Source organism: Thermodesulfobacteriota bacterium (assembly GCA_025062045.1).
In the GTDB taxonomy this organism is placed as follows: Bacteria; Desulfobacterota; Syntrophorhabdia; order Syntrophorhabdales; family JANXAF01; genus JANXAF01.
Genome location: JANXAF010000008.1, coordinates 1 through 57,671, shown reverse-complemented (window position 1 = coordinate 57,671; position 57,671 = coordinate 1). Strand labels below are relative to the sequence as shown.

59 protein-coding genes (1 of these 59 running past the window's edge) are annotated in these 57,671 nt (G+C 43.2%); 46 read left to right on the top strand and 13 right to left on the bottom strand.

Going from position 1 to position 57,671, the window contains the following annotated elements:
- The 4 genes in view from NZ583_06810 to NZ583_06795 are tightly spaced (at most 18 nt apart) and all read right to left on the bottom strand, a layout consistent with a single transcriptional unit that may run on beyond the window.
- A protein-coding gene (locus NZ583_06810) for a type II secretion system F family protein (protein ID MCS7281319.1) crosses the window boundary here: on the bottom strand, window positions 1-596 show its start. The gene continues 607 nt to the left of window position 1, outside the view; only the first 596 of its 1,203 coding nucleotides appear in the window; the start codon lies at window positions 594-596; its stop codon lies off the left edge, out of view.
- A gap of 8 nt (window positions 597-604) precedes the next feature.
- Entirely contained in the window at window positions 605-2,062 is a 1,458-nt protein-coding gene (locus tag NZ583_06805; protein ID MCS7281318.1) for a DegQ family serine endoprotease, read from the bottom strand.
- Window positions 2,063-2,080: 18 nt separating this feature from the next.
- Window positions 2,081-3,490, bottom strand: coding sequence for an ATP-binding protein (locus tag NZ583_06800; GenBank protein MCS7281317.1), 1,410 nt, complete (start codon window positions 3,488-3,490; stop codon window positions 2,081-2,083).
- On the bottom strand, window positions 3,480-4,151 hold the full coding sequence (locus NZ583_06795) for a response regulator transcription factor (protein ID MCS7281316.1): 672 nt from the start codon (window positions 4,149-4,151) through the stop codon (window positions 3,480-3,482). The genes NZ583_06800 and NZ583_06795 overlap by 11 nt, the downstream gene beginning before the upstream one ends.
- Between NZ583_06795 and NZ583_06790 the strand changes: the two genes are divergently transcribed.
- A complete protein-coding gene (locus NZ583_06790; GenBank protein ID MCS7281315.1) occupies window positions 4,135-4,965 on the top strand; it encodes a tRNA (adenine-N1)-methyltransferase in 831 nt (276 codons plus the stop codon). The two genes, NZ583_06795 and NZ583_06790, sit on opposite strands and share 17 nt — an antisense overlap.
- Here NZ583_06790 and NZ583_06785 read toward each other — a convergent pair.
- Window positions 4,952-5,638 (bottom strand): TIGR00730 family Rossman fold protein, encoded by a 687-nt coding sequence (locus NZ583_06785; protein MCS7281314.1) that lies wholly within the window; start codon window positions 5,636-5,638, stop codon window positions 4,952-4,954. The two genes, NZ583_06790 and NZ583_06785, sit on opposite strands and share 14 nt — an antisense overlap.
- Before the next feature lie 59 nt (window positions 5,639-5,697).
- On the opposite strand from NZ583_06785, the gene NZ583_06780 reads away from it, so the two are divergent.
- Genes NZ583_06780 through NZ583_06760 form a run of 5 tightly spaced genes read left to right on the top strand, consistent with a single transcriptional unit; the run spans window position 5,698 to window position 10,633 of the window.
- On the top strand, window positions 5,698-6,651 hold the full coding sequence (locus tag NZ583_06780) for an ROK family protein (GenBank protein MCS7281313.1): 954 nt from the start codon (window positions 5,698-5,700) through the stop codon (window positions 6,649-6,651).
- Window positions 6,635-7,279 carry a class I SAM-dependent methyltransferase gene (locus NZ583_06775; GenBank protein MCS7281312.1) on the top strand — a complete coding sequence of 215 codons (645 nt, stop codon included), beginning with the start codon at window positions 6,635-6,637 and terminating at the stop codon, window positions 7,277-7,279. The genes NZ583_06780 and NZ583_06775 overlap by 17 nt, the downstream gene beginning before the upstream one ends.
- Window positions 7,280-7,282: 3 nt before the next feature.
- Window positions 7,283-8,245: a glycosyltransferase family 2 protein gene (locus NZ583_06770; protein ID MCS7281311.1), complete on the top strand. Its 963-nt coding sequence runs from the start codon at window positions 7,283-7,285 to the stop codon at window positions 8,243-8,245.
- A 4-nt stretch (window positions 8,246-8,249) separates the two neighbouring features.
- Window positions 8,250-9,653, top strand: coding sequence for a hypothetical protein (locus NZ583_06765; protein MCS7281310.1), 1,404 nt, complete (start codon window positions 8,250-8,252; stop codon window positions 9,651-9,653).
- Window positions 9,641-10,633 carry a glycosyltransferase family 4 protein gene (locus NZ583_06760; GenBank protein MCS7281309.1) on the top strand — a complete coding sequence of 331 codons (993 nt, stop codon included), beginning with the start codon at window positions 9,641-9,643 and terminating at the stop codon, window positions 10,631-10,633. Before NZ583_06765 ends, NZ583_06760 begins: the two co-directional genes overlap by 13 nt.
- Window position 10,634: 1 nt before the next feature.
- Here the strand turns inward: NZ583_06760 and NZ583_06755 are convergent, their stop codons facing one another.
- Genes NZ583_06755 through NZ583_06745 form a run of 3 tightly spaced genes read right to left on the bottom strand, consistent with a single transcriptional unit; the run spans window position 10,635 to window position 12,258 of the window.
- On the bottom strand, window positions 10,635-11,102 hold the full coding sequence (locus tag NZ583_06755; protein MCS7281308.1) for a response regulator: 468 nt from the start codon (window positions 11,100-11,102) through the stop codon (window positions 10,635-10,637).
- A 59-nt stretch (window positions 11,103-11,161) separates the two neighbouring features.
- Window positions 11,162-11,620: a C40 family peptidase gene (locus NZ583_06750; GenBank protein MCS7281307.1), complete on the bottom strand. Its 459-nt coding sequence runs from the start codon at window positions 11,618-11,620 to the stop codon at window positions 11,162-11,164.
- Window positions 11,617-12,258: an HAD family phosphatase gene (locus tag NZ583_06745; GenBank protein MCS7281306.1), complete on the bottom strand. Its 642-nt coding sequence runs from the start codon at window positions 12,256-12,258 to the stop codon at window positions 11,617-11,619. Before NZ583_06745 ends, NZ583_06750 begins: the two co-directional genes overlap by 4 nt.
- Before the next feature lie 51 nt (window positions 12,259-12,309).
- Between NZ583_06745 and NZ583_06740 the strand changes: the two genes are divergently transcribed.
- Entirely contained in the window at window positions 12,310-12,873 is a 564-nt protein-coding gene (locus tag NZ583_06740; GenBank protein MCS7281305.1) for a class I SAM-dependent methyltransferase, read from the top strand.
- Window positions 12,870-13,484, top strand: coding sequence for an L-threonylcarbamoyladenylate synthase (locus NZ583_06735; GenBank protein MCS7281304.1), 615 nt, complete (start codon window positions 12,870-12,872; stop codon window positions 13,482-13,484). The genes NZ583_06740 and NZ583_06735 overlap by 4 nt, the downstream gene beginning before the upstream one ends.
- On the opposite strand, the gene NZ583_06730 is transcribed toward NZ583_06735, so the two are convergent.
- Window positions 13,462-13,815 (bottom strand): zinc ribbon domain-containing protein, encoded by a 354-nt coding sequence (locus tag NZ583_06730; protein MCS7281303.1) that lies wholly within the window; start codon window positions 13,813-13,815, stop codon window positions 13,462-13,464. The two genes, NZ583_06735 and NZ583_06730, sit on opposite strands and share 23 nt — an antisense overlap.
- Before the next feature lie 102 nt (window positions 13,816-13,917).
- Here NZ583_06730 and NZ583_06725 point away from each other — a divergent pair, with 102 nt between their 5' ends.
- The 6 genes from NZ583_06725 to NZ583_06700 are packed head-to-tail and all read left to right on the top strand — an operon-like array spanning window position 13,918 to window position 18,424.
- The gene (locus NZ583_06725) at window positions 13,918-14,223 is read left to right on the top strand and encodes a hypothetical protein (GenBank protein ID MCS7281302.1); all 306 of its coding nucleotides are present in this window, start codon (window positions 13,918-13,920) and stop codon (window positions 14,221-14,223) included.
- A 3-nt stretch (window positions 14,224-14,226) separates the two neighbouring features.
- On the top strand, window positions 14,227-15,930 hold the full coding sequence (locus tag NZ583_06720; protein MCS7281301.1) for an FAD-binding protein: 1,704 nt from the start codon (window positions 14,227-14,229) through the stop codon (window positions 15,928-15,930).
- Window positions 15,927-16,661, top strand: coding sequence for a succinate dehydrogenase iron-sulfur subunit (locus NZ583_06715; protein MCS7281300.1), 735 nt, complete (start codon window positions 15,927-15,929; stop codon window positions 16,659-16,661). The genes NZ583_06720 and NZ583_06715 overlap by 4 nt, the downstream gene beginning before the upstream one ends.
- Window positions 16,658-17,128 (top strand): ubiquinol-cytochrome c reductase iron-sulfur subunit, encoded by a 471-nt coding sequence (locus NZ583_06710; GenBank protein ID MCS7281299.1) that lies wholly within the window; start codon window positions 16,658-16,660, stop codon window positions 17,126-17,128. The genes NZ583_06715 and NZ583_06710 overlap by 4 nt, the downstream gene beginning before the upstream one ends.
- Entirely contained in the window at window positions 17,109-18,173 is a 1,065-nt protein-coding gene (locus tag NZ583_06705) for a cytochrome bc complex cytochrome b subunit (protein MCS7281298.1), read from the top strand. The genes NZ583_06710 and NZ583_06705 overlap by 20 nt, the downstream gene beginning before the upstream one ends.
- A complete protein-coding gene (locus NZ583_06700; protein ID MCS7281297.1) occupies window positions 18,170-18,424 on the top strand; it encodes a hypothetical protein in 255 nt (84 codons plus the stop codon). The genes NZ583_06705 and NZ583_06700 overlap by 4 nt, the downstream gene beginning before the upstream one ends.
- On the opposite strand, the gene NZ583_06695 is transcribed toward NZ583_06700, so the two are convergent.
- The gene (locus tag NZ583_06695; GenBank protein ID MCS7281296.1) at window positions 18,421-19,152 is read right to left on the bottom strand and encodes a ribonuclease Z; all 732 of its coding nucleotides are present in this window, start codon (window positions 19,150-19,152) and stop codon (window positions 18,421-18,423) included. The two genes, NZ583_06700 and NZ583_06695, sit on opposite strands and share 4 nt — an antisense overlap.
- Window positions 19,139-20,098 carry a GDP-mannose 4,6-dehydratase gene (locus NZ583_06690; protein ID MCS7281295.1) on the bottom strand — a complete coding sequence of 320 codons (960 nt, stop codon included), beginning with the start codon at window positions 20,096-20,098 and terminating at the stop codon, window positions 19,139-19,141. The genes NZ583_06695 and NZ583_06690 overlap by 14 nt, the downstream gene beginning before the upstream one ends.
- 141 nt (window positions 20,099-20,239) lie before the next feature.
- Here NZ583_06690 and NZ583_06685 point away from each other — a divergent pair, with 141 nt between their 5' ends.
- The 13 genes from NZ583_06685 (at window position 20,240) to NZ583_06625 (ending at window position 35,844) form a co-directional block, all read left to right on the top strand.
- Entirely contained in the window at window positions 20,240-21,067 is an 828-nt protein-coding gene (locus NZ583_06685; GenBank protein MCS7281294.1) for an electron transfer flavoprotein subunit beta/FixA family protein, read from the top strand.
- A gap of 14 nt (window positions 21,068-21,081) precedes the next feature.
- Window positions 21,082-22,422, top strand: coding sequence for an FAD-binding protein (locus NZ583_06680; GenBank protein MCS7281293.1), 1,341 nt, complete (start codon window positions 21,082-21,084; stop codon window positions 22,420-22,422).
- A gap of 39 nt (window positions 22,423-22,461) precedes the next feature.
- On the top strand, window positions 22,462-24,453 hold the full coding sequence (locus NZ583_06675) for a heterodisulfide reductase-related iron-sulfur binding cluster (GenBank protein ID MCS7281292.1): 1,992 nt from the start codon (window positions 22,462-22,464) through the stop codon (window positions 24,451-24,453).
- Window positions 24,454-24,500: 47 nt separating this feature from the next.
- A complete protein-coding gene (locus tag NZ583_06670; protein ID MCS7281291.1) occupies window positions 24,501-25,787 on the top strand; it encodes an adenylosuccinate synthase in 1,287 nt (428 codons plus the stop codon).
- A gap of 87 nt (window positions 25,788-25,874) precedes the next feature.
- Entirely contained in the window at window positions 25,875-27,089 is a 1,215-nt protein-coding gene (locus NZ583_06665; protein MCS7281290.1) for an ABC transporter substrate-binding protein, read from the top strand.
- Window positions 27,090-27,099: 10 nt separating this feature from the next.
- The gene (locus NZ583_06660; protein MCS7281289.1) at window positions 27,100-27,978 is read left to right on the top strand and encodes a branched-chain amino acid ABC transporter permease; all 879 of its coding nucleotides are present in this window, start codon (window positions 27,100-27,102) and stop codon (window positions 27,976-27,978) included.
- A 5-nt stretch (window positions 27,979-27,983) separates the two neighbouring features.
- The gene (locus NZ583_06655; GenBank protein MCS7281288.1) at window positions 27,984-28,907 is read left to right on the top strand and encodes a branched-chain amino acid ABC transporter permease; all 924 of its coding nucleotides are present in this window, start codon (window positions 27,984-27,986) and stop codon (window positions 28,905-28,907) included.
- Window positions 28,900-29,640 (top strand): ABC transporter ATP-binding protein, encoded by a 741-nt coding sequence (locus tag NZ583_06650; protein ID MCS7281287.1) that lies wholly within the window; start codon window positions 28,900-28,902, stop codon window positions 29,638-29,640. Before NZ583_06655 ends, NZ583_06650 begins: the two co-directional genes overlap by 8 nt.
- Window positions 29,633-30,337: an ABC transporter ATP-binding protein gene (locus NZ583_06645; protein ID MCS7281286.1), complete on the top strand. Its 705-nt coding sequence runs from the start codon at window positions 29,633-29,635 to the stop codon at window positions 30,335-30,337. Before NZ583_06650 ends, NZ583_06645 begins: the two co-directional genes overlap by 8 nt.
- 8 nt (window positions 30,338-30,345) lie before the next feature.
- Window positions 30,346-31,815 carry an FAD-binding protein gene (locus NZ583_06640; GenBank protein MCS7281285.1) on the top strand — a complete coding sequence of 490 codons (1,470 nt, stop codon included), beginning with the start codon at window positions 30,346-30,348 and terminating at the stop codon, window positions 31,813-31,815.
- Between the two features lie 124 nt (window positions 31,816-31,939).
- Entirely contained in the window at window positions 31,940-33,241 is a 1,302-nt protein-coding gene (locus tag NZ583_06635; GenBank protein MCS7281284.1) for a TolC family protein, read from the top strand.
- Entirely contained in the window at window positions 33,238-34,296 is a 1,059-nt protein-coding gene (locus tag NZ583_06630) for an HlyD family secretion protein (GenBank protein ID MCS7281283.1), read from the top strand. Before NZ583_06635 ends, NZ583_06630 begins: the two co-directional genes overlap by 4 nt.
- Before the next feature lie 18 nt (window positions 34,297-34,314).
- The gene (locus NZ583_06625) at window positions 34,315-35,844 is read left to right on the top strand and encodes a DHA2 family efflux MFS transporter permease subunit (protein ID MCS7281282.1); all 1,530 of its coding nucleotides are present in this window, start codon (window positions 34,315-34,317) and stop codon (window positions 35,842-35,844) included.
- Here the strand turns inward: NZ583_06625 and NZ583_06620 are convergent.
- Window positions 35,737-36,381 carry a YkgJ family cysteine cluster protein gene (locus NZ583_06620; protein MCS7281281.1) on the bottom strand — a complete coding sequence of 215 codons (645 nt, stop codon included), beginning with the start codon at window positions 36,379-36,381 and terminating at the stop codon, window positions 35,737-35,739. The genes NZ583_06625 and NZ583_06620 overlap by 108 nt on opposite strands.
- 166 nt (window positions 36,382-36,547) lie before the next feature.
- Between NZ583_06620 and NZ583_06615 the strand changes: the two genes are divergently transcribed.
- A complete protein-coding gene (locus NZ583_06615; protein MCS7281280.1) occupies window positions 36,548-37,528 on the top strand; it encodes a DUF4931 domain-containing protein in 981 nt (326 codons plus the stop codon).
- A 21-nt stretch (window positions 37,529-37,549) separates the two neighbouring features.
- Here the strand turns inward: NZ583_06615 and NZ583_06610 are convergent, their stop codons facing one another.
- Complete coding sequence (locus tag NZ583_06610; protein MCS7281279.1) at window positions 37,550-38,104, bottom strand: HDIG domain-containing protein; 555 nt, start codon at window positions 38,102-38,104, stop codon at window positions 37,550-37,552.
- A 168-nt stretch (window positions 38,105-38,272) separates the two neighbouring features.
- Between NZ583_06610 and NZ583_06605 the strand changes: the two genes are divergently transcribed.
- From NZ583_06605 to NZ583_06520, 18 genes are all read left to right on the top strand, one after another.
- Complete coding sequence (locus NZ583_06605; GenBank protein MCS7281278.1) at window positions 38,273-40,060, top strand: formate--tetrahydrofolate ligase; 1,788 nt, start codon at window positions 38,273-38,275, stop codon at window positions 40,058-40,060.
- Window positions 40,061-40,111: 51 nt separating this feature from the next.
- Window positions 40,112-40,999: a bifunctional methylenetetrahydrofolate dehydrogenase/methenyltetrahydrofolate cyclohydrolase FolD gene (gene folD / locus NZ583_06600; protein MCS7281277.1), complete on the top strand. Its 888-nt coding sequence runs from the start codon at window positions 40,112-40,114 to the stop codon at window positions 40,997-40,999.
- Window positions 41,000-41,015: 16 nt separating this feature from the next.
- Entirely contained in the window at window positions 41,016-41,666 is a 651-nt protein-coding gene (locus tag NZ583_06595) for a 2Fe-2S iron-sulfur cluster-binding protein (protein ID MCS7281276.1), read from the top strand.
- Window positions 41,663-42,550: a dihydropteroate synthase gene (locus NZ583_06590; protein MCS7281275.1), complete on the top strand. Its 888-nt coding sequence runs from the start codon at window positions 41,663-41,665 to the stop codon at window positions 42,548-42,550. The genes NZ583_06595 and NZ583_06590 overlap by 4 nt, the downstream gene beginning before the upstream one ends.
- Window positions 42,551-42,594: 44 nt before the next feature.
- A complete protein-coding gene (locus NZ583_06585; GenBank protein MCS7281274.1) occupies window positions 42,595-43,512 on the top strand; it encodes an acetyl-CoA decarbonylase/synthase complex subunit delta in 918 nt (305 codons plus the stop codon).
- Entirely contained in the window at window positions 43,503-45,806 is a 2,304-nt protein-coding gene (gene cdhA / locus NZ583_06580) for a CO dehydrogenase/acetyl-CoA synthase complex subunit alpha (protein ID MCS7281273.1), read from the top strand. Before NZ583_06585 ends, cdhA begins: the two co-directional genes overlap by 10 nt.
- A gap of 12 nt (window positions 45,807-45,818) precedes the next feature.
- Window positions 45,819-46,382, top strand: a complete 564-nt coding sequence (gene cdhB, locus NZ583_06575) for a CO dehydrogenase/acetyl-CoA synthase complex subunit epsilon (protein ID MCS7281272.1) — start codon at window positions 45,819-45,821, stop codon at window positions 46,380-46,382.
- A 12-nt stretch (window positions 46,383-46,394) separates the two neighbouring features.
- A complete protein-coding gene (gene cdhC / locus NZ583_06570) occupies window positions 46,395-47,639 on the top strand; it encodes a CO dehydrogenase/CO-methylating acetyl-CoA synthase complex subunit beta (GenBank protein MCS7281271.1) in 1,245 nt (414 codons plus the stop codon).
- A 25-nt stretch (window positions 47,640-47,664) separates the two neighbouring features.
- Window positions 47,665-49,029: an acetyl-CoA decarbonylase/synthase complex subunit gamma gene (acsC, locus tag NZ583_06565; protein MCS7281270.1), complete on the top strand. Its 1,365-nt coding sequence runs from the start codon at window positions 47,665-47,667 to the stop codon at window positions 49,027-49,029.
- Window positions 49,026-49,475: an NADH-quinone oxidoreductase subunit NuoE gene (nuoE, locus tag NZ583_06560; protein ID MCS7281269.1), complete on the top strand. Its 450-nt coding sequence runs from the start codon at window positions 49,026-49,028 to the stop codon at window positions 49,473-49,475. Before acsC ends, nuoE begins: the two co-directional genes overlap by 4 nt.
- Window positions 49,472-51,373: an SLBB domain-containing protein gene (locus NZ583_06555; GenBank protein MCS7281268.1), complete on the top strand. Its 1,902-nt coding sequence runs from the start codon at window positions 49,472-49,474 to the stop codon at window positions 51,371-51,373. The genes nuoE and NZ583_06555 overlap by 4 nt, the downstream gene beginning before the upstream one ends.
- A gap of 3 nt (window positions 51,374-51,376) precedes the next feature.
- Entirely contained in the window at window positions 51,377-52,132 is a 756-nt protein-coding gene (locus tag NZ583_06550) for an AAA family ATPase (protein MCS7281267.1), read from the top strand.
- Window positions 52,133-52,885 (top strand): AAA family ATPase, encoded by a 753-nt coding sequence (locus NZ583_06545; GenBank protein ID MCS7281266.1) that lies wholly within the window; start codon window positions 52,133-52,135, stop codon window positions 52,883-52,885. It abuts the gene before it with no gap.
- Entirely contained in the window at window positions 52,872-53,504 is a 633-nt protein-coding gene (locus NZ583_06540; protein MCS7281265.1) for a DUF3786 domain-containing protein, read from the top strand. The genes NZ583_06545 and NZ583_06540 overlap by 14 nt, the downstream gene beginning before the upstream one ends.
- A 28-nt stretch (window positions 53,505-53,532) precedes the next feature.
- Window positions 53,533-54,792: a histidine--tRNA ligase gene (gene hisS / locus NZ583_06535; protein MCS7281264.1), complete on the top strand. Its 1,260-nt coding sequence runs from the start codon at window positions 53,533-53,535 to the stop codon at window positions 54,790-54,792.
- Window positions 54,789-56,222, top strand: coding sequence for a DNA recombination protein RmuC (rmuC, locus tag NZ583_06530; protein ID MCS7281263.1), 1,434 nt, complete (start codon window positions 54,789-54,791; stop codon window positions 56,220-56,222). Before hisS ends, rmuC begins: the two co-directional genes overlap by 4 nt.
- A gap of 8 nt (window positions 56,223-56,230) precedes the next feature.
- Window positions 56,231-57,346, top strand: a complete 1,116-nt coding sequence (locus NZ583_06525) for an SAM-dependent methyltransferase (protein ID MCS7281262.1) — start codon at window positions 56,231-56,233, stop codon at window positions 57,344-57,346.
- A gap of 51 nt (window positions 57,347-57,397) precedes the next feature.
- Window positions 57,398-57,671 (top strand): hypothetical protein (locus tag NZ583_06520; GenBank protein ID MCS7281261.1); only part of this gene is annotated, 274 nt, incomplete at its 3' end.

Below are 57,671 nucleotides of genomic sequence, written 5' to 3'. Positions count from 1 at the left end.
CCAACATCTCTGAACATGGTCTCAAATACGGGAATAACGAAAACGAGGAGAACCATTACGACCCCTATGGCAACAGTGACTATGCTTGCGGGATATATAAGCGCCGATTTGATCTTTTTTTTCAACTTAGCGATCTTCTCCATATACGTTGCGAGTCTCAAAAGGACGGTATCTATCATACCTGCTTCTTCCCCTGCCCGTACGAGATTCACGTACAAAGAGTCGAAACACTGCGGGTAGTCCTTCAAAGCCTCTGCAAAGGAGGACCCTTCTTCTATCTTTGTCTTTATCTCCTTTATTATGCCTTTTAGGTTGCGATTTTCAGCCTGATTCGCTAAAACGTCCAAAGACTGAACTAGCGTCAAACCGGAAGTGATCATCGTTGAGAGTTGTCTAGTAAATACGACTATGTCCATCACGTTTATCTTTGCCTTTGGGTTATAGTCCTCCTTTTTTTTCTTCTTTTCTGTTGCTTTAAGGAGTATAATCCCGTCCTTTCTTAGAGCTATTCGGAGGGAAAGTTCTGAATCGGCACTCATCGTACCCCTTTGGGGTTCCCCATTTATAGCCCTGCCGACCCATTCATACACAGGCATAAAGCCCCCTAATCTGCTTTGACAACCACATAAAACGTAGTATTTTGCCGGTTCAAAAGCATGACAACCCCTTCTTTTAAGTTCACATTTCGTATAGCCTCCTTGAAGTCTCTGGTATTCTTTATCTGTTTTCTATTGACCTCTTTTATTATGTCGCCCCGTCTTATATCCGCTTCATACGCAGGACTTCCTACCTGTACATCGGTCACTATCACACCGGTTCTTTCCTTGAGATTTAGGTGCCTTGCTATTTCAGGTGTCAGATCCTGGACCACAAGACCCAAATTTTTCTCTACTTCAGGTTGCCGAGACGCCCTTTGGGGCTCATCTTTCTGTTCTCCTATAATCACTTCCTTTTCTATCGTTTTGCCGTCTCTTATGATTTTAATTTTCACTTTCTTTCCGACCTCAGTTGAAGCGACAAGCCGAGGAAGTGTGTCCATGTCCACAGGTTTTCCATCGTATTCGACTATTATATCTCCCCGTTTAATTCCTGCCAGATCAGCAGGCGACCCTTCTTCAACCTGGGCTACAAGTGCGCCACCCGGTTCTTTCAAGCCGAATGTCTTTGCTATCTCTGGTGTGACTCTCTGGATGCTAACTCCAAGCCAACCTCTTACTACCCTCTTTCTTGTTTTAAGCTGTTCCACAATTCCTTTAGCCAGATTTATAGGAATGGCAAAACCGATACCCTGGCCTCCAGATATGATGGCCGTATTTATACCCACCACCTCTCCTCTGAGGTTAAAAAGAGGGCCTCCGCTATTTCCTGGATTGATTGATGCGTCCGTTTGGATAAAATCATCGTATGGTCCTTGACCTATGACCCTCCCTTTTGCGCTTACTATGCCAGCTGTGACCGTATGTTCAAGCCCGAAGGGATTACCGATAGCGATTACCCACTCGCCTACTTCAAGCTTGTCTGAATCTCCTAAAACTGCAACTGGAAGATCCTGGCGAGGATTTATCTTTATGAGGGCTATGTCCGTCTTTGGGTCTCGTCCTACAACAATGGCATCGTATTCTCGAGAATCGTATAGTTTCACCTTTATTGTTTGTGCTCTTTCAACTACGTGATTATTCGTGAGAATGTATCCTTCTTTATCGATTATAAAACCGGATCCGAGGCTTCTCTGCTTGTATTCTCTCTGAGGAATATCCCCGAAGAACCTTTCAAAATAATCGCCGAAAAAGTCATCGAACGGGCTTCTCCTTCCAAAAAACCACTCTCTCAGATCGGGTCCTCTGACTATGGTTGTTGTGCTTATATTAACAACGGAAGGTTTAACTTTCTTCACAAGCTCAGTAAAATTGGGGAGAGACCTTTCTGCTGGAGATAGTCCCGTCTGAGCTTTCACAAGTTCTAAACTTACATCCCGAGAGACCACCCTGTCCTTCATATAGGCTAGAAGGAAAATACAGCCTAAAACCAAAACCAAAATGAGATAAGGTCTCTTTAGCCTCATTTGGCGCTCCTCCTTATTTTACCCAATGGGTAGTCTGACCGAGAAGGTGCTTCCGAGACGAGGTGTGCTTTTAACCTCGATCATACCGTTGTGGGCCTCGGCGATCCACTTGCTTATAGAAAGGCCGAGTCCTGTTCCAGACTCTCTCCTTCTCGACTTATCAGCCCTGTAGAACCGATCAAAAATGTATTTAATGTCTGTTTCGCTTATGCCTATTCCAGTGTCCTTTACATCTATCCGGGCGTATCCATTTTCCACGTAACTCGTTACTTCCACCTTTCCTCCGGGGTTAGTGTACTTTATTCCGTTGTCGATGATATTTACAAGCATCCTTCTCAATTTCAGTTCATCTCCCAAGATACTCACATCTTCCAAGTACCCTATCTCCAGATTGACCCCCTTCTCCTCAGCGTAACTTTTCATGTCGAGGCACACATCCGTTATGAGATCGTGAAGTGCAACAGGTTCTTTAACTAAAGGCAAATTGTTAGTCTCAGCTTTGGAAAGGAAAAGCAGATCGTCTATTATCTTTGTCATCCTGTCTATCTCCTCGAGATTGCTTCTTAGTATCCTTTGGTACTCCTCTTTGTCCCTTTCCTTCCTAAGCGCCACTTCTGTTTCTCCTTTCATTATCGCAAGCGGTGTTTTAAGCTCGTGGGAGACGTCTAGACTAAACTGGTTTATCCTTTGAAAAGAATCCCTCAGCCTCTCTATCATCTCGTTAAACGTCTCTGCGAGCTTACCTAGCTCGTCCCTTCTGCCACCCACATCTATCTTTTCATCGAGATTACTAGAAGATATCTTTATAGCTGCCTTTCTTATCTGGTCTACTGGTCTTAGGCTTTTCTTTGCCAAAAAATATCCACCTATCAAAGTGAAAATTAGGGCACTTGGGATACTGATGGCCATGACAACAATAAGCTTCGAAAGCGACTCATAGTAATCTTCGAGAGAGGTACCAACCTGTACTATGCTAACTACTTTGCCATTTTCGATTATAGGAAGTGTTATGATTCGTAACCTTGAGCCTTTCTCCCCTATTGTTTCGTACGTTGCTATTCCCGAAAGAGCCTTCTCTAAAGATTTGTAACTTATCGGCAATGTTTGAGTTTCAAGGTCGCTCATCTGGGCACCAATCTTTCCTGATGCGTCGAGTATCTGGATAACTTTACCTTTCGGTTTTCTTCCAAAAATGTTCTCAAGATAACTCTCGAAGTTTCCAAAAATTGTGGGTGCGCTCGTATCGACTATAGATGAGGAAAGAACATCCGCAATTGACTTGAGCTTTCTGTCTATGCTTTGCTCTAGACTAGTCTTATAGTAAACGTACACCCATACAGAAAAAGCTATAAGAACAAGACCGAGGATCGATCCGTACCAGAGAGCTAACTTCCATTTGATGGGTAGCACTACACCTTTAATTTTCATCCTTGAGAATGTATCCAGTTCCTCTTATGGTTTGGATGTACCTTTTCTTTGAAAGCTTTTCCATCTTCTTCCTCAAAAAATTTACGTACACATCCACAATGTTTGTGGAATCGATCTTCCCTCCCCACACATACGCTCCAATCTCTTCCCTCGTCAATGGTCTTTCTCTATGTCTGAACATGTATTCCAAAATCATAAATTCCTTTTCGGTAAGATCCACATCCTTCGAGGAAACCATGAGTTTTCTCGTGTAAGGATCGAGCTTAAGTTCTTTGTACTCCATAATCCGTGAATCCTTCGATTTACTCCTCCGAAGGAGAGCCCTCATCCTCGCAAGTAACTCGTCGAACGAAAAAGGTTTCGTAAGATAGTCATCGCTTCCTAAATCAAGTCCCCTCACTATGTCCTCCTTTGAAGTCCTTGCGGTAATTATTAGGACAGGCGTATCGACACCTTGTGCTCTTACGATTCTTAGAAGCTCAAGCCCGTCTATTTCGGGAATCATGAGGTCAAGTAATATTATGTCGTAGTTCTTTTTAAGGATCAGTTCGAGACCTGATTTGCCGTCAAGTGCGACATCCACTGCATAACCTTCTTCTTCGAGCCCTTTCTTCATGAAGTCTAAAAGCTTTTCCTCATCTTCGATGAGAAGGACTTCCACAAAGGTTATTATAGCATTTTCCGTTGAAAAAATCTTAAAGATTCTGAATACTTTTTACGCAATGCCCAAGATCGAAGACGGCACGTATGTCCTAATCGTCCATAATGACAGAAGATACCTAAAGCGAGTAAAAAAGGGGGAATCCTACTTTGGAAAGGGTGGAAGATTGTCATACGACGAGCTAATAGGCAAGGAATTTGGTTTTAAATACGGGGAGTATGCGATTTTAGAACCGACTTTAGAAGACGTCATCATGCTGGGACTAAGGAGGGAGACGCAGATTGTTTATCCGAAAGACAGTGCCTATGTATGCCTCAAATTGAACCTGAAAAATGGTTCGAAAGTATTAGAAATAGGAGCTGGAAGCGGAGGTCTCACCCTTGTGTTTTCCCGTGCGTGCGGTAAGGAGGGAAAGGTTGTGAGCCTAGAGAGGGAAGAGAGGCATTACAAAAATTTGAAAAAAAATCTCGAATCTTTCGGAGAGCTAGCGAACGTGGATCTAATACTTGGAGATGTAGACTCTATTAAGGGGGATGAATTCGATGCGTGTTTTATCGATGTCAGGGAGCCTTGGCTATATACCGAAAAAATCTGGGAAGTCTTAAAACCGAGCGGTGTTGTAGGAACTATAGTTCCGACAGCCAACCAGATCTCTGAAACCTTGAAGGGACTGGAACGCGGATTTGCAAATATTGAAGTATTGGAGATACTTATCAGACCTTATAAAACTGTTCCGGAAAGGATAAGACCGGTCGACAGAATGGTGGCACACACAGGCTACCTCATATTTGCAAGAAAGGTCAAAGAATTATGAATTTCTTAATGTAAGCAACAATTTCATCTATGTCGTCCATGACGGTAAAAATATTTAAGTCTTCAGGACATATAGCACCGGAGCCCAAAAGTTTGTTTTTGATCCACTCCACAAGGCCCGCCCAATATTCCGAGTCTACAAGTACAACTGGAAACGGTTTTACCTTTTTCGTCTGGATAAGGGTTATAGCTTCAAAGCATTCATCTAGGGTTCCGAAGCCACCGGGCATTATTATGTAGCCTATAGCATACTTGATAAACATAACCTTTCTTACGAAGAAGTACCTGAAATTCAGCTTAATGTTAGCATAAGGATTGGGTTTTTGCTCAAGGGGCAGTTCTATGTTTAGGCCTACGGATTTTACACCTGCATCCCTTGCCCCCTTATTTGCAGCCTCCATTACTCCTCCACCGCCGCCAGTTATTATGTTAAAGCCATTTCTTCCCAAGGACCTTGCAAGCTGGTAGGTCTTGGCGTAAAGAGGGTCATCCTTCTTGCACCTGGCGCTTCCGAAAATACTGACTGCCGGGTATATATCTGAAAGATTTTCGAACCCTTCGACAAACTCCGCCATGATTCTGAAAAGCCTCCATGTGTCTCGAAGAGTTATTTCATCGATCAAAAATTGCTTTTCCATCTGAGTTGCCCCTTTTGGCTTGAGATTTTTGGACATGGCGTTATATTATTAAACAAGTTCTCACCTGTCAATTTAAAGTTACTGGAATCGGCCAAATGGTCCATGGCGGTGTAAGGATCGGGATCGACATAGGAGGAACCAAGACAAGCTTTGGGTTTTTCGACGAGGCGGGAAAGCTAGTATTTTTTGAAAAGATTGGAACTGAAAAAGATTACGAATACCTAAAGGATAAAATGTTAAGTTCCATAGTTAGGGTTGTTTCGGAAAAAGGGATAAAGATCAAAGACATAAAAAAAATAGGGATTGCTTGTGCCGGACAGATAGACACGGAAAAAGGGATAGTGAAATTTTCGCCAAACCTTGGATGGCGCGATATACCTCTGAAGACCGATTTTGAGTCTTTTTTTTCCGTAGAAACTTACGTTGAAAATGATGCAAATGCTGCAACATACGGAGAATGGAGATTCTCTTTTTCGGGAAAGCCGAAAAACGTTGTTGGTATCTTTATAGGTACTGGGGTCGGGGGAGGCATTATCATAGACGGAAGGCTGTACCGAGGCTCCAAATCTCTCGCAGGAGAGATCGGGCATATGATTTTAAATCCTGACAAATACCCATGCAACTGCGGTTCCAGAGGATGTTTCGAAGCCATATGCGGAGGAGATTACATATTGCAAAGGGTTCGCAGGATTTTAGATGGGAGTCCAAAAGGCAAAATATGGGAAATGATAAGGAATGGTAAGCTCTATGTATCCTATGTTGAGGAAGGTTATTATCTTGGAGATGAAATCTTAAAAAACATCTGGGAAGAGGTTATAGTCTATTTAGGCTTCGCCTTGGTCAACATAGCGAATATTTTTAACCCAGAATTGATAATTCTTGGGGGGGGTGTTATAGATGGGACAAAAAGGCTCGTTTCGGAAGCAAAGAGGGTTTTTGAAGAAAAGGCCATGTTCGAAAGCAAAAGACATCTCTCCATCGAAATTTCTAAACTTGGCGACCGTGCCGGCATTTTGGGTGCGGCGTTCATAGATGGAACGATTGGATAAACACCCTTATTACTTCACACCTCGGATCGATATTATAGAGATGGTCCCTGAGGGTGTTGAAAGAATTTTGGACATTGGATGCGGTGGTGGGGAAACTAGCCGGATACTCAAGGAAAAAGGAAAGACAGTAGTAGGCATTGAGATAAGAAAGGATATAGCCAAGTTCGCTGCCCAATATTACGATGAAGTGTTTGTGGGTGATGTGGAAGAAATAGACCTACCATTTCCGCCTGGTTACTTTGACTGTATAATTTACGGAGACATCCTTGAGCACCTTGTGGATCCTTGGTCGCTACTTAAAAAACACAATAAGTATCTTAGGATGGATGGATTTTTGGTTGTGAGCATCCCCAATGTGAGACACTACAGGGTTTTAAAAAAACTTATCTTTTATGGAACCTGGGATTACACGGATGAGGGGATTCTCGATAGAACTCATCTTAGGTTTTTTACACTTAAGACCGCGAAAGATATGATTAGTGAGGCGGGATTTAAGGTTCGGGTAGTAAAATTTAGGATTTCTGGAGCGCGATGGCTCAAATTACTCAATGAGTGCTTGGGAAAGATTCTCCTTGAGTTTTTGGCCCGGCAATACCTGATCTTGGCCGTAAAAGATAAAAGGTTTTGATTCTTGTCAAGGGTTACTATCATTATTCCCAACTACAACGGAGAAAAGCTACTTCCTCTTCCGCTTGAGTCCTTAAAAACGCAGGACTTTAAAGATTTCACAACCGTAGTCGTGGATAACGGATCGAAAGATAATTCTCTTTCCCTTTTGAAAGAAAGATATCCTGAGATAACGGTCATAAGATTGGAAAAAAATTACGGTTTCTCATTCGCTGTCAATCGTGGAATCGAAGCCGCAGAATCGGAGTACATAGCACTTCTCAACAATGATATGGAAGTCACACCGGGATGGTTGAGAGAGATGGTTGATGCCCTTGATAGGTATCAAGATGCGGGGGCTTGCAACCCCAAAGTTCTAAGGTACCGTGAGCCAGATAGAATAAATGTTTTAGGTATCCGTTATAACAGTAACAGTGCGGTAGAAATCATAGGCGCAGGAAAAGAGGACAGATATGAATACTGTAGCAACATAAGGTACATCTTCGGTGTAAACGCCGGCGCCTCTCTATATAGAAGGAGCATGTTCGAAGATATAGGTCTTTTCGATGAGACCTTTTTTGCGTCCTTTGAAGATGTGGATTTGAGTTTTAGGGCCCAGCTTGCGGGATATAAAGCCATCTTCGTTCCTTACGCCGTTGCCTACCACATGGTTGGAGCGACGATAAAGAGAAAAAGGTACCTCCAGACTTACCTCAACAATAGAAACTCCCTTTTGTGCTTTGTAAAGAACATGCCGTATGAGCTTATCGTGAAAAACTTTCCAAAGGTGTTAAGATATAGGCTGTCTATGCTTTTTGAGAGAACTTTCCTTAACTTCTACAAGATTAGAACGTACTATTTTCTATCAGGAATTTTTTCGGCATTTCTCAAGTTACCCTATGTGCTTGAAGAGAGAAAAAAAGTTCAAAAAAAAAGAAGGGTAAGTGTTGAATACATTGAGTCAATTATGGACAAGGATTTCTTGTAAGGCAATGTTAAAAAAGGATTCAATCGTCTGGTATCTGAAGGATGAAAGTCTAAAAAATGTCCTTAAGTCTCAGCATTTCGGATGGGCACGGGCCCACAAAATCATAGAACTTGCGGGTAATAATAGGATCTTTGTCAAATGTTTTGTTGAGAAAGGTATCTTCGGATATCTAAGGAACTTCTTTTCTCCGAGAGGAAAAAAAGAGTTTGAAACTTATGAAAGGCTAAAAGACCTTGCCATCGAGACGCCTAAAGGCTTAGGGTACGGATTAGGATCTTTACGTTCTTTTTCAGTCTGGGAGTATGTAGAGGCAGAAACTTATCTTAAAAAGTTTAAGGAGGCTAAAGACAGGTCGCTTTTACTTAAAATTCTTGCCGAGTTCTTAAAAAAACTTAAATCGAAAAAAGTAAGGCATGATGACTTACACTTGGATAATCTATTGATCGTGGATGGTCGTTTGATTCTCGTTGATTTTCACAAGGTAAAGATTAAAAAGAGATTTGGCAAAAAGGACGAAATATCGAACATCTCTTATGCGCTTCATACCTTATACGACGAGCTCAGACATGACGAGCTTCAGGTCTTTTTTAATTTCTACGGAGATCCATCGATTAGAGGAAGTGTCGAAAGGAAAATCGAGGACCTAAGAAGGTCTTGGATTCAAAGGAAGCTCAAAAGGTCGGACAAAACCACATCTTTAGTTTTGAGTCAAAACGGCTTTAGATTTTTGAAAGGCTTTGAGGGAGTAAGAGAAGGTAACTTGGTGGAGCTTATAAAAGAAGATAGGAAAGTCACTCTTTTGAGATACTCCAACTGCGTAAAAAAAATTTACAAAAGCAGAAGAAGATTGAAGCGGGCTTGGGCCAATAGTGTAGTTTTTGAATACCTCGGTACCCGTATAGTTCCTAGGGCCTTTGCCATGAGGCTTCCTAGTTTTAGGTCGCACGGTTTTATCCTCATGGAAGATCTGAAAAAGCAAGGCGGTTTTGAGCTTGATAGGTTTTTAGATCAAACCTACGAAAGGATGGAAGAAACCCAAAGGCTCACACTTCTCAAAGATTTTTCAGCCTTCCTTCTTAAGCTAATCAAGCTCGGTATCTTTCATAAGGACTTTAAGGGCTGTAACATCTTTTTTGTTCCCCAGGTAGGCTTTTACCTTTTGGACGTTGAAGATATTGTTTTTAAAAAGTTAGGATGGGAAGAGCTAGCATCCATGCTTTCAACCCTCAATAACACCATTCCCAAAAAGGTATCTATTATGGATCGGTTAAGAATCATCGCCTCAATCGATGCTCTCTCGAAAGAAGAGAAGAGAAAACTCATAAAAAAAGTTACGGAGAACTCAAAAGAAAGGGAAATAGTCTACGTGGGAAAAGAAGGTCTCGTTTTTAAGCGATGGGAAGTATAAACCTAACCTTTTTCATCCAGGGACATAATGTAGCGTCTTCAAGGCTTAGGGTCCTTCAGTACATACCCTATCTCAAAAAAGCGGAGATCAACCCTAAAGTCTTTGAGTATCCGAAGAATATTTCTGGATGGATCAAGATGTATACGTATTTTAGGGGTTCGGATGCCATCTTCTTTCAGAGGAAGAGACCACCGCTAAACCTCCTTATTCTTTTAAAACTCATGAAAAAAAAGATCATATACGACTTTGACGATGCAATTATGTTCAAAAACTCCCTCTCAGAAAATCCCTATTCGCTAAGAAGAATGATGAGCTTTAGAAGGATCATGCGGTTTTCTGATCTTGTGATAGCAGGAAACAGTTTTTTAAAAGAGGAGGCTCTAAAATTCAATAGCAACGTTTACGTGCTACCTACGCCAATAGATGGAAGCCGTTACTTTCAAAGGCCACACAAAGAGACGGGCACGGTAAACATAGGCTGGATAGGAGACCATGGAAGTATACACTATTTAGAAAGCTACAAGGATGTATGGGAAGAAATTGGAAAGAGCTACAAGAACGTGATTCTCACTATTATCTGCGACACATCCATAGAGACAGAGCACATAAAAGTAAATCCCGTAAGGTGGAGCTTAGAAACCGAAACCGAGGAGCTCTCAAAAATCGATATTGGAGTCATGCCCCTTTTTGATGACCTTTGGTCTAAGGGGAAATGTGGTTTTAAAATTATCCAGTACCTAGGGATGGGAATACCGTGCGTTTGTACGCCGGTGGGCATAAATAAGGATATAGTCGATGACGGAATAGAGGGATTTTGGGCCCGTACGAAGGAGGAGTGGATTGAAAAGCTTTCTCTGCTTATCGAGAACCCAAGCCTAAGAAGAAAGATGGGCGAGATGGGAAGGAAAAAGGTCACGTCCAACTTTACGGTTGAGGTCTGCGCGCCAAAGCTTGTAAATTACATAAGATCTCTTTTTTAGCTCAGTATCCTATCTTCTTTCTCCAGTCGGGCTCAAATTCCTCATCAAAGAATTTTTCAAGCTTTTTCAAAATCTTTCTCCAACCAGACTCATACTCGCTTGTCAAAACATCTTTAAGGAAGGGCACGATTTCTCCAAGCTTGTTTTTCGGTAAATAAGCTCTGGCCTTCATCTCATAGGAACGTTTCAGTGATTCAGAATTGAGGGAATGGGCGGTAAGCATGACAACTTTTAAGCCCTTCTTTACCGCCATATCTAAAAGATCAAAACCCCTAACTCCCATAATGTCCAAAATGACTATGTCATAATCGTTCTTTTCCAGTTTCTCTTTTGCCTCTTCAAACGTTCTTGCTTCGTCAAACTGACAGGTCTCACACGCGTCTACAATCTCTTCCCTTAGAACTTGCAAGACATCCGGTTCATCATCCACAGCAAGGATCTTTTTTCCGTCAAGAATCGGCTCTTTCATCATATCCCTCCTTTTTTGGATTATAGATGCATATACCACACAGAAACCGCATAAGTAAATCAAAAGATTACTGATCGGAAAGTCAAAACCCTTCTTTCCCAGTATGGAGAACGGAGAGAATCGACCCCTACACCCTTGGCTTTGGAGGCATGGATGAACTCTTCTTTATTCAACATAATTCCGGCGTGTAAATCCTTTTGAATTTTAAAAAAGACGATATCTCCGGGCAAGACGTTTTCTTTTGCGACCTCAATTCCAACTTTAATTAGCTTTTCTGTCGAGATTGGTAGGTCTATATTCACTTTCTTGAATACGTAATGAATAAGTCCGCTACAGTCGAACCTTTCCGGTCCTTTTCCACCAGCCATGTACGGTTTTCCGAGAAGGGATAATGAAACCTCAACGATCCGGTTTCTTATCTCTTCTTGTCCCTCATAAACTCTGATTTTTTTGGGAGCGCATCCAAAAAGGGATACGATTATAATGGATAATAGGACCAAAGGCAGGATTTCTCTCACCGATGCAACTCCAAAAGCGGGACCACATCCAAAAGATTATCGCTTGTTACCGAGTAGTTCACGTAGGGAATGATTTCTGGTTCAGGGTTAAACCCTATCGAGACCCCCACGCTTTGAAACATTGTAAGATCGCCTACCCCATCCCCTATGGCGAAGGCGTCTTCCCTTCTTAGGCCAAATCTCTTTAGTACGTTTTTGACGACTCTGTCCTTTCTTCCCTGTTCCACGTTTATATTAATCTTCCCTGTTATAAACCCATCGGAGGTTAAAAGTTCATTGGATACCGCAAGATCGATACCAAGTAATTCCTTCACTCTGTTTACAACGAGGCTAAGTCCCGTAGAAACTATAACTGTGTAAAAACCCATATCCTTTAAAATCTTTATAGCTTTTTCCGCACCTTTTGTGAGAGGTATCTCTTTTACGATTTCTAATACTTCTTTTAGCGATCTCCCTGCCCAGAGGTAGGCATCTTTTCTGCAAAATTCGTAATAGTCGATCTTTCCTTCAAGGTATAGCCTTTGGAAGTGCTCTGCCAGATCATCCCATAAGTTTAAGCGTCTGTGGAGATACTCCCAGCTACTTTTGATTTGAGTTAGGGTTCCATCGCAATCCAAAAATAGTACCCTTGAAGGCATACCCGTTTTATAGCATTGAAAACTGAAAAAGTCTATCCTACAATCTTCGACATGAGTGTAGACTGGGAGAGAAGGTACAAAGAAGGCTTTTATTCGCGAGATTTAAAGACACACTGGGTCCTTGAAAGGTACCATTCTTTGATAAAATCGGGACCAGTACTCGAGATCGCCATGGGTATTGGCAGGGACTTAATCTTTCTTTCGGAGAGAGGATATAGGGCTATAGGAATGGACATATCTATGGAGGCGCTAAGACAGGCAAAAGAGAGGTTTAATAAAAAAGGAATGAAAGATTTCTTCCTTGTGAGGGCCGATGCCCAAAACCTGCCTTTCAAGGAAGGTAAATTTGGTTGTGTTCTCGTTTTTTACTTTCTGATACGAGGGATCGTGAAAGAACTTAAAAATCTGCTCAAAAAGGATGGACTTTTAGTATACGAGACATATCTTAAACGGCAAAACTTAATAGAGGGATTTCGCAACCCGGACTATCTTTTGGAAGACGGAGAGTTGCTCCATCTATTCGAGGACTTTGAATGCATCTTTTACGAAGAAGGGATATTTGAGACGAATGGAAAAAGGAGAGCTTTGGCCAGATTTGTCGGAAGAAAAAAATGATCGTTGAGTGGAACCCAAAAAGGCCAAAGAGAAAGATAACAGAAAAACTAAGGGAAGTCCTCCTTTCTGGAGGCGTTATAGCTTATCCTACTGACACTTTTTACGGGCTCGGATGTGACTCTTACAACGTAAAGGCCATAAAGAAGCTCTACCAGATAAGGAAAATGGATGAGAAGAAAGCGATGAGCCTTATCTGTAGGTCATTCAAAGAGATTAGCACCTATGCGATAGTAAGTGAGTTTGCTTTCAAAATCATGAAACTCATATTGCCCGGTCCTTATACAGTTGTACTCAGGGCAAAAAAGATAGTCCCCAAGATTATGATGACACCCCGCAAGGAAATCGGAATCCGCATGCCACTTCATGATGTACCCATCGGTCTTGCAAATCTTATCGATCGACCGATACTTAACACAACGGCAAAGGTTTCGGGTGAGGACGTTCTTACAGATCCCAAATCGATTGAGAGAAGGCTTAAAGGGCTCATAGATATTGTAATAGACGGCGGACTCCTTCTAGGAAGTGAACCCTCCACCGTAGTGAAACTTGTGGATGACAGAGTGGAGATCTTAAGAACCGGTAAAGGCCCTATTGATCTTCTTCCTCTTTAGACTCTTTTGAACTTTGAGCCTCGGATAAAGCTTCCTCTATCGTTTCTTCGAAATCCTCTCCGAGTTCATCGCCGAATTCCTTCCCTATCCTTCTCATAAACCTTTCAACACTTCTTGGGTTATTCTCATCAAGATCTGAAAATTTAGCTGGATCTAACATGCTTTCGATCCGTTTCTCTTCGCTTTTTAGAATGGCCACCCTCGAAATCATCTTCTCGACCCTTTTGCTTCCACAAAACTTACAATAAGGCTCGATAGTCTCACTTACCCTAAGGGAAAGGAAGGTAGAGATTTTTTTACACTCTGGGCATCTATACTCGTATATCGGCATATAAAAGCACCTCTTTCATTATACAGAAAACCCTGATACTCCATCAAGCTTTCATAAAAAATTCTTGACTCAAGTTCCATTAACTGTTACTAATTGAAAGCCATGTTCATATGGCTCTTCCACAGAATAAGTGGAGTTGCCCTTCTTATCCTTTTCGGGATAAAGATTTTTACAAGTTTCTTTCTTTTTACTAAGGATGCCAAGCCTGATTGGGCGTTAAGCCTCCATAGGAATCCGGCGATGGATATTCTCATTCTTGTTCTTTTCACCTTCCATAGCGTATACGGTATCCGCAATATAGTGCTAGATTTGGGTTACAGGAACGAAAAAAAGCTCTTTATCGCTTCGAATGCGCTAGCCGGAATAATCTCATTGGTTTTAATTTATCTCTACGCCTTATTCTCATAGTTGATGATTGAGCACGAAGTAATAATAGTAGGAGGCGGTCTTGCGGGACTCAGAGCGGCGGTGGGTCTTTGCGAGAAATACGATGTTGGTTTGATTTCGAAAGTCTATCCCCTTCGTTCACATTCGGTTGCAGCCCAAGGTGGAATAAACGCGTCTTTAGGAAATCACCCAGAGGGAAGGGACGACTCTTGGGAAAAACACATGTTCGATACAGTAAAAGGAAGTGATTATTTAGCAGACCAGCACGCAGTTGAAATAATGTGTAAAGATGCTCCGCGGGCAATTTACGAGCTTGAGCACTGGGGTTGCCCGTTTAGTCGATTTCCAGATGGCTCCATTGCCCAGAGACCTTTCGGAGGTGCTGGATTTCCGCGAACCTGTTATTCTGCTGACCTTACAGGACACGTCCTCCTCCATACCCTTTTTGAGAGAGCGATTTCAAAAAGGCTTAAAGTTTATCCCGAGTGGTACGTTTTTGCGCTTGTAAGTGATGGAATTACTTGCCACGGGGTGATAGCCTTCGACCTTCTCACAGGTGAAATTGTACCGTGCGCTGCAAAGGCTGTGCTTTTTGCCACAGGTGGCTACGGAAGGGTCTACTATTACTCGACAAATGCGCTCATAAATACTGGCTCCGGTATAGGGATAGCCTATAGGGCGGGTGTGCCACTTAAAGATATGGAATTTGTACAGTTCCATCCAACGGGTCTCGTAGGGACGAACATCCTCATGACTGAGGCCTGCAGGGGAGAAGGCGGGTACCTTATAAACAGGCTTGGCGAAAGATTCATGGAAAAATATGCCCCCATAGCTATGGAACTCGCTCCCAGAGACATAGTTTCAAGGAGCATTCAGACAGAGATAGAAGAGGGAAGAGGATTCGACCACCCCCATGGTAAATACGTTTTACTAGACCTGAGGCATCTCGGAGAAAAAAAGATAATGGAGAGGTTACCGGGCATAAGAAGCATTTGTCTTGACTTCTTAGGTATAGATCCAGTGTACGAACCAATACCGGTAATGCCCTGTCAACATTATTCCATGGGAGGAATAGATACTAATGAGAAATGTGAAACAGCACTTAGAAATTTTTTTGCAGCGGGAGAATGTGCGTGCGTGAGTGTTCATGGTGCAAATAGACTTGGCGGGAATTCTCTTTTGGAAACTGTAGTATTCGGAAAGATAGCCTCAGAATCCATATCGGAGTATCTTTGTGGGAACGAAGTAAAACCTGACCGAGGGCTTTTGTTAGAGGAAAAGAAAAGGTTGGAAAAAAAGATAGAAAGGCTTATGAATGGCGAAGGCGAGAAGGCTTCAAAGATTCAAGTGGAACTGAGTAAGACGATGAGCGAGTATGTGGGAATTTTCAGAACCGAGGAACAGCTAAAATTTGCTTTAACGAAGATCATGGAGCTGAAAGAGAGATACAAGAACGTAAAAGTAAGCTCGAGGAGAAGAGCTTTCAATTATGAACTTACGGGAGCCTTAGAACTCGAATTCATGCTAGATGTGGCCCATACAATTGCACTTGGTGCTTACCTTAGAAAAGAAAGCAGGGGCGCTCATTTCAGGAGGGACTGGGAGAAAAGAGATGATAAGAATTGGCTAAAACACACGGTATTCAAATTCAATGAGGATGGGGAACCGGAAGTCTCATATAAAGACGTGATAATAACGAGGTTTGAGCCTGTGGAGAGGGTGTATTGAGAGGGGAGAACGTATATAGGTTCAAAATATTTAGATACGACCCATCCGAGCGAGAAAGTGGTCCATACTTTCAAACTTACGATGTTAGGGTGGAGCCTGGTCTCACTGTTCTTATGGTGCTATTAAGGATACGGGATGAGATAGACGGCACACTCGCTTTTAGGTCCTCTTGTCGAAGTGCAGTGTGTGGTTCCTGTGCAATGGTTATAAACGGAAAGATAGATCTTGCGTGTAGAACGCAGGTCTCGAAATTCGACGAAAAAACAATAATCCTAGAGCCCTTGCCGAATTTAGATATCATAAAAGATCTGGTTGTCGATATGACCCCCTTTTGGAGGATGTACGAAAGAGTAAAGCCGTACCTCATAAGAAAAACTCCGTCGCCCCAAAAAGAGTTACCGCAGAGTGAAGAGGAGAGGAAGAGAATAGACCAGTTCGTAAACTGCATACTTTGCGCTTCTTGCTACAGTGCGTGTCCTGTTGTCGCCCGCGATCCGGAATATCTTGGACCGCACGCTTTCGCAAAGCTTGAGCGTTTTATCAGTGATTCAAGGGATGAAAGACCCCTGTCCGACCTTCTCGAATTTGATAATCCACACGGTCTTTGGGGCTGTGATACTGTTTTGAAGTGTATCGAAGCCTGTCCAAAAAATGTGAGACCTACGGATTCCATAGTGAATCTCAGAAAAAGGCTCATTAAGTTGAGACTTTTTGGAAAGGACAGAAAATGAGGTTAGAGCAATCGATAATCACAAGAAGAACTTTTTTAAATACGCTCTTTTCAGGATGGTTTGTGGCTTTTTGTTTGGGGTCCCTGTACCCTCTTTTAAAGTTTATTTATCCGAGCTTGGGAAGGGAGCCCGACTTTGTCGTACTTAACGCGAAGGATTTTTTGAATATCCCGAATAATTCCACAAAACCTTTCCCTTGGGGTGCAAAACTGGGGCTCATATTTAAAAAGAGCGATGGAACACTTTACGCTCTCAAAGGTGTGTGTACGCATATGGACTGTAATATCACCTACAAACCGGAGCTGAAGAAGTTTTACTGCGCCTGCCACAAAGGCTGGTTCGATGAGGATGGGAAGAACATAGAGGGTCCACCACCTAAGCCTTTGGAGTTCTTTGATATTACAATAGAAGATGAAAAGCTCATTGTGGCGAAAAAAGGAGTCAAAGTTGAATTGCCAAAAAGTTAGAAACTGGTTTTCCGAAAGATACGATTTTGAGTCACTAAAATGGTTCTTTAAAAAGAAATATGTCCCTTCCCACAGGTACGAGATATTCTATTATTTCGGCGGACTGACCCTATTTTTGTTTGCCTTACAGTTTCTTACCGGATTTGCTCTTGCGCTTTACTACGTTCCCCATCCTGAGCACGCAAACAAAAGTGTAATGGATATCATCACCAAGCTCAACTTCGGTTGGCTTTTCCGGTCTTTACACCATTGGGGTGCCCAGCTTCTCATTGGAGTCCTCTTTTTTCACTGCTTTACCACTCTTTTGCTAAAGTCATACAGAAAACCTCGTGAACTTATCTGGGTAAGCGGTGTTCTTCTTCTTGGAATAACGATCTTTTTCGGGCTCAGCGGTTATCTTCTCATTTGGGATGAAAGGGCTTTTGCGGCTGTGAGAGTTGCCACAGGAGGAGCTGGTAGTCTACCTCTCTTCGGGGAATACCTAAAGGTCTTTTTAAGAGGCGGAGCAGACGTTACGGGAGAGACTCTGACGAGATTTTATGCTTTCCATGTGTGTATACTTCCCCTCATTACAGTTTTTCTAGTAGTTTTTCACATTGCTTTGGTTCAATTCCACGGAATGAGCGTTCCTCTTTCTCTTGAAGGGAAAAGGGTGGACAAAATTCCTTTCTTTCCTAACGTATTTTTGAAAGATCTCATGATCTGGCTGATCTTTTTAGGGATTCTTGTGACACTTTCCGTTCTTTTTCCCCCATCTCTCGGAAAGAAGGCTGATCCGTACGCCCCTCCGCCTGAAAATATAAAGCCAGAATGGTATTTCCTCTTTTTGTTTCAAACGTTAAAAATCTTTCCTGGAGAGGTTTTAGGACTTAACGGAGAAACTGTGGCGGTAACTCTTGTCACTCTTGCGATACTATTTTTCCTCCTTATCCCCTTTTTCGATAGAAAATCGAGTATGGGTGAGAAAAGCCCTGTATATACCGCTATTGGAACTTTTTACCTCGTTTATTTTATCGTTATGACCATACTCGGGTTTGTGACATGAGCTTTTTGATTGTTAGTGTCATTTTACTTACAGTTTCTCTATTTTGGCCCCATTTGGGTTACGCTAGTGAGGTGATCCCTCTTATGCCAGAAAGGCCCTTCGACAGATACATTATTTACCAATCGTTGGCTCTATTTTGGATCTTCATTTTAGCTCTCATTGTCATCATATGGATGAAGCTCAAAGAGATAAAAAGGGTTCAGAGCATGAGTGTTGATAAAGAGGATGAAAAGGTGCCTTATCTTGACTAGTCACCAAAAACTATCTCCATCCCATCTTCGGCGAGTCTAAAAGGCGCAAGCTTGTCACATTTGATTTCATCCCATTCAGGGTAGAGATGTGTCAAAATGACTTCCTTAGGCTTTGCCTTACAAACTACCTTTTTTACTGTTTCAAGGTTCATATGGCCTTTAATCTTCGTCCGAGGAAAAGAGCATTCGGTAATGAGAAGATCAACGCCTCTAGAAATTTCGATCAAGTTCTTAGAAAAATCCGTATCCCCGGTAAATACTAGAGAAACAGAAGTATCCAATCGGATGGCTATACTTTCTTTATTGTGGTTTACCCTCTTTGTACTTATTAAGATCCCGTTCCACTCATAACTTCGGTTGACAAGTTTTAAGATCGTTAAGGTATAGGTTTTCGGTTTAATCCAAGGATAAGCCTTACAAAGTTTTGAAAAAAAGGACTTTACGCCATCACCACCGATTATAAAAAGGGGTCTTTTTCTGGGTCCCATGCCATAATTGGAGGAGAAAAGAAATGCGGGAAGGTCGGAAGAGTGGTCCACATGGAAATGTGTGAGAAAAACGATATCTATTTCCTCCAGTGGGATATTCATCTCAGTGAGCCTGCGAAGTACGCCAGGACCGATATCGAGGAGTAACTTCTTCTCGTCGACGAAGATAAGGCACGAGGATGAAACCCTTTTGGAGGTTGGATAAGAAGTCCCCGTTCCTAAAAATTTAATCCTTACCATCCAGATACCACGTTAAGGTCTTTCTCAGTCCCAGAGGAAGGTCATGCTCTGGGTGCCAACTAAGCTCCTCTTTTGCCTTTTTTGGACTTAGAACACTCACTTTCAGATCTCCAGGTCTCGCAAAAGCCCTTATCGGTTCCTTCAATTCTTTGCTTATCTCCAAACCCCTTTCGGTTAAAGCTTCAAGAATTTGGTTGTAGAGCTTAATCGTTTTCGTTCCAGTGCCGGTACTTATGTTGTAGATCCCATTCTTTCCGGAAAACGTTGCAAGTACATTCGCTTTTGCCACATCCTTAACGTATACGTAATCCCTTACCATTCCGTCTTCGTCTTCGGGATAATGGTAAAGAACAGGCCTTTCTTTGCGAAGGAGCTTTTCGATGAATATCGCAACAACGCCTGCTTCTCCGTGGGGGATCTGTCTAGGCCCGTAAACGTTACTGTATCTCAAAATGGTGAAATTGAGGCCGTAGTGATAATAGTAGAAGAGAATATATCTTTCGCACGCAAGTTTAGACACCGCATATGGCGATCTTGGATCAGGAGTTAAGTCCTCATCTGTTGGAACTACGCTTGTTTCCCCGTATATGGCACCACCCGTTGATGCGAATATGAACTTTTTTATTCTGTACTTTCTTGAAAGTTCCAAAAGCCTTATTGTGCCTTCGATGTTCACTTTCGCATCGAATAAAGGATTTTCTACTGAATAAGGAACAGATATCTGAGCCGCATGATGATTAACAACATCAGGATTTTCTGCTTCAAAAACGTCTTTTAGCGCATCGTCTGTTATATCTACGTGGTAGAAGCGGGCTTTGGGATTTTTGTTTTCAATCTTTCCTGTAGAGAGGTTGTCAACGATTGCAACATCGTGGCCCAATTCAATGTAGAAGTCTACTACATGCGAACCTATAAATCCGCATCCACCCGTAATAAGGATCTTCATTTTCTCCATGGAAGTCTGGCCTTTTCTCTACAACATCTCCTATTTTTCTGTCAATTGGATCCGAAACTGAAACCTCATGCAGATGAATTACAAGCCCAAATCATTGACACATGGAGGTTCGTGTGATAAAAAACGCTTAGCATGAGAACACTAAATAGAATCGTAGTTGCAGTGAAACAGGTTCCTGACACAACGCAGGTTCGGGTCGATCCAAATACCGGAACCTTAATAAGAGAAGGCGTTCCTTTCATTATGAATCCTTTCGATACCCACGCTGTGGAAGAGGCCTTAAGGATTAAAGACGCCTTTGGCTGTAAAGTTATAGCCATATCTATGGGACCTCCCAATGCGATATACACACTGAAAAGATGTTTAGCGATGGGCGTGGATGAGGCTATACTTCTTTCTGACATAAAATTTGCGGGTGCAGATACCCTTGCCACAAGCCTTGTCCTCGCAGAAGCTATAAAGAAGATTATGGCTGAGTATGGGAGAGTCGATCTTGTAATATGTGGCAAACAAACGATAGATGGAGATACCGCTCAAGTCGGCCCAGGCATAGCGACAAGACTTAGGTTCTCTCAGCTAACACTTGTGGACAAAATACTTGACATTGATTTAGTTCAATACACGATCACGGTAAGAAGGAAGCTCGAAGGAAGAAAAGAGATAGTTAGAGCAAGTCTACCAGCACTCCTTACAGTAGTAAGAGAGATAAATACCCCGCGTTACTTTACGGTTTTAAGGGCTCTCGAGGCGGAAGAAGCAGAGATTCCAGTTTGGAGTAACTCAGTTCTTAATCTGCCGGAGGACAAAATAGGACTTAAAGGTTCCCCAACAAATGTAAAACGGATCTTTGCACCTGAGAGGAAAAGGGGAGAGATTCTAGGCGATGGAGAAGCCGATCCGGAAGGAGCGGTTGAGCTCTTGTTAGAAAAGCTTATCGAAAAAGACATTCTTCCTCTCTAGGAGTAGTGAAAGATATGGGACTGGAAGAAAAAAGAGAAAGAGTAAAAAAACCAAGAGGAAAGGTAAGACTTATCGAGAATAAATGCATAGCTTGCGGAGCCAGATGCCAGGCCGAGTGCCCGGCCGATGCGATCGTAATGAATGACAAGGGCGAACCAATCATATCACTCGACGCATGTATAGGTTGCAAAAGGTGCATAAAAGTATGCCCGGTTGACGCAATAGAGCACTTTTACACTGAGGAAGAACTGAAGATCATAGAGGAATTAAAAAGTAGAGGGCTTTGGAAAGAGGAGCCGGAAGAAAAACTGGATCTAAAAGTCAAAGGGCTGAATGAGTATCGGGGGGTCTGGGTATTTGTGGAGCAGGAGTTCGGATGTGCCGCGACAGTAAGCTGGGAGCTTTTGGGTGTCGGATCAAAACTCGCAAAAGACCTTGATGTGGAGTTGAGCGCCTTTATTCTCGGACACGAAATAGAGCATCTTGCTTACGAGGCATTCACATACGGGGCACAGAAAGTTTATCTTATAGACAACCCTGTCCTAAAACACTATAGAACTGAACCTTACTTAAAAGCTACGGTCTACCTAATAAGGAAGTACAAACCAGAAATCGTACTTATGGGAGCTACGGGGTTGGGGCGTGATCTTGCGGGAGCGGTTGCGACCGAGCTCGAGACTGGTCTTACCGCAGACTGTACCGGCCTCACTATAGACAAAGAGACAAGGCTTTTGGAGCAGACCCGACCTGCATTTGGTGGGAATATTATGGCAACGATACTTACGCGGAACCATAGACCACAGATGGCATCAGTAAGACCGCATGTTATGCCTATGCCGCCAAAAAATCCAAACGCAAAGGGTGAGATTATAAGAGAAGAGATTGCCTTAAGGGAAGAAGAAATAAAGGTTAAAGTTTTGGAGATCACACGGGAGGAAGCAGTTCAAACCATAGATATATCTGGTGCGGAAATACTGGTTTCCGGTGGAAGAGGTCTACAAGCGGCTGAAAACTTCAAACTTCTCGAAGAACTAGCGGAGGTATTAGGTGGTACCGTATCGGCGTCAAGGGCGGCTGTGGATGCGGGATGGGTACCTTACGAAAGGCAGGTAGGGCAAACTGGAAAGACCGTAAGGCCTAAGATATACATAGCCTGTGGAATCTCAGGAGCCATTCAGCATCTCGTTGGTATGCAGGACTCTCAAATCATAATAGCCATAAATAGGGACAGAGATGCACCCATATTTGAGGTGGCCCATTACGGGATAGTAGGTGACCTCTTCCAGATAGTACCTATCCTTACGAGACGTCTTAGGGAACTTATGAATAAAAAAGTCTGTGCCGTAGGGGAATAGTCCTTCAATAAAAATAAATAAACGCGTGGGAGTTTTATCATGTCACAGAAAGAGGTAGTCATTTTTGCAATCGTACTTACAATTGCAATCTTTTCTTTTGCTCTTTCAGTGACTAGGCTCATAAGATTTATACGCATAGGACAGAAAGAACAGAGGATAAATAAAGATCTGACCAAACGGTTGATCAGTACAATATGGCATGTATTTGGACAAAGATGTGCTTTAAGAGAACCTTTCGGGATAAATCATTTTTTTCTTTTCTGGGGGTTTATGATCTTGATTATAGCAAACGTGGAATTTTTAATAGGAGGACTCTTTCCCGGCTTTTCATTGGTGCTATTTGGCCCATATATCTACAATGTTCTCTTAGTGGCTTTTGACATTGTAAGCCTAATAGTCCTCATATGTGTCGCTTTCGCCATTTTTAGGCGACTCGTCCTAAAACCTTCGCATATCGACTACAAAAGTAAGGATGCGCTTTTGATCCTTGGACTTGTTGCGGGGCTTATGCTCGCCTTTTTCGGTACTCACGGTGCAGAGATAGCCCAGGGCAAAAAGGAAGCCCATTTTATGCCGATAAGTGAGAATTTGGTCGCTCCTCTCCTTTTATCTTTCTTTTCTGATTCACTTTCTGTTTTTGAAAGGATATGCTGGTGGTTTCACGCAATGATTCTACTATTCTTCCTCAACTACGTTCCGTATAGTAAGCACCTCCACATTCTGACTTCGATTCCCAACATTTTTTTTAGGTCTTTTGAGCTAATAAAAACGGTGCCAAGGGAAGAGTTCAGACGGGGAAAAAGGTTCGGAGTTTCAAGGGTAGATCAGTTCACCTGGAAAGATCTTTTGGATTTTACATCCTGTACTGAATGTGGCCGCTGCACATCCAACTGCCCCGCATATCTCACAAAAAAACCCCTCAATCCAAGAATCGTAATTTACAAGGGGAAAATGAACCTTATTTGGAATGGTGATCGGATAAGATACAAAGCCCCAGAAGCCGAGCTTGTGCCTCTTATCGGTAAAGACGAAGATCACCCTGCTACGATTGGTGTTGAGTCAATTTGGTCATGTACCACATGCGCTGCCTGTATGGGGAACTGTCCAGTCTTTATTGAACATGTACCAAAGATAATAAAGATGAGACGCCATCTTGTTGAAAACCTGTGTGATTTTCCCCAGGAACTCATTGTGCTTTTTGAGGGGATGGAACAGAGGTTTAACCCTTGGGGCATGGCTCCTTCCGAACGGATTAAATGGGCAAAGGGGTTGGATGTAAAGGTACTTTCGCAGGAAGTTCAGGCTGAGTATCTCTTCTTTGTAGGTTGTGCTGGATCTTTTGACAGCAGAACAAAGAGGGTTGCGGTTTCTGTCGCAGATACTTTAAATCATATGGGAGTAGATTTTGGGATTTTAGGGGTGGAAGAAAAATGCTGCGGCGATTCCGCAAGGCGCCTTGGAAACGAATACCTCTTTGAGAAACTCGCGATCCAGAACGTAGAAACCTTCAAAAAATATAACGTTAAAAAGATCATCTGTTACTGTCCCCACTGTTACTCGACGTTAAAAAACGACTATAAGCAGTACGGACTGGAATTAGAGGTATTCCATTATACGGAGGTCATATGGGATAATTTAAAAGCGATAGAACTTGATCCTACAAAAATAAAACACCTGGGAAAGATAATTTTCCATGACCCTTGCTACCTAGGGAGGTACAACGGAATATATGAAGCACCGCGCAATCTTTTGAAAAAGGCTGTAGGAGGAAGGATCTACGAGATGGATCGTAATTACGATAAGAGTTTCTGCTGCGGTGCAGGCGGTGGAAGGATGTGGATGGAGGAGGACCCAGAAAAAAGGGTAAACATAGAAAGGACAAAAGAAGCTTTGTCAAAAAATCCACAAACCATAGCAGTATCCTGTCCTTACTGCATGACGATGTTTGAGGATGGATTAAAAGACCTCAATGTCTCTGGAAAAGTGCGGGTTTTTGATGTGGCAGAAATAGTTGCAATGGCAAGTAAATGACCTTTAAAGTTGCCTTTTCGCATAATGTCTGTGTAGAATAGTAGGGTATGCCAAACCTTGGACTTATCGGAATTCAATGGGGAGACGAGGGTAAAGGAAAAGTAGTCGATCTTCTCTCCGAGTACGCTGATGTGATCGTCAGATTCCAGGGTGGTGCCAATGCCGGACATACAATCGTAGTTGATGAAAAAAAGATAGTCCTGCACCTTATCCCTTCTGGCATTCTGCATGAAGGAAAGTACTGCGTCATTGGAAATGGGGTTGTATTCGATCCTGAGGTCTTCGAGCAAGAACTGAACGAACTCAAAAGCATGGGCTATCTCAAGGACGAAAGCAGACTAATCATAAGTGGGATGGCCCACCTTATAATGCCTTACCATAAAAAATTAGACGTTCTGAGAGAAACAAAGGGGAAAGGAAGAATAGGGACTACAGGACGAGGAATTGGTCCTGCGTACGAGGACAAGATTGGAAGGATGGGTATAAGGATCATGGATCTCTTCAATAGGAAAGTTTTTAAAGAAAAGGTGAAACAGAACCTGGAAATAAAGAATTTCATCATAAGGGAATTTTACCACGATGAGGGTTTTAGCCTCGAAAGCATACTTGAAACCTACGAAAGGTACCGAGTTTTACTGAAAAAGTTTGTAAAGGACACGGTTGCGTTCCTTCACAAATGCATCGCGGAAGGAAAATCTATCCTTTTTGAGGGAGCCCAGGGAACAAATCTCGATGTTGATCACGGAACTTACCCTTATGTTACTTCGTCGAATACTGTCGCAGGAAACATAATATCAGGAAGTGGTGTTCCTCCCTCAGCATTAGATAGGATAATTGGCGTTTCAAAGGCTTACACTACGAGAGTAGGAGAGGGTCCATTCCCTACTGAGCTCAAAGACGAATTAGGGCAGCTCATCCGCGAAAGAGGGGGAGAATATGGGGCCACAACGGGAAGACCGAGAAGATGCGGATGGTTCGACCTTGTTGTAGCAAAAAGGGCTTGTGAGTTGAATGGGATAAAGGAACTATGCCTTACAAAACTTGATGTACTAGATGTCTTCGACAAGATTAAGATATGTGTCAAATATAAACGGGGAAACAGATATTACGACACACCTCCCCTCGATTCTTACTCATTAGAAAAATGTGAACCTGTTTACGAGGAATTGCAGGGATGGAAGACGGACACGAGGGGTATTACAGATTTCTCTGATCTACCAAAAGAGGCCCAAAATTACATATCGAGATTGGAAAAACTTTTAGGCGTAAGAATAAGTCTCATCTCTACAGGGCCCGACAGGAAGAGTACCATAATTCGAAACCGCTTTTTCTAGTGGGATGAGGTTTTTGGTCTTAAGTACAGTCGTTGACATGAAAAAAGCTTCTCTGATATCAAATTTTAAAACCAAGAGGGGGTTAGCATGAAAAAGAAAGTAGTTTTGTTTTTTGTGTTTGCGTTTGGCATTCTAACTCTTTTACCATCCCAATCTCTGAGCCAGAAAACTATAAAAGTCGGTATAGTCGATACATACACAGGGCCACCAACAACTTTTACCTTTGACGTGAGGGATGGATTCGACCTTGCGGTCCGGGAGATAAATAAGGCAGGTGGGGTTATGGGAAGAACTATAGAATATACGACTAGGGATGAGAAGTTCAAACCTGATGTGGGACTGGCGATGGCGAAAGAGCTTCTAATGAAAGAAAAGGTTGACATCCTTATGGGCACCATAAATAGCGCCACAGCCCTTGCGATCTCGGACTTGGCAAAAAAAGAAAAAGTCCCGTTCTTTGTCACATTTGCCAAAAGTGAAAAGATCACCGGAGAACAGGGGCACAGATACGTCTTCGGCATAAGCGAAAATACTGAGATGGCAGGAAGAGCCGCTGCATTTGCGCTTTCGAAGATGCCATATACTAAGTACTGGATTGCTGGAGATGATTACGAATACGGCCACTCTATTGCTAATGCAGTTTGGAGGCATCTAACAAAACTGAATCCGAAGGTCACAAAGATTGGAGAGACTTGGTGGAAAGTGGGAGAGGCTGACTTTACGCCTTATATCACGCAGATCCTTGCCGCGAAACCCGACTTTATAATCGTTGCTACTGGTGGTGCCGCAATGGTCAATTTCCAGAGGGCTGCAAAGGCGACGGGTCTTGCTGAAAAGATTCCATTCTATCAGCATACAGCAATTGAGCATTCCGTTCTTATGCCCCAGGGCCTTGACGCTCCGGAAGGGGTTTACGGAACGTGTAACTACTTTTTTTACTATCCAGATACAAAAGAAAACAGGGCATTTGTCGATCAGTTCAGAAAGGCTTACAACCGGTATCCTAAGATCGGTGCACTTTACGGTTATGTGACCGCAAAGCTCATTGCGGAAGGGTTCAAAAAGGCAAAAAGTTTCGATATAGAGAAGTTCATTGACGCTGTAGAGGGCATGGTAATCGACAGTCCGGTAGGCAAATTGGAACTCAGAAAATGTGACCACCAGCTGGCCCTTCCGATGTATTTCGGAAGGACAAAAAAGGTCGGTGGATGGGAGTTCTTAATAGCAACGGACATACAGACGATACCAAGTAAAGATTACATGCCAAGCTGTGAAGAGATCCTGAGATTGAGGAGGAAGTAACGGAAGGGCTTTGGATATCTACGCTATTTTGTCCCAGATCCTCGTTGGCCTAAGTAGAACTGTCATCCTTTTTATAGTCTCTTCAGGGCTTAGCCTCATTTTGGGGGTCTTAAGGATACCTAACGTTGCGCACGGATCTTTATACATGATAGGCGCCTACGCAGCCTACTCCATCTGTAGATACTTAGGAGGAGATAGCGGATTCTGGCTGGCGATATTTGGTGCCCCGCTTTTTGTGGCGCTTATTAGCTTTATCGCCGAAAGGTCGCTCTTCCAGTTTTTATACGAAAGGGAACATCTGATGTTACTCCTTTTGACCTTTGGGATCTCATTGATCTTCGGTGATCTCGTCAAAATGGTTTGGGGTGGTGAATATAAGACAGTTCCTATCCCCAAAGTCCTACAAGGATATGTGACCCTCTTTAAAAATCTAAATTTGCCTCTCTATAATGCTTTTCTACTTCTTGTAGGTCCCGTGGTGGCAGTTCTTTTATGGCTTTTTGTAAATAAAACGAAGATGGGTAAGATAGCGAGAGCCTCTGCAGTAGATAGGGAAATGGTAGGGGCATGTGGGATAAATGTGAGCTGGGTATTTGGTTTGACTTTTGTTGTCGGATGCTTCCTTGCCGGATTAGGAGGAGCGCTTGTTGCACCGACAATAAGTGTTACACTGGGGATGGATCATAGCCTTATAATGGAGTCCTTTCTGATAGTAATAATAGGTGGTCTCGGCAATATCTGGGGAGCTCTACTTGGCGCATTGATATTCGGTCTTACTCAGTCCTTAGGAATTCTTATATGGCCAAAATTCGGAATCGTTCTTCCCTACGCAGCTGTTGTACTTGTACTCCTTTTTAAACCAAAAGGTCTTCTCAAATCCACCTGGTAAGGGAGATGAACGTAAAAAAGCTCGTAGCAATCTCTTTTATCGTTCTTTTACTGCTTCCTCTTTTCCTTCCGAGATTTTACGTTTACCTTACATCTCTCATCCTTATCCACGGTTTATTGGCAACGAGTCTAAACCTCGTTCTTGGATATGGGGGGATCTTTCAGTTCCACCACTGTGTTTTTTATGGGGTAGGCGCGTATGCCACAGCCCTCATCCTTAAAAAAACGTCCTTATCCGCTTTTTTTGCTTTTGTGGCAGGACCAATTGCAGCGACTTTACTGAGCTTGGGGATGGGGCTTATCTGTGTGCGACTTTCGAAGCTTTACTTCGGTATGTTACAGATTTCCCTTGGTTCACTTGTGTGGGCAGTGGTTTACAGATGGTACTCTTTTACGGGAGGAGATGATGGAATTCAGGGAATACCGGTTCCGGAAATACTCTCGTCCACGAATGGTGCCTTCTATTTTACACTTATAATAACTGCTCTATCTATGGCCGTTATGTACATGATTGTTGTTTCACCGTTCGGAAAAGCGCTACAAGGCATAAGGGACAACCCTACAAGGTGCGAAATGGTTGGGGTAAACATAAAAGCTCATCAGCTTACTGCTTTAACGATCGCCGGTTTTTTCGCTGGAGTTGCGGGAATGTTGTTTGTTGTTGTCAACACGAATGTCTTTCCCGAGATAATGTTCTGGACACTCTCCCTAGAAGCAGTGATCATGTGCCTTATAGGAGGCTGGTTCAGTTTTTTAGGTCCTATGCTTGGTGCGGCTTTGGTATTATTTTTGAGGACTATAGTCAGTGCCTATACCGATTACTGGGCTTTGGTCCTAGGTGTCACGATGGCGCTTGTCATATTCTTTCTACCGAATGGGATCTTGGGGTTTATTGAGGAGAGACTAAAAGGTGTAAAGAATCATGCTTGAGGTAAAGGGAGTATCAAAGTCCTTTGACGGATTTTTGGCGGTGAGCCGTGTCGACATGGATGTGAAAAAGGGTGAAATTGTTGCTGTTATTGGTCCAAACGGTGCGGGAAAAACGACACTTTTTAACCTAATTACTGGCATACTAAAACCCGACTCGGGAAAAATTTATTACAAAAAAGAAGATATAACGGGTTTAAGCCCACACAGGATATCAAGAAAGGGTATATCGAGGTCCTTCCAGATAGTTAACGTATTTCAGAGACTGACCGTATTCGAAAACGTGCAGCTATCTGTGCTTTCAAGGGAAAAGAAGACCTGGGACCTTTTTCGCAGGGCGTCTAAAATGTACGTAGAGGAGACGGAAGAGATTTTAGAACAGGTAGGACTCAAGGACAAAAAAGACGTTGTTTCTGGTTTTTTATCTCATGGTGATCAGAAGGTTCTTGAGATAGCAATTGCCCTGGGACGAAAGCCGGAATTTATGATTCTCGACGAACCGACAGCTGGAATGTCTCCTGAAGAAACTTTAAGATGCCTTGAACTTATACAAAGGCTTAAACTGGAAATGAATCTCACCATACTCTTTTGCGAACACGACATGGAAGTTGTATTTGGGTCCGCAGATAGAATAATCGTTATGGTAAGAGGGGAGATTATAGCTGAAGGCACGCGGGATGAGATAAGTTCGAATCCACTAGTTCAAGAGGCCTACTTAGGTGCGAGTTATGAATGATCTGTGTCTTCTGGAAGTTAGAAGTATAAATACTTTCTATGGCCTAAGCCATATACTCTTTGATGTTTCGCTTAAAGTCTTTAAGGGTGAAATTGTTGGGCTTTTAGGGAGGAACGGTGCTGGTAAAAGCACAACCATGAAAAGCATAATTGGGATAAATCCGCCAAAAAGTGGAGACATCATCTTTAAAGGAGAATCCATAGTTGGAAAACCGCCGTATGTGCTTTTTAGAAAAGGTATCGGTTACGTTCCGGATGACAGAAGAGTATTTGCGGATCTTACGGTGGAGGACAATCTTGAAATCGTCTACAAAAGGTCGAACGAATGGACGAAGGAGACAGTCTATGAACTATTTCCAGCTTTAAAATCGATTAGGGACAGAAGGGCCGGAAATCTTTCGGGCGGAGAACAGCAGATGCTCACAATCGCAAGGGCCTTGATGGGAAGTCCTGAACTCTTACTTCTAGATGAACCCACAGAAGGCTTGGCCCCACTTGTTGTAAAGGCACTAGAAGAACAGATACTGAATCTAAAAAAGGCAGGAATCAGTATTCTTCTTGCCGAGCAGAATATCCGTTCAGCATTAAAGCTCGTAGACAGGGTTTATGTGATAGACAACGGGGTTATAAAGTTCGAAGGAACAAAGACGGAATTAGAAAAAAACGAGGAGATAAAGAAGAGGTACCTTCTTATATAGTCTTCGCAATGGATCTCATAAAGACGGACGTTTTGATAGTAGGAGGGGGGCTTTCTGGGCTTATGGCCTGCCTATCCGCTGCGAAAGAAGGTGTATCGACCACCATTGCTTCTAAGGCCAAGATCGGATTAGGTACGTCCTCATCTTTAAGTCTTGGTGCTTTTGCCACATCGAATTATGGAATGACAGTAGAAGAACATATCGAAAAGACACTTAATACCGGCCGCTACAAAAATGATCCTGTACTCGTTAAGATTTTGGCGGAGGAGGCTCCCAAAGCGATAGAAGAGTTGAAAGCTTATGGTGTGAATTTCGAAGTTGGAAAGTATCAGGTCATGGCTAAAGGAAGGTTTCCAACTGTCGGCAGAAGTGTGATCGATAAGGTTCTCAAAGCTACTCTTTCTTGGGGTGCTAAAAAGCTAGAATATGCAGTTTCAGTGAAATTGCTTGATCATGGGGATAGTATTTGTGGTGCCATTTTCGTCCTATCTTCCGGAAAAAGAGTCGCCTGCTTCTCAAAGGCTGTTATCATGGCCACAGGAGGCGCCTCTGCCCTGTTTAAGTTTCATGACAACCCATCAGGGAATTTGGGTGACGGATATGCCCTTGCTCAAAGGGTGGGTGTTAAATTAAAAGACATGGATCTCATCCAGTTTTACCCCGCCCAAATACGGGAAGAGAGGCTTCCGAGGATCATATGTCCACCTTACATACTAGAGCTATCCCGCGTAGTAAACGAAAAAAATGAAGATATAGTTGAGAAGTATCGACTTTCTAGTCTACGACCTTTGGCTATTAGGGCCAGGGATAAGTTTTCAGAGGCTATATTTAACGAGATAAGAAAGGGCCATAAGGTTTATGTTGATTTGCGAAAGATAGACGAAAGTGTCCTTTCAGAAACGGAAAAAGAGGCTCTTTCCTTCATCCGGGATAGGTACGGCGCAAGCAGTCGACTACTAAGAATAACACCTTGTGCCCATTTCACGATAGGAGGGATTCCAATAAATGAAAGGTGCGAGACGGAAAAACCCGGTCTTTTTGCGGCAGGGGAAGTAACCTGTGGCTTGCACGGAATGAATCGGCTTGGTGGAAATGCGCTCACAGAAGCGATAGTTTTTGGAAAAATAGCCGGAATTTCAGCGGCAAGCTACGCAAAAAGAAGAGAAATACCAAAGCCAGAACTGGTAGACATGGAACTTCCACGTCTAAATTACGGCACAAGTAGGCGAAAAGAGATCCTAAGAGCCGTAAGGGAAATCATGTGGGAATGTTTGGTGTTGTGGCAAGATTTGGATAGTATGGTCAAGGGGGTAGGACTCATAGAAGACCTCAAAAGATCTGGGATAGGTCCTAAGAATCCAAAAGACGAGGCCCTTTCTTTCTCACTTCAAAACTCCCTGGATACCGCTATTACAATATTGAAGTCCGCAATAGATAGAAAGACTCCCACAAGCTCTCATGGACCAAACTCTTTCTAATCCCTTTTACTTTTTCGATCCCTTTGTGCTATGCTTTTGACCGGCCTATAAAAAGTAAACTCCATCTCATATACCGAGGGAGTTCTTACGTTTGTCTGGTATCGGAAAAGTAGCTAGATATGTGGTGTTCGTGATACTAGTTTCACTATGTCTTTCAGGACAAACTTTTTGTAGCAGTCTTGATGTCCTATCCTTAACGGATGGCCTAAAAAAGGCTCTCCAAGAAGAAAACCTGATAAAGATAAAGGAATATGAAGAGGCCATCTCCCTTTTTCAATCGAAGGTCGCAAGGTCCTACCTTTTTCCCCAGATTGGAGTGTCGTACGGAAAGGTTTTCTTGAGCCACGAGCCAAGGGCCAGAAACTTTTTTTTAGGAAGGGTTGTGGAAGTTCCTGTAAGCGAGAGGGATTTCCATACCTACTCTATAACGATAAGGCAACTCGTTTTTGACTTTTTTGGAACTTTTTCTCTTTATCGTTCTAAAAAAGTCGAAGAAGATATAAAACGAATAGAGCTTTTGCGAGTAAAAAACAGTGTCGCATTCCAGTTCTTATGCCACTACTACGATTTAAAGGAGAAAGAGAAGCTCATCTCAGTCCTTGAAAAGGAAGTTGAAAGGTTAGAGTCCCACTTAAATGATGCGAAGGCTCTTTACGAAGAGGGAGTTATAACAAGAAATGAAGTTTTATACACCGAGGTTTTACTCTCAGATGCAAGACAGAGACTGAATACGGCCAACAATTCAAAAAAACTCACGGTTTCTATCCTCAAGAAGATGATGGGAAAAGAAGATTGGGAAGATCTCATTTTTGAAGAACCGAAAAGGACACCTCTTCTTACTAAGAGTTTCGAAGATTATTTGAAAGAGGCCCATTCGGAGAGACCAGAGCTCAGAATCCTTAGTAAGTTAAAGGATCAGCTCTCTTACATAAGACGAGCGAAAAAATCTGAAATACTTCCGAAATTCTATCTGGAAGGAAAATACACGTACACTGAGAATAGATATCAGGTACATGAGGGAATAACATCCGTGTCTTTTGGAATGAGTGTAAATTTGTATGACGGCGGAAAAACCACTGCTGAGCTAAAAAGTATAGATATTGAGGAAAAGAAGCTTTCCGTTGAAGAAAGGAAGTTAAAGGACGATATAAAACTTGAGTTGGAAAGGTACTATCTCGATTTTTTTAACGCAAAAGAGCGTCTAGAGATGGCAAAAAACGCTCTTAAACAAGCAGAGGAGAATCTGAGGATCACAAAGATACGCTATAGGGAAGGAGTTGGTACGGGAACAGACGTCTTAGATGCAATAGCGGCACTCGGTCGCTCGGAAATGAATTACTACAAGGCAATTTACGATCTTTTAAGGGCAGAAGCCGGAATTTTACACGCAACAGGAAGAAACCTTGAGGAGGAGTACTCTAAATGAGTAAAGTCCGCGTAAGCATTCTCATTGGTGCGCTCTTTGTGCTTGTGATTTCTGTCTTATACTACCTTCATTATCGAAAGACCCACATAACTACCGATAATGCGTACGTGGAAGGAAGGATCCATATTATTTCGTCAAAGGTTCCTGGAACGGTGAAGGCCGTTTACGTTGAAGATAATAGACTCGTAAAGAAAGGGGATGTACTTTTGGAGATAGATGAGAAAGACTACGACTATAAGGTCAAAGAGGCAGAGGCCGCCTATGAGATCGAAAAGAGACGCCTTACAGAAATCGAAAGTAACGTTTTGATCCTTAAACAAAAGCTTTCTGAGATTGATGCTGCAATTGAGGCCGAAAAAGCCCAGATGGAGGTTCAGACCTACCTTATGGAGCAGGCAAGAATCGATTATGAAAGAGCTGAAAATCTTTTCAAAAAGGAGGCGATCCCTAAGGAAAGGTATGAGAAGGCCCTTACATCCTACAACGTAAGTCGAACGACCCTAAAGGCAATAAAAGAAAGGATAAAACAGCTTGAGGCTCAAAGGGAGACTCTGCTCCTTCAAATAGAGCAGCTAAACAATACGGTAAAAACTCAAAAAGCAGCAATCCTGCTTAGGGAAGCTACACTCGGAGAGGCTAAACTTAAAAAAAGCTATGCGAAAATAGTTGCTCCAGCCGATGGATATGTGACCAAAAAGTCGGTCGAGAAAGGCAATCAGATTCAGCCAGGACAACCGCTTATGGCCCTTGTATCCCTTGACGATCTCTGGGTAGTTGCGAACTATAAGGAGACGCAGATAGAGAAGATAAAACCGGGACAGAAAGTAAAGATAAAGGTAGATTCCTATCCGGGGATCGTCTTTGAGGGAAAGGTAGATTCGATAATGGCCGGCACAGGGGCCTCCTTTTCTTTATTTCCACCTGAGAATGCTACAGGAAACTGGGTAAAGGTTGTGCAAAGGATTCCTGTGAAGATAGTCTTTGATGAGGATCCAAAAAAGAAGGCGCTTTTGCGCATTGGAATGTCGTGTGTTCCAACAATAATAGTCAAATAGGGAATCTTTAAGTCCCCTATGAACAAGTGGATAGTCACCTTCACCGTTATGCTTCCGACCCTCGTAGAGGTAATCGACATGACGATAGTTAACGTGGCCCTCGGCCACATAAGGGGTAGTTTGGGAGGAGCTTTCGAAGAGTCGACGTGGATACTCACAATGTACATGGTATCGAACGCGGTAATAGTGACTATCACAGGGTGGCTAAGCAGAATATTTGGAAGAAAAAACTACCTTATTATCTCTCTATCGCTTTTTACTCTAAGTTCCTTTCTCTGTGGGATCGCATGGAGCATCCCTTCAATAGTACTGTTTCGTATACTCCAGGGCATTGGTGGGGGTGGTTTGCAGCCTATTTCTCAGGCGATTCTTCTTGAAACGTTCCCTAAAAAAGAACAAGGCACGGCCATGGCAGTTTTCGGGACAGGCGTCATACTCGGACCTATAATTGGTCCGATACTGGGTGGCTATATAACAGACAACTGGTCCTGGCACTGGATCTTCTTTATCAACATTCCAATCGGTTTACTATCGATTCTAATGACCATCCTTTTTATAAAAGATCCACCCTGGGCAAAAAAGACTCCGGTAAAGATCGATTACATAGGCCTAGCCTTAGTCTCATGTGGGGTTGGAGCTTTACAGATCGTTTTGGATCAGGGACAACTAAAAGACTGGTTCTCTTCAAGGTTAATCCAAGTTCTTACGATCGTTGCCACTATTTGTCTTTCGTCTTTCATAGTTTGGGAGTTGAAATCCAAAAGTCCTGTAATTGATCTTCGACTCTTTACATACAGAAGCTTTTCTTTAGGCAACGGCGCCCTCTTTTTCACCTTTTTTTGCCTTTTCGGAACGATAATTCTACTACCTTTATATCTACAGGAACTTTTAGGATACACTGCGTACCTTACAGGACTCGTTTTGGGTCCGGGAGGTGTTATGTCGATCGTTGCTCTTTGGGTTGCGGGAAAAGCCGTAAATAGAGTCAATCCACTTTTGATTGCGATAGCCGGACTTCTTACCAATGCGTTTGCCTGTTATCAAATGTCTAAATTTAACCTCTATACAGATTTCGTTACTTTGGTGATACCAAGAGTGGTATTGGGCTTCGGAATGGGCCTCGTCTTTATCCCTTTAACTATTGCTTCAATCAGCGACGTAAAAAAAGAGGAAATGGGGATGGCCACATCCGTAATCAGTTTCATAAGGAATATAGGTGGAAGTTTTGGGACAGCTTTTGTCTCAACATTCCTATCGAGAAAGGCGCAGACATACCAGACTTACCTCGTAGAGAACTTAACCCCGTACGAAGTTTCTTATCAGTTAGCTTTTGAAAAACTCAAATACTTGCTGAGCCTTAAAGGCTTTTCTGATCCTCTACTTACGGATATCTCAATGGCTTTTATCTACCGAGAACTCGTTCGCCAGTCGATGATGCTCTCAATTAACACGGTTTTTCTTACACTGGGCTCCTTCTTTATTATCGGAGTAGCCCTCATAGTGATCATGGGTAAAACTGGCCAACCCAAGGATAGCCACCTTATTTAGCGCGACCAAAATAGCCTGATTTACAGGGTATCTTTCAAGACCGAGCGGGAAACACAGGGAGACCAATCTAATCATGATTGAATCATAGTCAACCAAAGGAAGAGTTTCCAAATCTAAACCTCTCCTTAAATATCTCTCTTTTAGATAGTCACACATTACTGGCTCGTAAAAGCCGTACTTATTCCTTTTGAACCCAAATCCGTAAAGTCTGCACGTTGCAGCCCTCAATCTGTAAAAACTACAGAACCCTTTCTTCGGATCGCAAAGATCTCCTCGGTAAAACACACAGACGTCGTTCTCCTTACCTTTTATGATATCGATGTAATTAAAGAGGAGTTCTCTTCTGAATAACTCAAAAGCAAGCGGTAAAAACTCGAGTGGTACCATTTTTGCGCGACCTTTCCAACAACACTCACCGCAATCTCTAACACAATCGATCCCTGTCTCTGATTTAAAAAGCGCGATCTTTTCGTCTATTTCCTCGTAAAGTTTCAGAACCTCTAAAGAGACATATTCGAGAAAAGACCTGCCATGCATGGCATGAAATACAAATTATCAAAAGTTTAGCTATCTGGCAAGATTTATAAAAAAGAGTAACCAAAAAGTTCTACATTGGAGAAGCCTAACAATCTGGCCTACAAAAAGTACTGATATAATCGTAATACTCTTTGACACGAAGGCCCAGTTCCGGTATTATCATTGCGTGACCGAAATAAGGAAGGATCCGGTCTCTGGGGACTGGGTCATAGTCGGGCATAAATACATTCCGATTTTAAATAGAGAACTATGCCCGTTCTGTCCTGGAAACGAACATCTAACACCGGACACGATAAGAGAAGTTAAGGATGAGTTTGGTAACTGGAAGATAAGGTGTTTTCCTTCAAAGGACTTTTTATTCATTGCGGAAGTCGAGGAAATGAGACGAGCGGAAGGGATGTACGATAAGATGTCAAATCCCGGGGCTCATGAAATAGTTGTTGAGACGCCCGAACATACGAAAGTTTTTTCACGTTTTACAAAAGATGAGACGGAGTTACTTTTGAGGTTCTATCAGGAGAGAATCTTGGACTTAAAAAAGGATAAAAGGTTCAAATATATCCAGATCTTTAAAAATCACGGCGAACTTACGGGCTCAAGAATATTCCATGCCCATTCCCACATTCTTGCGACGCCCATCATTCCTAAAAGGATAGAAAACGAAATCCAAAATGCGAAAGCTCACTACGAAAGAAAAGAGAGATGCCTTTTCTGTGACATAATCAGGCAGGAGCTAAAGGACAGAAGGAGACTAGTTACGGAAAATGGCCGGTTTGCCGCTTTCTGTCCGTTTGCTTCGAGATTTACATTCGAAGTTTGGATTCTGCCGAAGATTCACGAGGTTAACTTTGAGAATACAGATAGAGGTGAAAATCTTAGCCTTCTTGCGGAAATTCTTATGGACGTAATGAAAAGGATAGAAAGGCTGACCAATGCCTATACCATAGTCTACCATACATCACCCAACGAGAAAGGATATGGACTCGACTTTGAGAAAAGTATACCCATTTCAGAGTATTTCCACTGGCATGTAGAGATAATGCCTAGGGACTACAGGACCGCAAGATATAAAAGGGAGGATGAATTTTACGTAACGACACTTACCCCTGAGGAAGGGGCAAATATCCTCAGAAATCAGAGAGTCTAGCGATTTCAAACGAGTATTGTTTCAAAGACCTAGGTCTTTTCCTATTAGTTTTGTTGCTTCGAGACATATGGAAAAAAACTCGTAAAGGTCCATATCGAGATACTCTTTGCACTTTGAAATTATCTCCCTTTTTGCTCCCTTTGCGAAATTTTTCTCCTTGAAACGGTTGAGTAAATTTTCACATTTTAGGTCGTTTATACTTTTTGAAGGCAAAACCAAAGTTGCGGCAACGATAAGGCCCGTGAGAGGGTCAACACAAAAGAGAGCTTTCGCCATAAGCGAATAAGGAGATATGCCGTGTACGTCATTGTGAGATAGAACAGCATTACATATCTCTTCATCAAATCCGTGTTCTTTTAGAATCCTCGCCCCTTCTATGCCATGCATCTTCATATTTCCTTTTACGACTTCATAGTCAATGTCATGGAGGAGTCCACAAAGTCCCCACTTTAATTCATCTCCTCCTAGTCGAGACGCAAGACCTTTCATACATGCTTCAGTTGCCAAACTGTGTTTTATAAGATTGTGATTAGTTAGATACAACCGAAGGATACTTAGCGCGCTTTCTCTGTCCATTGGATCAATTTTACGAACTCGGTTCGGGAAAAATCAAGGAAAATATTCTAGCTCAGTCGTTTTCGAGCCACAAAATTTTTATTGACAAATTCCTTCTCCATTTATTAATAATTACCAGAATGTGACAAATATCACTTGTTACCAAAAAACCCACAAGGAGGATGAGTCATGCCTTTTACAATCTCCAAAAGATACCAAGAGGCAGACCCAAGAAAGCTTGCTGACTGGCAGATAGCGGAAATTGCGGAAGAGACAATGCCCACTCTTGAAGAGGCCCAGGACAGGCTCGGACTGAAAAAGGACGAGATCATTCCTTACGGAAGGCTCTGCAAAATCGATTATATGAAGGTAATGGAAAGGTTAAAAGACAGACCTGATGGAAAGTACATTGAGGTGACAGCCATAACACCCACGCCTCTCGGAGAGGGTAAGACAACAACAACTATGGGGCTTATTGAAGGTCTTGGCAAAAGAGGAAAGAATGTTGGAGGATGCATCAGACAGCCGTCCGGAGGACCTACTTTTAACATAAAAGGAACAGCAGCTGGCGGAGGAAAAGCGCTTCTTATCCCCATGACGGAATTCTCACTCGGGCTTACAGGAGATATCGATGCCATAACGAACGCTCATAATCTAGCTATGGTTGCTCTAACAGCAAGGATGCAGCACGAAAGGAACTACGATGATGCAGAACTGGCGAAAAGAGGGCTAAGAAGGCTTAACATTGATCCCACAGCGGTTGAGATGGGTTGGGCAATAGACTTTTGCGCCCAGGCATTAAGAAACATAATTATAGGAATCGGCGGAAAGATGGATGGTTACATGATGCAGTCGAAATTCCAGATTACTGTCAGCTCCGAACTTATGGCAATCCTCTCCATATGCACCGATCTTAAGGATCTGCGCGAAAGAATAGGGAAGATAATCGTTGCCTACGATATGAAAGGAAATCCTGTAACAACTTCTGATCTAGAAGTAGCGGGCGCAATGTGTGCCTGGATGAGAAATACGATTCATCCGACACTCATGTGGACAACTGAGTATCAGCCATGTCTTGTTCATGCCGGACCCTTCGCGAACATAGCGGTAGGTCAATCTTCAATAATCGGAGACAAATTGGGGCTCAAACTCTTCGACTATCATGTAACAGAGAGTGGATTCGGTGCTGATATTGGATTTGAGAAGTTCTGGAACGTGAAATGTAGACTGAGTGGGCTTGTACCTAACGTATCCGTTCTCGTTACAACGATCAGGGCACTGAAAATGCATGGAGGAGGACCGACGGTTGTTCCTGGAAGGCCACTTCCTGAAGAGTACACCAAGGAGAATGTAGCTCTTGTAGAAAAAGGCGTCGAAAACATGCTCCACCACCTAAGCATTATAAAGAAGGCAGGAATCACCCCGGTTGTTTGCATTAACACTTTCCACACCGATACAAAAGAAGAGATAGCCGTTGTTAAGAAATATGCCGAACAGGCGGGCGCGAGATGCGCAGTATCTGAACACTGGCTAAAAGGTGGAGAAGGTGCGTTGGAACTCACAGATGCGGTCCTTGACGCATGTAACGAGAAAACTGAGTTTAAGTTCCTCTATCCTCTTGAAATGCCACTGAGGCAGAGGGTGGAAGTGATAGCGAAGGAAGTTTACGGGGCCGACGGAGTTTCCTGGACACCGGAGGCAGAGGCAAAGGCTAAAAAGATAGAGTCCGACCCGAACATGAAAGACTTCATGACGATGATGGTAAAGACCCACTTGAGTCTCTCCCACGATCCCACAAAGAAAGGTGTTCCAAAAGGATGGATCCTTCCGGTCAGAGACATCCTCATCTTTGCAGGTGCGAAATTTGTGTGTCCCATGACCGGAACGATAAGCCTTATGCCTGGAACTGGTTCTGATCCAGCTTACAGAAGGATAGATGTGGACGTAAATACCGGCAAAGTCATGGGTCTATTCTAAGTGTCAAACCCGGTCCTCGTGACCGGGTTAATCTATTTATGGGGGTAGAAAATGCCTGCGAAAATAATAAATGGGAATGAGATAGCCCAGCAGATAAGGGAAGAGATTAAAAAGGAGGTTGAAGAGATAAAACAAAAATATAACCTTGTTCCCGGACTAGTGACGATCCTTGTTGGGGAAAATCCAGCTTCTGTCTCTTACGTGACCGGAAAACAGAAAACCGCAAAAGAACTCGGTTTTTATTCGGTTCAGGAAAACCAACCAGAAACCATAACCGAAGAGGAGCTTCTTAAACTGATAGATAAATACAACAAGGATCCGAATATCCACGGAATCTTAGTTCAGCTTCCCCTTCCAAAACACATAAATGAAAACAATATCCTTTACGCCATCGATCCTAAAAAGGATGTGGACGGCTTTCACCCTGTAAATGTGGGTAAACTCATGATTGGGGAGCCCGACTTTCTTCCATGCACACCCGCAGGTATTCAGCAGCTCCTTATACGTTCTGGAGTTCAGATTGAGGGTGCGGACGTAGTTGTGGTGGGCAGGTCGAATATCGTTGGAAAGCCCATTGCCAATATCTTGATCCAGAAACAGAAAGGGGCAAATGCGACTGTAACAATATGTCATACCGGAACCAGAGATCTTGCCTCCCATACGAGAAGGGCTGACATTCTCATCGTGGCTGCTGGAAAGCCCAAAGCCATAACTGCAGACATGGTAAAAGAAGGAGCGGTCGTGATAGATGTCGGTGTGAACCGAATAGGCACAACTCCCGACGGAAAGGCTAAGCTTTGTGGAGACGTTGACTTCGATGCCGTAAAGGAGAAGGCCAGCATGATTACTCCCGTTCCTGGCGGTGTCGGTCCTATGACTATAACGATGTTGATGGTAAACACTCTTAAGGCCTTGAAGCTCCACGCGGGAATAAAGTAAAGTGCCAGAGGCCACTTTGTTGATAGATGGAAAGGAAGTGCGCTGTGAAAGCGGGGAGAATCTTTTAAAAGTAGCTCTCCGTAACGGTATCTACATTCCAAATCTGTGCTTCATAGAGGAAGAGGACGAGCAACCTGCGTGTTGTAGACTCTGTTTTGTGGAGATCGAAGGAGAGGCAGACCCCAAATGCGCCTGCACGACTAAGACAGAGGACGGTATGAGAGTGACGACCAAAGGGGAAAGAGCATATAGACTCCAAAAAACCGCCTTTGAACTTATTATGAGCAACCATCCTGTTGACTGTGGAAATTGCGGAAAGAATGGGGTCTGCGAGCTCCAGAAAATTTCCAAGGTTTTGAGGATAAGGTTAAAAACTGAAAAGTATCAAAAGTTTTTAAACGCCTATCCAATAGATCGCTCATCCAGGGTCTTTATTTTCGATCCGAACAAATGTGTTCAGTGTGGAAAATGCGTGTATCTGTCTTCCAAGCTCGGTTTAGAATGTCTCTCTTTCGCATATAGAGGGTTTAAAAGACGGGTCACAACCTTTCTAGATGCACCGATAGGCACGACAAAATGCGGAGATATCGATGCTTTTGTACGTATATGCCCTGTTGGGGCTTTCACTTTTAAGGGGGAAGAAAAAAGCGAAGGAGGGGATTCATGATTATTATAGGCGAGAATATACATGTGATTGCGAAGGAGGTTTCACAGGCGATACGAGAAAGGAATGCGAAAGTGATACAGGAGCTGGCAATCAAACAAAAAGAAGCCGGCGCTGACTACCTTGATCTAAACGTAGGACCAGTCAAAAAGGATACTGAGGAGACAATGAGGTGGCTTGTGGAGTGTGTTCAGGAGGTTGTCGACCTTCCTCTTTCCATCGACACAATGAATCCCGTTGCCATGGAAGCGGGTCTCAAATACTGCAAAAGGAGGCCTCTTCTTAACTCGGCATCCGGAAAAACCGATTCTAAGCAAAACATGTTGCCACTGGCAAAAAAATATAACTGTGACGTTGTGATATCGGTTATGACTGATAAAGGAATGCCCCCTGATCTTGAAAGCAAGGTTGAAAGCGTTCTCGATACTGTTGCATACGCAAATGACCTTGGGATTCCCAACGAAGATATCTGGATAGATCCCATACTTCTTCCAGTAAGTACAGCGGGTGAAGGCCAGAGGATAGCAGTTGAGAATCTTGAATTTATAAAAATTCTGCCCGAGGTTTTACCTGGTGTGAAATCTACTGTTGGATTGTCTAATACCTCTAACGGGGTTCCTCACCACTTGAGGCCACTCATAAACAGAACCTATCTTGTTATGCTGGAAAGATGCGGACTTTACTCTGCAATTGCAGATCCTTTGGACGAAGAACTAATGTTACTTGCGAGAGGAGGGTTGCCAAACATAAGGGAACTTATATACAAGGTTATGGACAAAGAAGAGATAGACATGTCGGTCCTTACCCCAAAGGAGATTGAGTACGTGAAGACCGCCAAGGTCCTTATGGGAGAGACGCTCTATTCTGATGCTTGGCTTGAGATGTGAAGGTTATAAGTTTAGAATAATTTTTGTCAACTTTGGAGGTAGAGATGGAATTTAAATTACCCAAGGAAGGATACACCGGGGTTGTGAGAGAAATTGTGATCGGAAAGGGAGATAAAACCTTAAAAATAGGTGGGGAGAACATTCTGCCATTCCACTATTTTGATGAGGGAAAAGCCCCTAATCCTCCCAGATTCGCTTTAGAAGTGCTAGACATGGAACCACATGATTGGCCTGACTTTCTAAGGGAACCGTTTGGCGAAAACCTAAAAGATCCTGTGGCATGGGCAAAACGTTGCGAGGAGTATGGAGCCGATGCGATTTGCCTTACGCTTGTGAGTACTGATCCTGCGGAAAAGGACACCCCACCAGACGTGGCAGTGAACCTTGTTCAGAGATTGCTCTCTGAGCTTAAAAAACCACTAATCGTTTACGGATGCGGGGATGAAAAGAAAGATAGCGAAGTGCTCGCAAAGGTAGCCGAGGCCTGTAACGGAGAAAATCTCCTCATCGGTCCTGTGCAGAAAGAGAATTATGAGATACTGGGAAAGGCCATTCTGGATAATGGTCATGCGGCTATTGCGCAAAGCCCGTTGGATATAAATCTCCTTAAGGAACTGAACATCAAGCTCTGCAAGACTCTCCCGCCTGAACGGGTTGTAATCGATCCTCTGTCCTCTGCACTTGGCTATGGTATAGAGTACAGTTTTTCTATCATGGAAAGGGTAAAGCAGATAGGGATCATCACAAAGGACACCATGACAATGATGCCACTTATAGCTAATCTGGGTGGTGAGTGCTGGAAGACAAAGCAGGCAAAGGAAAATAAGACTCAAGGAATCCTTTGGGAGGGAATAACTGCCATCACACTGCTTCTGGCAGGGGCAAATCTTTTAGTATTGCGGCATCCTGAAACACTAAAGCTAGTAAAAGAAACGTTGGGAGGTAACAAAGTATGGAATTGAAAGAGTTAAGCAAAAGGCTGGAAGAGGTTTATCGGAAAATTAAGGCCGAACTCAACTGGGAACCTGTAGGTCCTACGCCTATGCCAGAACTTTCAGACCTGAGAAACTGGGATATGAGATTGCTCAAAACGTACAAACCATTTTACGCTCCTTTCTGCGACATGTGTTGCATCTGTACATTTGGAAAGTGCGACCTTACCGAACATAGACGGGGCGCCTGTGGCATAGATATAGCCACCCAACAGGCTCGGCTTGTGCTTCTTGCGTGCCTTATCGGATGTTCGTGCCATACAGGACACGCAGCTCATATTCTCGATTATCTTATTGAGAAGTACGGTCCGGACAAAAAGATCGATCTAGGCGAGGGTGTGGCGGTTGAAGCTCCACACATAAGGACTGTTCTTGGAATGAAGCCAGAAACGCTTGGTGATCTGAAAGTCGCCATTGAGTACATATACAAAGAGCTTACCCACCTTTTAAGCTCAGTACACACTGGCCAGGAAGGAAGTTACCTAGATTACGAATCCAAGGCTCTCCATGCCGGAATGCTCGACCATGTAGGGATGGAAGTGGCCGAGCTTGCTCAGATCAGTGGCTTTAATTATCCAACCTCTGTCGCCGAGACACCTCTTGTAGATCTAGGATGGAACGCTTTCGACAAGACAAAGCCGATCATTCTTTTTATCGGACACAATCCTGCAACTTCTACCGCCGTCGTAGACTATTTGAGGGAGAGTGGGCTTTACGACAAAGTGGAGTTTGGAGGGATATGCTGTACTGCTCTTGAGACGGCAAGATACTCTGACAGAGCAAAGGTCGTCGGACCACTCTCAAGACAGCTCTTCTTTGTGAGAAGCGGAATTGCGGATGTTATTATGACGGATGAGCAGTGCATAAGGACTGATATCACCCAAGAGGCAGCAAAAGTCGGTTCCGCCCTTATAGCTACGCTGGAAAAAGCGATGTATGGACTTGAGGATGCAACCAACATGGACACAGATGAAATAGTGCGGAAGATGGTGGATGAAAAGAAGCAGTTTGTAATATTAAATCCCAGAAAGGCTGCGGAAGTTGCTGTAAAAGTGGCAATGGAAATTGCGCCAAAGAGGAGAAAGGAATGGATTACTGAAGAGGAGGCAAAAGAGCTCGCGAAGAAGTGTAGCCTCTGCGGTTTGTGCGAGCAGGTTTGTCCCAACCTATTCAACATAGGAAAGGGAATAAGTGAAGTTGCGAAGGGTAATTTTGACACAATAAGAGACATATTCAATCTCTGTATCGGATGTGGCAAGTGCGAAGAGGAATGTCCGAGAAATGTACCGATATTCAAGATAATGCAGCAGGCTGCAAGTAAAGAGGTATGGAAGATAAGAGCCGGCCGCGGACCAATAATGGATACGGAGATAAGGAATGTTGGTGCCCCTATCACTTTGGGCACTATTCCGGGGGTCATAGCCCTCGTCGGATGTTCCTCCTATCCTGACCACAGGGATCTTGCAGAAGTAGTAGAGGAGTTTGCAAAGAGAAAGTATATAGTTGTCCTTTCGGGATGTGCAGGAATGGTTGCGGGGATGTGGAAAGACGCGGACGGGAAGACAATATATGAGAAGTACCCCGGCAATTTTGATGCGGGCTGTGTTGTTAATGTTGGTTCCTGTGTGGCAAATAGCCACATAACAGGAGCGGCGATAAAGATAGCGAATATTTTTGCGGCACTACCCCTTAGGGCAAACTACGAAGTGATGGCTGATTATGTTTTGAATAGAGTAGGAGCTGTTGGGGTGGCATGGGGTCCCTATTCGCAGAAGGCGGCAGCTATAGCAACAGGATGCAATAGGCTCGGTATACCCGTTGTTGTGGGGCCGATTGCTTCAAAATACAGAAGACTCTACCTCTCAAGAAAAGAGGAGGACGACTGGAGAGTGATGGATGCCAGGAAGAAGCAGATTGTGGACACCGGAGAGCCTTCTCCTGAACACCTCATCTATGTGTGCGAGACAAAGGAAAAGCTTATGGTAACGCTTGCAAAGCTCTGCATTAGAAAGAACGATACTCCCCAGGGAAGAGCTATAAAGCTTAATCACTACATCTCGCTTTATAAGAAATACATGGGTGGGGGTCTGCCCGAAGATCTTCACCTTTATGTTAGAAGGGATGCAGATATACCTCTCGTCTACAAGAAAGAGGTTAAGGCCTACCTTGATTCCATCGGATGGAAGCCCAAGGAACCTGTTGGTTTGCCAACCTGGATAGGAACGTATCCTACTAAGGTACCAGTAGATGCAGTTATACGCTAAAAGGAGGAGACCATGAGTCAGCTTTCACCTATAATCCCTTACCACAGGGTTAATACCCTGACAGGTACAAGGACCGCAAGGACGCTCGAAGACCCAAAAGACATAGTGAGACAGATAAAGAAGGCTAAAAGACCGCTCTTCGTTCTTGGCCCAATAGCTACAAAGGTGAGCCTTGGAGACAAACTTTTAATAGAGTACTGCATAGATATAGCAAAAGCCGGTAACATTCCAATTTGCGCCACAGCAACCACTAAGGCAAAACTCTTAGAGTACGGTGTAAAACCGGACAGCGTCTATGACACGGTGGAGATTATTAATGCTTTAAAGGATCCCGAGTGGAAGGGAGTGAAAGGAGAAGGGAATCACGATCTTGTGATCTTCCTTGGAATAAGGAGCGATTTAGCAAACCAGGGGCTTTCGACTCTCAAACATTTTGCTCCCCATCTTTCTACTCTCACCTTATGTAAGTACTATCATCCGCATGCGGATTATTCGTTGCCGAACATATTTAAAGACGAAAAGTGGAAGGCAATCCTTGACGGCGTTATTGAGAATTTAAAATCAGAACAACAATAAAGGAGGAGAAGCATGGAATTCCACCTAGACATAGGACCACAATACGAAGGCGAAGTAATAAGAAAGGACAATCTTTTTATGGAGTTTGGCGGTCCAAAGGCTGAAGTCAAGTTTGAGCTCGCAACCATTAAGAGTCCTGAAGAGATAGAGCATGAGAAGGTTGAGCTTATAGGTCCAGATATAAGCGAACTTGAACCATATGATCCGGAAACGGACAAGGGTGGATCCTATCCTATTGCCATACTCATAGATGTTGCCGGTTCGGATCTGGACAAAGACGCAGAACCAATAATTGAGCGGAAGATCCACATGTACACAAACTTCATAGAAGGTTTTTACCACATGAACCAGAGACAGGATGTCTGGATAAGGATATCTAGGGATGCGCATAAAAAGGGATTCAACTCCCTCAAAGAACTGGGTCATATATACAACTTCCTATTCACATCGGAAATGCCTATCATAGAGAAGATTCAGACAACTATAATCACTGACCCAGAAAAGATAAAAGAACTTTTACCTGAGGCTTTAAAGAGGTACCAGGAGAGGGACGAGAGGGCAAGACGGATAAAAGATGAAGATGTGGATACGTTTTACGGATGCGTTCTCTGTCAGAGTTTTGCACCAACCCATATGTGCGTTATCGCTCCCAATAGAATCGCAAACTGTGGTGCTATAAACTGGTTCGATGGTAGGGCAGCTTCAAAGATTGATCCCGAGGGTCCAATCTTCGCTATTCCTAAAGGTGAGCTACTCGATGAGGTGAGAGGAGAATACGAGGGAGTAAATAAGGTTGTAGAAGAAAAATCGCTTGGAACATACAACCGGGTGTACCTTTACAGTGCCTTCGGATATCCACACACATCCTGTGGGTGCTTCCAGGCCATAGTCTTCTACATTCCAGAGGTCGACGCATTTGGAATAGTTCACAGGGAATACAAGGGTCCTACGGTACTTGGCATAACATTTACTAAAATGGCTGGAGAGACTTCTGGAGGAAAACAGATCGAGGGCAGACTCGGTACAGGGCTCGAACAGCTAAGGTCTCCTAAGTTCTTACAGGCAGATGGTGGGCTTGCAAGGATAGTATGGATGCCTAAAGAGGTGAAAGAGAGATATAAGGACGTTCTGATCGAGAAAGGGCTTTACGATAAGATAGCTACCGAGGAAGATGTAAAAAACGTGGATGAACTTGTGGAGTTCTTAGAGAAAGTTGGCCATCCATGGGTGAAAGGTGAAGTTCAGCTACCGGCTTAGAAAGAGAGATTGAGGGAGGTACGGTATGCCCGCATCAGGGTCGGAAATTGTAAAACTTCTTCCTGGAAGGAAGCCATGCAAAGATTGCGGCTTCCCCACATGTTTTGCATTTGCCATGAAGTTGGCAACAGGTGGTGTTACCCCTGATAAATGTCCTCATCTTTCGGAAGAAGCTAAGGCTAAACTCGAGGACATGCTTGCTCCAGCAATAAAACTGGTCACAATCGGAACCGGAGAAAATAAGGTGGAAGTAGGAAACGAAGAGGTTATATACAGACACGAAAAGACGTACCTTCATCCACCTGGTATCGGAATCCTTGTTTCAGATTTAGAGCCTGAAGGGAAAATTGAAGAAAAGGTAAGAAAGGTTTCGGATTTTAAGTTTCCCTGGGTTGGTCTCACTCTAAAAGCTGAGATGGTTGCCCTTTTTAACGAGTCCAAAGAGAGAGAAAGGTTTCTCAATCTTTGCAAAAAGGTTGCAAGTCTAACGGACAAGGCACTCATTGTGATCTCAGAGGATGTCGATACGCTTTTTGCGGCAAGGGATTTGCTTTACGAAAGAAGACCTCTCCTTTACCCGATTGACAAAGAAAAAATTGAGATCGCCATACCTAAACTCAAAGAGAAGCCAGTTCCGGTTGGTGTCCGGGCAAACTCGGTGGAAGAACTTATTCCTCTTACAAAAAAGCTGAAAGAGTACGGTGTAGATGACGCTCTTCTGGATCCCGGATCAATGGATGTACTCGGCGCTATAAGGGATCAGACGTTCATACGGAGGGCTGCCATTAAGCAAGGATTTAGACCTTTGGGCTATCCTACTATTGCTTTCCCATGCTTTATGGCAAAGGACGGAGGCCTTGAGGAAATACTTATAGCATCTGTCTTCGTAGTAAAGTTTGCGTCTGTCATAGTGCTTTCCGATTTTGATGAACACACTCTCCTTCCTTTGCTTGTTCAGCGGCTCAACATCTATACGGATCCTAGGTTCCCAATGGCTGTGGAGGAAAAGTACTATGAGATTGGAGAGCCTGACGAATACTCTCCGGTACTTGTGACTTCGAACTGGGCGCTTACGTATTTCATAGTTTCATCGGCCATAGAGGCCACAAAGGTGCCATCCTTCCTCTGCGTTAAAGACACTGATGGTCTTGGAGTTCTCACGGGATGGGCAGCAGGGAAGTTTACCGGAGATTCAGTGGCCAGTATGATTAAAAAGAGTGGGATTGAAGCAAGAGTTAGGCACAGAAAACTCGTAATACCGGGAAGGGTTGCCCGGATCAAGGGCGAACTTGAAGACGCGCTTCCCGGCTGGGAAGTCGTTGTCGGACCGAGGGAAGCAACCGGTATAGGTGCATTTCTACCTGAGTTTGCCAAGACGTTAAGGAAATGAAAAAAAAGGAGGAACAGCCAAGTAGCGGCTCAAAAATTATAGAGACCCTAATTCGGATTCAAAAGGATTTCGGATACTTACCTGAGGAAAAGCTAAAAGAGGTAGCAACCCTTTTCGGCGTACCAGAATCTCAGATTTGGGGGGTTGCTACCTTTTATAATGTCTTTCGGTTAAAACCCAAAGGTAAAACACACATAAAGATCTGCATGGGTACTGCATGCCATCTTTCTGGCGGAGAGCGAGTTTTAGAGGCTGCTGAAAGGGAGCTCAAAATTACGGTTGGCGATACAACTCCGGATCTTAGATTCAGTCTCGAAAGAGTAGCATGCATTGGCTGTTGTATGCTAGCCCCAGTCGTTGTTGTAGACGGGAAAGTTTATCCTAGAATGTCTCCTCTAAAATTCGAAGAACTGCTCATAGGACTTGGGGAAAAAGGATCGGATTGAGATTCGAGAAGATAAAAAGAGAAGCGGAAAGGTACGTTAAAGACCTAAGCCTTAGAACACATATCCTAGTCGGCACACCTACGTGTGGAAAAGCAGCTGGAGCAGATGAGGTAGTCCGTGAATTATCAAGCGAACTAAAAAGAAGAGGCATAGAGATACCGGTCCTGGAAGTTGGTTGTATGGGACTTTGCTTTGCCGAGCCTCTCGTTTTAATTTTCAAGCCCGGGTCTTTTAACGTGGTATACAGAAATGTGGATTCGAGTTCAGTGAGAAGACTGGTGGAAGGTTACATTGAAGGAGATGATCCGTGCCTTGAACTTGCTCTTGGAACGATAGAATTTGACGAGGAAGGAGCTCCAATAATACCAGAACTTAAACGGTTCGAATTTGAAAAGAGGATTCTTCTTAGAAGATGTGGGATTGTAGACCCCACAAACATTATGCACTACATAGGCGTTGGTGGATATAGCGCATTAGAAAAAACACTTCATCTTCCCAGAGAAATGGTAATCGATGAGATAAAAAAGTCAGAACTTAGAGGAAGAGGCGGGGCCGGTTTTCCAACCGGTATAAAATGGGAAGAATGTGCAAAAATGCAGGATGAGCCAAAATACGTGATATGCAACGCGGATGAAGGCGATCCTGGTGCATTTATGGACAGGATAATTTTGGAAAGCGATCCTCATCAGATGCTGGAAGGGATGATTATTGCCGGATATGCGGTGAACGCCAATGAAGGTTTCATATACGTTAGAGCAGAATACCAACGTGCATTGGAAATGGTAAGAAGGGCAAAAGACGATGCGGAAAGGTTAGGGATACTTGGAAAAAGTGTAATGGGAACCGAATTTTCTTTCAACATTCAAGTGATAGAAGGGGCGGGAGCATTCGTTGCTGGGGAGGAGACGGGACTTATTTTCGCGATTGAGGGGAAACGGAGTGAGCCAAGATTTAGACCTCCTTACCCTTCTGAAAGAGGACTTTTCGGAAAGCCCACGTTGGTGGACAATGTTAAAACGTTTTCCTACGTTCCCTGGATAATTGAGAATGGGTGGGAGAAATTCTATTCTATTGGGACGGAAAAGAGCAAAGGGACCGCTATTTTTACTCTGGCGGGAAAAGTGAAAGAACCTGGACTTACTGAGGTTCCGATGGGTGTCACTCTCAATACACTTGTATACGAAGTAGCCGGGGGACCGAGAGAAGGAAAAAGGATTAAGGCTATCCAGATTGGGGGTCCGTCAGGAGGTTGTATACCAAGCTCTCTCTTTCATCTTCCCGTCGATTACGATGCCTTTCTCTCCTCCGGCTCAATGATGGGGTCTGGCGGAATGATTTTTATGGACGAGGATGATTGTGTTGTCGACATGGCAAGGTTCTTTTTGGATTTTATCCAGAAGGAATCCTGCGGAAAGTGTACGATGTGCAGAATAGGTACGCTTCAACTTTTTTACCTCCTTGATAAAATAACAAAAGGAGAAGCCGAGACCCAGGATTTGACAAAGCTCAAAGAACTGGCAGAGGATGTGAAAATCGGCTCCCTATGTGGGCTCGGTAGGTCCGCACCAAATCCTATTCTTACCACTTTGCGCTACTTTTATGATGAATACGTGGCTCATGTAGAAGAAAAAAAGTGTCCTGCTTTAGTTTGTAAAAGTCTCATCGCTTATTTTATAATACCCGAGAAGTGTGATAGGGCCTGTGAGCACTGTAAACTTACGTGTCCTGTTGAGGCGGTGGGTGGTAATAAGGGAGAACCGAAGTATATTATCCAAGAGAAGTGCGTTAAGTGTGGCACATGTCTTAACGTTTGTCCACCTGAGTATAGTGCGGTGATCAAGGTCTCACCCATAAAAAAGCTAAAAGAGCTAGAAATACAAAACTACAGAAAGGAGTAATATATGGCCCGTAAAATAGTTGTAACAGGAAGGGGTGGATCTGGAAAGTCCACATTCGTTGCTTTGATAAGCAGATTTCTGAGTAAGCCATCCCTTCTTATCGATCTCGATCCTGACCTCTCTCTTGCAGATATGCTGGGGATAGATTTGGAGAAGGAAAAGAAAAGAACGGTGATAGAAGTACTCTATGATGTTGTTGACGAAAGGAAAAGAGGTGGAGACCCCCTAGTCCCGGTCGAGGATAAATTTAAGGGACTTATCTGGACAGAAGCTCTTTACGAGGGCCGTGGATTCGATCTTATCGTTCTTGGAACTAAGGATATGGAGGGTTGCTACTGTTTTCCGGACCACCTTATGAGAAAGACTATTTCGGATCTTGTGAAAAATTACAAAAATGTTGTTATTGATTCTCCAGCGGGATTGGAGCACCTAAACAGAAATATTGTATCTGAAATAGACTATCTTTTCGTTATTATTGACCCTTCGGAGAAGTCAATAGCCCATATAAAGAGGGTAAAAGAGATAGCAAAAGAGGTTGGCATCAAATACGCAAACTTCAATGTTGTTGGCAATTACATGTTCACGGAGTCAGATGAAAAGTTTTTTGAAGATAAGAATTTGTCCTATATTGGAAGGATAGAGTACGACAGGACAGTGGAAGAGCTAAATCTTAAAGGGGAGTCTTTAAGATCAATTCCTGACGACTCGCCTGCGGTTATATCCGCAAAAAAGATATTAGAGAAAGCGAGGTTGATCTGAATGGCCCAAATAAACGTAGTGACTGGAAGAGGTGGAGCCGGAAAATCTACTTTTACAGCACTCTTTGCCAGATTCGTAAAGGTGGAAAGACTCCTCCTTATCGATCTGGATCCGGATTCTAGTCTTCCCAAAATGGTTGGAGCAGATCTTGAAAGAAATGGAAAAGTTACAGTTTCTGAAGCTTTGTACGATATAATGGTCAAAGATAGGAAGGATGACGCACCTAAACTTATTGAGGAGAGGTTGAAGGATGGTTCGATCATTTACAAAGCAGAGAAATTCCATTTGGTAACTTTAGGAACAAAACTCGCTCCTGGATGCTACTGCCTACCCGATGAAATGATCAAAGATATGATTCAAAAACTCAGAAAAGATTACGATATGGTTCTAGTAGATTCTCCTGCGGGTCTCGAACATTTAAATAGAAAAGTCACACCTGACATTGACGATCTTTTTGTCATCCTTGATCCGTCCGAGAAGTCTCTAAAACACATAGAGAGGATAAAGAGAGTAATAAGGGGTGTTCGGATAAATTACAAGAATTTCTACCTTGTTGCCAATTACAGGTTCACCGATGAAACGATCGGGTCCCTAAAAGGTTCGGGTGAAGCTCTTCTTGGAAGAATTTATTTCGATGAAAATGTAAGAACCTTCAACCTTGAGGGAAAGTCCTTATTTTTACTTCCTGAAGATTCGCCAGCATCCCGATCGGTAAAGCAAATTCTTTTGGAGGCAAGATATGATACTTTATGAAAACATCACAGAAGAGGCTTTTGGACTCGCCATAAAGATGGCGCAGGAAAAACTTGCGAAAATGGATGTTGAGGATATTTGCTCGAGAACTGGATCTAAAAAGATCGACGAGGAAAGGATCATGGTCTCTTATCTTAATAACCCGTATCGGGTGGAGATAAAGACCGGAAGGATATTGGATGGAGACGGAAATGAGACACTTCCTCTAAGGGATAGAATAATTCTCCTTCACTACCTTACTGATGCAAAAGGTTCTCCGGAGACAGGCAAACTCATAACGTACGCTCAGATCGAAGGAGGAAGATTCTATTTCCCAGTCTTTCACAAAAGGACGGTAGAGCCGATGGTGAGGTTTTTTTCTTCAGACCCTGAAAAGCTCCTTGAGGTCTCAAAGACTTTGGGAGGTCAAAGGGAAAGATACGGAGATCTGTCAATTTCGCTTTTCCCGTTACCTCTCGTTAGAATGTACATGATCCTGTGGAAAGGGGATGAAGATGTGCCTCCAAATGGCAACATCTTATTCGATAAAAACATAACGGACTATCTTTGTGCTGAAGACATTGCGGTGCTCACAGAAATAGTGACTTGGAAACTCATCAAATCAGCAAAAGAAAAGTAGCCCTTCAAAACTTTCATGAAAATTTGCAATGATCAAGAGACTTAGAGGATTTAGAGACATAACGGGTGAAGAGGCTCAAAAATTCAGAATCATTGAGGAAGTCTCGAGAAAATACTTAGAACTTCTCGGCTACTCGGAAGTGCGGATTCCAATTCTTGAAAAAACGGAACTTTTTGTACGGAGTATAGGTGATTCTACGGACATAGTCAGAAAAGAGATGTTTACGTTTATAGATGCGTCAGGGGATTCCGTCTCCTTGAGACCGGAAGCAACAGCAGGAATGGTGAGAGCATATATTGAGGGAAATTTTTACGCCAAAGAGAGAATTACAAAAGTTTTCACTATCGGTAGCATGTTCAGGCACGAAAGACCCCAGAAAGGCAGATTCAGAGAATTCAATCAGCTCGACGTGGAAGTTTTTGGGTCTTACGGTCCGCTGATCGATGCTGAACTCATTTGGTTGATTACTCTGATACTCGGTGAGTTGAAAATTAAGGACTTTAGGATAGAGATAAACACACTTGGCTGTTCGGTCTGCCGTGAAAAATATAAGAAATTATTTTCAGAGTTCGTCAATGAAAGGTTGACCTGTCTTTGTGAGGACTGCAAGGAAAGGGCAAAAAAGAACCCTTTACGAATCTTTGACTGCAAGAAACCTGAGTGTCACTCGGCAACCCAGGATGCTCCTTTGCTCTTTGAGTCTCTTTGTGAGGAATGCATGGCCCATTTCGGAAAGTTTAAAGAGCTTCTTGCTGGGTTTGGAATTCAAACTATCCACAATAACAGGCTAGTTAGGGGACTCGACTACTATACGCGAACTGTATTCGAAGTAACCTCCGAAAGGCTTGGGGCCCAAAAGGCTTTCATAGCAGGAGGAAGATACGACAACCTTGTAAGAGAAATGGGTGGTCCCAATATACCCGGGATAGGATTTGCTTTGGGGCTTGAGAGGCTCTCTTTGATTCTAGAGACTTATCCAAAAAAGGAAGTGCCCAAGGTTTTCATTGCTTATCTAGGTGAAGAGGCAAAAAAAAGACTTTTTGGTATTGTAAAACAGCTCCTCGATAAAAACATACCAGTCTACTATGAGCTTGATGACAGGTCGCTTAAGTCTCAAATGCGGTACGCAAACAGTCTTTCGGTAGATTATGTCGTCATTATAGGAGAGGAAGAAGTAAAAAACGGTGTCGTCATACTGAGGGATATGAAAAACGGGACGCAAAACACTTATGGCATAGACTTTACGCAGGCACTAGCCGAGATCCTAAAGAGTTTCCCTATGAGATGAGAAGGACCGAAGAGATGGAGGATGTAACGAGCCATCTTATCTTTTTCCTTTTCGGCCTTGTTACCGGAGGAAGCTTACTTTACTTCCTTTTTAGGGCTAGAAATGCATTGACAGAGTCTCAGATCAGATCTTTGCAGACGGAAATAGAGGACAGTAAAAAGCGTCTTTTTGAGGTTCAACTTGAGCTAAAAGAGGCGTTGGACTCCAAAGCTAGGGCAGAAGAGAACGCAAAAAGATTACCGGAGATTGAAAAACTAATTGCGGATCTGCGAGAAGAAAACGTAAATCTAAAAACGAGAGTTGCAGAACTGACAAAGGAGAAGGAGCTTGACAGCGAGAAGATCCGTTGGGTAGAAGAGGCTCAAAACCGACTTAGGGAGGTTTTTCAAGCTCTTGCGTCAGAGGTTTTGCAATCTAGCTCCGAGGAATTTTTAAAGTATACGCGTTCCCAGCTTGAGACCCTTCTTACACAGATGAAAGGGGATCTTTCAACACATAAGGCCGAGTTTAAAAATATTGTAGAGCCGCTAGAAGCGACATTGAAGACGCTCGATCAGTATATCCGGGATCTGGAAAGGAAGAGGGAAGGGGCATATCAGGGATTGCAGGAACAATTAAAACAGCTGGCCCAAACACATAAGGAGCTTCACACAACAACTGTGAGCCTTGTTCAGGCCTTAAAATCTCCGACTGTTCGAGGCAAATGGGGTGAGTACCAGCTAAGACGGCTTGTGGAGATGGCAGGAATGGTGGAACATGTAGACTTTAAAGAACAGACAACCTCTGACCACAGGCGACCGGACATGATCATTTATTTGCCAAACGAAGGTGTATTGGCCCTTGATGCAAAGACACCAATGCAGGCTTATCTCGAGGCACTCGAAGCGCAGGATGAGAAAACACGAGACGCAAAGCTTTCCGACCACGCGCGATCTTTAAAGGAAAGGGTTAAGGAGCTTTCTGACAAAGAATACTGGCAAAGATTTGCAAAGGCACCGGAATTCGTCATCATGTTTGTGCCCAACGAAGCATGCCTTAGTTCTGCCTTTGAGCGGGACCCGAGCCTGCTCGATTTTGCCATAGAGAAAAGAGTTTTTCCTGCAAGTCCATTGAGCCTCCTTGCGCTTCTTAAGGCAATAGCTTTCGGGTGGCAGCAGCACAGGATGGTTGAGAATGCAAGCGAAATAGCGAGGCATGGAAAGCAGTTATGTGAAAGACTTTCCAATTTTTTGGATCACTTAATAAAGACTGGCGAGTCCTTAAGTGGAGCAGTCGCGAACTACAACAAAACTATAGGTTCTTTAGAGGCGAGACTACTTCCCGCCGCGAAAAAATTGAGAGATCTATGCGCGCTTTCTGAAGACACACCGGATGTAAAAACAATCGATATCCAAGTACGACTACCACTAAAAGAAGAGGAAAGCGCATAAAGCTTGAGATGGGTGAGTTGGAGAACATAATAATCGAAGAAATAAAGAAAAAGGGGATGATAAGCTTCGATAAATTTATGGAGATGGCCCTTTACACTCCAAAGCTTGGCTACTATATGGGAAGAAGGATCCCCTGGGGAAGGAAAGGAGACTATCTTACAGGACCGCACCTTCATCGGATCTTTGGAGCTTTGATTGCAATTCAACTTAAAGAGTTTTGGGAGCTCATGGGAAAACCTAAGAATTTTTTTCTTGTCGAAGCTGGCCCAGGAGATGGAACTTTAGCTTATGACATTTTAAGCTTTATTTACCAGTCAGATACGGACTTTTTTCACTCCATATCTTACGTCATGATCGAAAAAAACCCCTATCTTATGAGCATTCAAAAAAAGAGACTCACCATTTTCTCAAATGTTTTTTGGTTTTCTCATCTTTCGGATCTACCCCCCGTCAAAGGCGTTTTTCTCTCAAACGAACTTTTCGATTCTTTTCCAGTAAAGAGGGTTGTAATGGAAGAAGACTTAAAGGAGATATTTGTTACTTTTGATGAGTTTGGTTTTAGGGAAATAGCAAAAGATGCAGAAGAATCGATAAAAGAATACTTTGAGCAATTCTCAGTCAGCTTTGAGAGAGGTTTCAAAACTGAAGTCTGTCTTAAAGCCAGAACCTTCCTTCAGGAGTTAGCAAAAAGACTCGATGAAGGATTTGTCCTCACGATAGACTACGGCCTTACATCGAAAGAGTATTTTAGCCACGACAGAGCAGATGGGACGCTTCTCTGTTACTATAAACACAGGTTTCACAAAAACCCTTACATAAACATCGGAGAGCAGGACATAACAGCCCACGTGAATTTCTCAGCCCTAAAAGTATGGGGTGAGGAGGCTGGACTTAAGACTTTTGGATTCGCACCACTTGGAACTTATTTGGTATCGATGGGGCTTGAAAATGTAATACCTTACTTTTTTTACGGGGGAATCGACCTTGAAGACTCTATGAAGATTAAAGCTCTCCTTGTTCCGGAAGGGATTGGCGAAAGCCATAGAGTCATGGTTCAGGCAAAAAATGTATGTAAAGCTGAGCTTAAAGGTTTTAGGATGAAAAACATGGAATCATTCCTCTAGCGAACTTAAAGTGGGTTTTTTCGCTTATAGATAGGAATTTTTGGTAAATAGATGATGGAGAACGTTAACTATCTTAGCCATGCTATCCTAATTCTTGCCTTTTTTATTCTTTTTGGAATAGCGCTACAGAAATTTTTCCTACCTAGGCTTGCCGCCTACGCCTCAAAGACGCCTTATATTGTAGACAAAGCGATAGTTACGAAGCTTAAAAGATGGATTGTTGTCTTTTTCATCCTTTTTGGACTTATAGCAGGAATGCACTATGTTGAGGAAGAGGTAAGACATATAGGGATAGCAAAAAAGATCTTTCTTATCTTACTTTCCG

Excerpts from the sequence above, each read along its gene's own strand:
- NZ583_06805 (MCS7281318.1), bottom strand. The coding sequence starts at position 2,062 with ATGAGGCTAAAGAGACCTTATCTCATTTTGGTTTTGGTTTTAGGCTGT.
- NZ583_06800 (MCS7281317.1), bottom strand. The coding sequence starts at position 3,490 with ATGAAAATTAAAGGTGTAGTGCTACCCATCAAATGGAAGTTAGCTCTC.
- NZ583_06790 (MCS7281315.1), top strand. The coding sequence starts at position 4,135 with ATGAGAAGGACTTCCACAAAGGTTATTATAGCATTTTCCGTTGAAAAA.
- NZ583_06785 (MCS7281314.1), bottom strand. The coding sequence starts at position 5,638 with ATGTCCAAAAATCTCAAGCCAAAAGGGGCAACTCAGATGGAAAAGCAA.
- NZ583_06780 (MCS7281313.1), top strand. The coding sequence starts at position 5,698 with ATGGTCCATGGCGGTGTAAGGATCGGGATCGACATAGGAGGAACCAAG.
- NZ583_06775 (MCS7281312.1), top strand. The coding sequence starts at position 6,635 with ATGGAACGATTGGATAAACACCCTTATTACTTCACACCTCGGATCGAT.
- NZ583_06765 (MCS7281310.1), top strand. The coding sequence starts at position 8,250 with ATGTTAAAAAAGGATTCAATCGTCTGGTATCTGAAGGATGAAAGTCTA.
- NZ583_06760 (MCS7281309.1), top strand. The coding sequence starts at position 9,641 with ATGGGAAGTATAAACCTAACCTTTTTCATCCAGGGACATAATGTAGCG.
- NZ583_06755 (MCS7281308.1), bottom strand. The coding sequence starts at position 11,102 with ATGAAAGAGCCGATTCTTGACGGAAAAAAGATCCTTGCTGTGGATGAT.
- NZ583_06745 (MCS7281306.1), bottom strand. The coding sequence starts at position 12,258 with ATGCCTTCAAGGGTACTATTTTTGGATTGCGATGGAACCCTAACTCAA.
- NZ583_06740 (MCS7281305.1), top strand. The coding sequence starts at position 12,310 with ATGAGTGTAGACTGGGAGAGAAGGTACAAAGAAGGCTTTTATTCGCGA.
- NZ583_06735 (MCS7281304.1), top strand. The coding sequence starts at position 12,870 with ATGATCGTTGAGTGGAACCCAAAAAGGCCAAAGAGAAAGATAACAGAA.
- NZ583_06730 (MCS7281303.1), bottom strand. The coding sequence starts at position 13,815 with ATGCCGATATACGAGTATAGATGCCCAGAGTGTAAAAAAATCTCTACC.
- NZ583_06725 (MCS7281302.1), top strand. The coding sequence starts at position 13,918 with ATGTTCATATGGCTCTTCCACAGAATAAGTGGAGTTGCCCTTCTTATC.
- NZ583_06720 (MCS7281301.1), top strand. The coding sequence starts at position 14,227 with ATGATTGAGCACGAAGTAATAATAGTAGGAGGCGGTCTTGCGGGACTC.
- NZ583_06710 (MCS7281299.1), top strand. The coding sequence starts at position 16,658 with ATGAGGTTAGAGCAATCGATAATCACAAGAAGAACTTTTTTAAATACG.
- NZ583_06700 (MCS7281297.1), top strand. The coding sequence starts at position 18,170 with ATGAGCTTTTTGATTGTTAGTGTCATTTTACTTACAGTTTCTCTATTT.
- NZ583_06695 (MCS7281296.1), bottom strand. The coding sequence starts at position 19,152 with ATGGTAAGGATTAAATTTTTAGGAACGGGGACTTCTTATCCAACCTCC.
- NZ583_06690 (MCS7281295.1), bottom strand. The coding sequence starts at position 20,098 with ATGAAGATCCTTATTACGGGTGGATGCGGATTTATAGGTTCGCATGTA.
- NZ583_06685 (MCS7281294.1), top strand. The coding sequence starts at position 20,240 with ATGAGAACACTAAATAGAATCGTAGTTGCAGTGAAACAGGTTCCTGAC.
- NZ583_06680 (MCS7281293.1), top strand. The coding sequence starts at position 21,082 with ATGGGACTGGAAGAAAAAAGAGAAAGAGTAAAAAAACCAAGAGGAAAG.
- NZ583_06675 (MCS7281292.1), top strand. The coding sequence starts at position 22,462 with ATGTCACAGAAAGAGGTAGTCATTTTTGCAATCGTACTTACAATTGCA.
- NZ583_06670 (MCS7281291.1), top strand. The coding sequence starts at position 24,501 with ATGCCAAACCTTGGACTTATCGGAATTCAATGGGGAGACGAGGGTAAA.
- NZ583_06665 (MCS7281290.1), top strand. The coding sequence starts at position 25,875 with ATGAAAAAGAAAGTAGTTTTGTTTTTTGTGTTTGCGTTTGGCATTCTA.
- NZ583_06655 (MCS7281288.1), top strand. The coding sequence starts at position 27,984 with ATGAACGTAAAAAAGCTCGTAGCAATCTCTTTTATCGTTCTTTTACTG.
- NZ583_06650 (MCS7281287.1), top strand. The coding sequence starts at position 28,900 with ATGCTTGAGGTAAAGGGAGTATCAAAGTCCTTTGACGGATTTTTGGCG.
- NZ583_06645 (MCS7281286.1), top strand. The coding sequence starts at position 29,633 with ATGAATGATCTGTGTCTTCTGGAAGTTAGAAGTATAAATACTTTCTAT.
- NZ583_06640 (MCS7281285.1), top strand. The coding sequence starts at position 30,346 with ATGGATCTCATAAAGACGGACGTTTTGATAGTAGGAGGGGGGCTTTCT.
- NZ583_06630 (MCS7281283.1), top strand. The coding sequence starts at position 33,238 with ATGAGTAAAGTCCGCGTAAGCATTCTCATTGGTGCGCTCTTTGTGCTT.
- NZ583_06625 (MCS7281282.1), top strand. The coding sequence starts at position 34,315 with ATGAACAAGTGGATAGTCACCTTCACCGTTATGCTTCCGACCCTCGTA.
- NZ583_06620 (MCS7281281.1), bottom strand. The coding sequence starts at position 36,381 with ATGCATGGCAGGTCTTTTCTCGAATATGTCTCTTTAGAGGTTCTGAAA.
- NZ583_06610 (MCS7281279.1), bottom strand. The coding sequence starts at position 38,104 with ATGGACAGAGAAAGCGCGCTAAGTATCCTTCGGTTGTATCTAACTAAT.
- NZ583_06605 (MCS7281278.1), top strand. The coding sequence starts at position 38,273 with ATGCCTTTTACAATCTCCAAAAGATACCAAGAGGCAGACCCAAGAAAG.
- folD (MCS7281277.1), top strand. The coding sequence starts at position 40,112 with ATGCCTGCGAAAATAATAAATGGGAATGAGATAGCCCAGCAGATAAGG.
- NZ583_06590 (MCS7281275.1), top strand. The coding sequence starts at position 41,663 with ATGATTATTATAGGCGAGAATATACATGTGATTGCGAAGGAGGTTTCA.
- NZ583_06585 (MCS7281274.1), top strand. The coding sequence starts at position 42,595 with ATGGAATTTAAATTACCCAAGGAAGGATACACCGGGGTTGTGAGAGAA.
- cdhA (MCS7281273.1), top strand. The coding sequence starts at position 43,503 with ATGGAATTGAAAGAGTTAAGCAAAAGGCTGGAAGAGGTTTATCGGAAA.
- cdhB (MCS7281272.1), top strand. The coding sequence starts at position 45,819 with ATGAGTCAGCTTTCACCTATAATCCCTTACCACAGGGTTAATACCCTG.
- cdhC (MCS7281271.1), top strand. The coding sequence starts at position 46,395 with ATGGAATTCCACCTAGACATAGGACCACAATACGAAGGCGAAGTAATA.
- acsC (MCS7281270.1), top strand. The coding sequence starts at position 47,665 with ATGCCCGCATCAGGGTCGGAAATTGTAAAACTTCTTCCTGGAAGGAAG.
- nuoE (MCS7281269.1), top strand. The coding sequence starts at position 49,026 with ATGAAAAAAAAGGAGGAACAGCCAAGTAGCGGCTCAAAAATTATAGAG.
- NZ583_06550 (MCS7281267.1), top strand. The coding sequence starts at position 51,377 with ATGGCCCGTAAAATAGTTGTAACAGGAAGGGGTGGATCTGGAAAGTCC.
- NZ583_06545 (MCS7281266.1), top strand. The coding sequence starts at position 52,133 with ATGGCCCAAATAAACGTAGTGACTGGAAGAGGTGGAGCCGGAAAATCT.
- NZ583_06540 (MCS7281265.1), top strand. The coding sequence starts at position 52,872 with ATGATACTTTATGAAAACATCACAGAAGAGGCTTTTGGACTCGCCATA.
- hisS (MCS7281264.1), top strand. The coding sequence starts at position 53,533 with ATGATCAAGAGACTTAGAGGATTTAGAGACATAACGGGTGAAGAGGCT.
- rmuC (MCS7281263.1), top strand. The coding sequence starts at position 54,789 with ATGAGAAGGACCGAAGAGATGGAGGATGTAACGAGCCATCTTATCTTT.
- NZ583_06525 (MCS7281262.1), top strand. The coding sequence starts at position 56,231 with ATGGGTGAGTTGGAGAACATAATAATCGAAGAAATAAAGAAAAAGGGG.